The sequence below is a fragment of the Nostoc sp. S13 genome, from assembly GCF_029379315.1.
In the GTDB taxonomy this organism is placed as follows: domain Bacteria; phylum Cyanobacteriota; class Cyanobacteriia; order Cyanobacteriales; family Nostocaceae; genus Nostoc.
The window spans coordinates 1-49,101 of record NZ_JAQYWQ010000043.1 but is presented as its reverse complement, the minus strand read 5'-3'; the positions used below and the strand labels follow the sequence as shown (position 1 = coordinate 49,101).

32 protein-coding genes and 1 pseudogene are annotated in these 49,101 nt (G+C 42.0%); 17 read left to right on the top strand and 16 right to left on the bottom strand.

What is annotated here, in order from left to right:
• Positions 1-106: 106 nt before the first annotated feature.
• Complete coding sequence (locus PUQ00_RS15415; RefSeq protein ID WP_335029158.1) at positions 107-1,015, top strand: ABC transporter substrate-binding protein; 909 nt, start codon at positions 107-109, stop codon at positions 1,013-1,015.
• On the opposite strand, the gene PUQ00_RS15410 is transcribed toward PUQ00_RS15415, so the two are convergent.
• On the bottom strand, positions 987-1,508 hold the full coding sequence (locus PUQ00_RS15410; RefSeq protein ID WP_300418079.1) for a hypothetical protein: 522 nt from the start codon (positions 1,506-1,508) through the stop codon (positions 987-989). The two genes, PUQ00_RS15415 and PUQ00_RS15410, sit on opposite strands and share 29 nt — an antisense overlap.
• 125 nt (positions 1,509-1,633) lie before the next feature.
• On the opposite strand from PUQ00_RS15410, the gene PUQ00_RS15405 reads away from it, so the two are divergent.
• The 12 genes from PUQ00_RS15405 to rnhA all read left to right on the top strand — a co-directional run bounded on the left by PUQ00_RS15405 (position 1,634) and on the right by rnhA (position 18,530).
• Entirely contained in the window at positions 1,634-3,121 is a 1,488-nt protein-coding gene (locus PUQ00_RS15405) for an amidohydrolase family protein (RefSeq protein WP_300418077.1), read from the top strand.
• Between the two features lie 86 nt (positions 3,122-3,207).
• The gene (locus PUQ00_RS15400; protein WP_300418075.1) at positions 3,208-4,710 is read left to right on the top strand and encodes an amidohydrolase family protein; all 1,503 of its coding nucleotides are present in this window, start codon (positions 3,208-3,210) and stop codon (positions 4,708-4,710) included.
• A 186-nt stretch (positions 4,711-4,896) separates the two neighbouring features.
• Positions 4,897-6,078 (top strand): acyl-CoA dehydrogenase family protein, encoded by a 1,182-nt coding sequence (locus PUQ00_RS15395; RefSeq protein WP_300418073.1) that lies wholly within the window; start codon positions 4,897-4,899, stop codon positions 6,076-6,078.
• 274 nt (positions 6,079-6,352) lie between these two features.
• The gene (locus tag PUQ00_RS15390) at positions 6,353-7,174 is read left to right on the top strand and encodes a class I SAM-dependent methyltransferase (protein ID WP_300418072.1); all 822 of its coding nucleotides are present in this window, start codon (positions 6,353-6,355) and stop codon (positions 7,172-7,174) included.
• A 313-nt stretch (positions 7,175-7,487) separates the two neighbouring features.
• Complete coding sequence (locus PUQ00_RS15385; RefSeq protein WP_300418070.1) at positions 7,488-8,594, top strand: aliphatic sulfonate ABC transporter substrate-binding protein; 1,107 nt, start codon at positions 7,488-7,490, stop codon at positions 8,592-8,594.
• 36 nt (positions 8,595-8,630) lie between these two features.
• Positions 8,631-9,494, top strand: a complete 864-nt coding sequence (locus PUQ00_RS15380) for a TauD/TfdA family dioxygenase (protein WP_300418068.1) — start codon at positions 8,631-8,633, stop codon at positions 9,492-9,494.
• A gap of 581 nt (positions 9,495-10,075) precedes the next feature.
• Positions 10,076-11,164, top strand: coding sequence for a sulfonate ABC transporter substrate-binding protein (locus PUQ00_RS15375; protein WP_300418066.1), 1,089 nt, complete (start codon positions 10,076-10,078; stop codon positions 11,162-11,164).
• Between the two features lie 769 nt (positions 11,165-11,933).
• A complete protein-coding gene (locus tag PUQ00_RS15370; RefSeq protein ID WP_300418064.1) occupies positions 11,934-12,977 on the top strand; it encodes an aliphatic sulfonate ABC transporter substrate-binding protein in 1,044 nt (347 codons plus the stop codon).
• Positions 12,978-13,196: 219 nt separating this feature from the next.
• The gene (locus PUQ00_RS15365; protein WP_300418062.1) at positions 13,197-13,481 is read left to right on the top strand and encodes a hypothetical protein; all 285 of its coding nucleotides are present in this window, start codon (positions 13,197-13,199) and stop codon (positions 13,479-13,481) included.
• Positions 13,482-13,696: 215 nt separating this feature from the next.
• Positions 13,697-15,910 carry a CHASE2 domain-containing serine/threonine-protein kinase gene (locus PUQ00_RS15360; protein ID WP_300418060.1) on the top strand — a complete coding sequence of 738 codons (2,214 nt, stop codon included), beginning with the start codon at positions 13,697-13,699 and terminating at the stop codon, positions 15,908-15,910.
• A gap of 279 nt (positions 15,911-16,189) precedes the next feature.
• On the top strand, positions 16,190-17,170 hold the full coding sequence (locus PUQ00_RS15355; protein ID WP_300418058.1) for an aldo/keto reductase: 981 nt from the start codon (positions 16,190-16,192) through the stop codon (positions 17,168-17,170).
• Between the two features lie 451 nt (positions 17,171-17,621).
• Positions 17,622-18,530 (top strand): ribonuclease HI, encoded by a 909-nt coding sequence (rnhA, locus tag PUQ00_RS15350; RefSeq protein WP_300418056.1) that lies wholly within the window; start codon positions 17,622-17,624, stop codon positions 18,528-18,530.
• Positions 18,531-18,575: 45 nt separating this feature from the next.
• On the opposite strand, the gene cruG is transcribed toward rnhA, so the two are convergent.
• Entirely contained in the window at positions 18,576-19,814 is a 1,239-nt protein-coding gene (gene cruG, locus PUQ00_RS15345; protein ID WP_300418053.1) for a 2'-O-glycosyltransferase CruG, read from the bottom strand.
• A gap of 119 nt (positions 19,815-19,933) precedes the next feature.
• Positions 19,934-20,842, bottom strand: coding sequence for a gamma-carotene 1'-hydroxylase CruF (cruF, locus tag PUQ00_RS15340; protein WP_300418051.1), 909 nt, complete (start codon positions 20,840-20,842; stop codon positions 19,934-19,936).
• Positions 20,843-21,282: 440 nt separating this feature from the next.
• Between cruF and PUQ00_RS15335 the strand changes: the two genes are divergently transcribed.
• Genes PUQ00_RS15335 through PUQ00_RS15325 form a run of 3 tightly spaced genes read left to right on the top strand, consistent with a single transcriptional unit; the run spans position 21,283 to position 24,089 of the window.
• On the top strand, positions 21,283-22,368 hold the full coding sequence (locus PUQ00_RS15335) for a spermidine/putrescine ABC transporter substrate-binding protein (RefSeq protein ID WP_300418049.1): 1,086 nt from the start codon (positions 21,283-21,285) through the stop codon (positions 22,366-22,368).
• A gap of 47 nt (positions 22,369-22,415) precedes the next feature.
• Positions 22,416-23,309: an ABC transporter permease gene (locus tag PUQ00_RS15330; protein WP_300418046.1), complete on the top strand. Its 894-nt coding sequence runs from the start codon at positions 22,416-22,418 to the stop codon at positions 23,307-23,309.
• Positions 23,310-23,363: 54 nt separating this feature from the next.
• Complete coding sequence (locus PUQ00_RS15325) at positions 23,364-24,089, top strand: Uma2 family endonuclease (protein ID WP_300418044.1); 726 nt, start codon at positions 23,364-23,366, stop codon at positions 24,087-24,089.
• 22 nt (positions 24,090-24,111) lie between these two features.
• Here the strand turns inward: PUQ00_RS15325 and PUQ00_RS15320 are convergent, their stop codons facing one another.
• The 13 genes and pseudogenes from PUQ00_RS15320 to PUQ00_RS15260 form a co-directional block, all read right to left on the bottom strand.
• Complete coding sequence (locus tag PUQ00_RS15320; protein ID WP_300418041.1) at positions 24,112-27,807, bottom strand: response regulator; 3,696 nt, start codon at positions 27,805-27,807, stop codon at positions 24,112-24,114.
• Between the two features lie 197 nt (positions 27,808-28,004).
• Complete coding sequence (locus PUQ00_RS15315) at positions 28,005-28,394, bottom strand: four helix bundle protein (protein WP_300418038.1); 390 nt, start codon at positions 28,392-28,394, stop codon at positions 28,005-28,007.
• Between the two features lie 28 nt (positions 28,395-28,422).
• Positions 28,423-32,280, bottom strand: coding sequence for a GAF domain-containing protein (locus PUQ00_RS15310; RefSeq protein ID WP_300418035.1), 3,858 nt, complete (start codon positions 32,278-32,280; stop codon positions 28,423-28,425).
• Between the two features lie 126 nt (positions 32,281-32,406).
• Positions 32,407-32,880: a chemotaxis protein CheW gene (locus PUQ00_RS15305; RefSeq protein WP_300418033.1), complete on the bottom strand. Its 474-nt coding sequence runs from the start codon at positions 32,878-32,880 to the stop codon at positions 32,407-32,409.
• Positions 32,881-32,984: 104 nt separating this feature from the next.
• Positions 32,985-33,350 carry a response regulator gene (locus PUQ00_RS15300; protein ID WP_300418030.1) on the bottom strand — a complete coding sequence of 122 codons (366 nt, stop codon included), beginning with the start codon at positions 33,348-33,350 and terminating at the stop codon, positions 32,985-32,987.
• A gap of 773 nt (positions 33,351-34,123) precedes the next feature.
• Complete coding sequence (locus tag PUQ00_RS15295; RefSeq protein WP_300418027.1) at positions 34,124-35,323, bottom strand: response regulator; 1,200 nt, start codon at positions 35,321-35,323, stop codon at positions 34,124-34,126.
• A gap of 901 nt (positions 35,324-36,224) precedes the next feature.
• Positions 36,225-37,151 carry an N-acetylmuramic acid 6-phosphate etherase gene (gene murQ, locus PUQ00_RS15290; protein WP_300418025.1) on the bottom strand — a complete coding sequence of 309 codons (927 nt, stop codon included), beginning with the start codon at positions 37,149-37,151 and terminating at the stop codon, positions 36,225-36,227.
• Between the two features lie 368 nt (positions 37,152-37,519).
• Entirely contained in the window at positions 37,520-37,948 is a 429-nt protein-coding gene (locus tag PUQ00_RS15285; protein ID WP_300418022.1) for a DUF3110 domain-containing protein, read from the bottom strand.
• Between the two features lie 295 nt (positions 37,949-38,243).
• Positions 38,244-39,374, bottom strand: coding sequence for a hypothetical protein (locus tag PUQ00_RS15280; protein WP_335029142.1), 1,131 nt, complete (start codon positions 39,372-39,374; stop codon positions 38,244-38,246).
• A gap of 127 nt (positions 39,375-39,501) precedes the next feature.
• Positions 39,502-40,113: pseudogene (locus tag PUQ00_RS15275) on the bottom strand (hypothetical protein); the annotation flags it as partial.
• 79 nt (positions 40,114-40,192) lie between these two features.
• Positions 40,193-40,897, bottom strand: coding sequence for an O-antigen ligase family protein (locus PUQ00_RS15270; RefSeq protein ID WP_300418021.1), 705 nt, complete (start codon positions 40,895-40,897; stop codon positions 40,193-40,195).
• 78 nt (positions 40,898-40,975) lie between these two features.
• A complete protein-coding gene (locus tag PUQ00_RS15265) occupies positions 40,976-41,587 on the bottom strand; it encodes a hypothetical protein (RefSeq protein ID WP_300418018.1) in 612 nt (203 codons plus the stop codon).
• A 46-nt stretch (positions 41,588-41,633) separates the two neighbouring features.
• Entirely contained in the window at positions 41,634-42,101 is a 468-nt protein-coding gene (locus PUQ00_RS15260) for a hypothetical protein (protein WP_300418015.1), read from the bottom strand.
• Between the two features lie 934 nt (positions 42,102-43,035).
• Between PUQ00_RS15260 and PUQ00_RS15255 the strand changes: the two genes are divergently transcribed.
• Positions 43,036-48,702, top strand: a complete 5,667-nt coding sequence (locus PUQ00_RS15255) for a translocation/assembly module TamB domain-containing protein (RefSeq protein ID WP_300418012.1) — start codon at positions 43,036-43,038, stop codon at positions 48,700-48,702.
• The last annotated feature ends 399 nt before the right edge of the window (positions 48,703-49,101 follow it).

Genomic DNA, 49,101 nt, shown 5'->3' with positions numbered 1-49,101 from the left:
TCAAACCCTCATTTCCTCGTACAGCCAGATGGCGATCGCTCCTCCCGTGCAAATCCTTGTAACTCTCTTCTGGTAAGCTTTCATGATTCGCGGATGAGTCTAATCGATTAATGCCAATAGTGCTACTACTGTAGCTGCATCTAATAACATTTCTACCCTACGAATAGGTTATGTAGGTAATTCAGAACCTACAGGGCCACTTGCTTGGGCCAAGAAAAAGGGAATATTAGAGCGTGAGTTGCAAAAAGCGGGATTTAAAGACGTTACTTTTGCCAGGTTTCCTAACGGGCCGGATCTAAATGAAGCTCTTGTCGCAGGTCAATTAGATGTTGGCTCTTTAGGCGATACACCAGCCATAGTTTTGAGAGCTAGGGGTGTTGAAACCCGACTGCTGCGGATCACTCAGTTTAATACAACCGCCTGGTTAGTGGCAAAAAAGAATGGGGCGCGATCGCTCGCTGAACTTAAAGGTCAGAAAATAGCTACCCAAAAAGGCTCTTATATGCATCGATACCTGCTGGGTCTGTTAGCTGAAGCTAAAATTGCCAAGGATGTAAAAGTTGTCCACTTAATGACTACTGAGGCAAAAGCGGCTTTAGAACGTGGTGATGTCGCAGCTTATGCAACTTCCAGTGATCTGGGGCCTTTTCTGAAATCACAAGGGTTTCCAGTGATTGATTCTTCGGCGAATCATAAAGGTTTGTCAGGGACATCATTAGTTGTAGCAACCGAAAGCTTTCTGGCGAAACAACCTGATTTTCCTCAGAAATTTAATGCAATTCTCACAGAAGCAGCCAAGGATTTAAAAGCCAATTCTGAAGAATATTATCAGTACCACGCCCAAATTACTAAATATCCCGTCGATATCATCAAAGTATCGTTCCCACTCAAACAGGTATCAGAAGAACCCTTACCAGCCGAGGGTGTGAAACTTTTAGAAGGTACTAAGAATTTTTTAGTTTCGCAGGGTTTAGCAAAGTCGAACTTTAAATTAACGGATTGGGTTGAGAAATAGGGAGTGGGGAGTGGGGGAATGAGGGAGCAGAAAAGGCGGGAATCAGTAACTTTTCTGAGTAAGAAAAACAGATTTTTGTAATCAAGTCTTTCAAAAGTGGAACTTCCAGGTTCAAAGGCGCAACTTCCAAGCTCAAAAACGCAACTTCCAAGCTCAAAGGCGCAACTTCCAAGCTCAAAAACGCAACTTCCAAGCTCAAAGGCTCAACTTCCAAGCTCAAAGGCGCAACTTCCAGGCTCAAAGGCGCAACTTCCAAGCTCAAAGGCGCAACTTCCAAGCTCAAAAGCTCAACTCCCAGGCTCAAAGGCTCAACTTCCAAGCTCAAAAGCTCAACTCCCAGGCTCAAAGGCTCAACTTCCAAGCTCAAAAGCTCAACTCCCAGGCTCAAAGGCTCAACTTCCAAGCTCAAAAGCTCAACTCCCAGGCTCAAAGGCTCAACTTCCAAGCTCAAAAGCTCAACTCCCAGGCTCAAAGGCTCAACTTCCAAGCTCAAAGGCTTCCAACTTCCCTCCTGCTCAATAATTCCTTGATGTACAGAGCAAGTAGATTTATCTGTCCTCCCGCCCGGTCTTAAGCGGCTAGTTTCCCCACTCCATTTGAAAATTCAGCTAAAATGCTATGACTATTGCACTAGACCGTCCACAAAAAACTAAGTCTGCTCAAATTCGGGAAAAACTGGGTTATCCGATCATCGATACCGATGTACATACCCAAGAATTTCCTCCAGCATTCTTGGACTATTTAGAGCAAGTTGCTGGAACTGCGATCGCAGAACGTTTTCAAGAACACTTACCCGGTGCATCTCGCTCTAAATGGTTCAAGCAATCTTGGGATGAACGCCGCGCTAACCGCACCGCCCGCCCTCCTTTCTGGACTCGTCCTACTAACGATGCTTTAAATTTAGCTACCGTTAGTTTGCCAAAGTTGTTGCACGAACGCTTGCAAGAAGGTGGTACAGATTTTGCCGTTGTGTACCCGAACCTGGCAACGATGGCGCCACACATTGGGAATGAAGAAATGCGGCTGGCTGTTTGTCGGGCAGTTAACACTTATCACGCTGAGATTTTCCGCCCTTATAGCGATCGCTTAACACCCATTGCTTCCATCCCCATGAATACGCCCGAAGAGGCGATCACAGAGTTGGAATATGCAGTGAAAGTGCTGGGACTCAAAGCCATTCAAATCCCTGGACATATCCGCCGCCCGATTCCCGCCTTTGAGAAGTATGGCGAAGAAGTAGCCAACGAAGCCATCTGGATTGACACTTTTGGTTTAGATAGTAAGTATGATTACGATCCCTTCTGGGCGAAGTGTGTAGAACTGAAAGTTGTACCCACCACCCACTCCTCCGGTATGGGCTGGATAAATCGGCGTTCGATTAGCAATTACCAATACAACCATATTGGTCACTTTGCTTCGGCTGCGGAAGCACTGTGTAAATCTCTATTCTTTGGTGGTGTCACTCACCGCTTCCCGACACTCAAGTTTGCCTTTTTAGAAGGAGGTTCAGCTTGGGGTGCTAGTTTGTACACCGATTTAATTTGGCACTGGGATACCCGCAATAAAGACCATTTGGTGGAAAATAACAATCCTGCCAATGTTAATTATGAAGAACTGCTAGAACTCTATACCCGTTATGGTGGTGAACTAGTACATGGTCGTTTGGATCAACTAGGCAGTGGTTTAGGTTTCCACGCTGACTTAGTATCTCCCCTAGAACCAGGTGATTTGGATGAATTCGCCGTAGCAGGAGTTACCAAGCCAGAAGATATCCGCGATCGCTTCTTGAATCATTTCTACTTCGGTACAGAATCAGATGATACCCGTGTAGCTCAAGCCTTTAACCGCAAAGCTAATCCCTATGGCGAACGTGTTAAAGCCTTTTTGGGTTCCGATTCTGGTCACTGGGACGTACCTGATATTACTGCGATCGCTGCTAATACGTATTCAATGGTAGAACGCAAGATTATCACCAAAGAAGATTTGCAATATTTCCTGTCAATTCATCCATTGGAGTTGTACACCAGCCTGAATCGTGACTTCTTCAAAGGTACGGCTGTCGAGAAAACCGCAGATGAATTTTTGGCTGGGAAAGAGACGCGATAAATCGCCGTCTCTACAAAGGATTGATTCTTTGGCGATTTATCGCGTCTTTGCCAATGCCTATAAACATTTGATGAGGGTAAACCACCATGACAATTGCTCTAGACCGTCCACAAAAAACCAGGTCTGCTCAAATTCGAGAAAAACTTGGTTATCCGATCATTGACACTGATGTACATACTCAGGAATTTGAACCAGCAGTCTTGGATTATTTAGAGCAAGTTGGTGGAACTGCGCTTGTCGAACGTTTCAAAGAGAATTTACCAGGATCATCCCGCTTTAAGTGGTACAAGCAAAGTTGGGAAGAACGTTTTGCTTATCGCACGAATCGCCCTAACTGGTGGGGTCGTCCCACAAAAAATACTTTGAATTTGGCTACCATTAGCTTGCCGAAGTTGCTGCATGAGCGCTTGCAAGAAGCTGGTACAGACTTTGCCGTTGTGTACCCCAACTTGGCAACTTTGGCTCCGAATATCGGTAACGAAGAAATGCGGCGGGCTGTTTGTCGGGCAGTTAACCACTACCATGCTGACATTTTCCGCCCTTATAGCGATCGCCTAACACCCATCGCCGCCATTCCACTCCACACTCCCGAAGAAGGGATTGAAGAGTTGGAATATGCGGTGAATGTTCTGGGACTCAAAGCAATTCAAATCCCCGGTTACGTCCGTCGTCCAATTCCTGCCTTTGAAAAGTATGGCAAAGAAGTAGCTAACGAAGTGGTTTGGATTGATAACTTTGGCTTAGATAGCCAGTATGATTACGATCCATTCTGGGCTAAGTGCGTAGAACTGAAAGTTGTACCCACAACTCACGCTTCCAGCCAAGGTTGGACAACTCAACGTTCTGTCACCAATGCCCAGTATAATCACATTAATCACTTTGCCTTTGCGGCGGAAGCATTATGCAAATCGCTGTTCTTTGGTGGAGTTACCCGCCGCTTCCCACAATTAAAGTTTGCTTTTTTAGAAGGTGGTTCAGCTTGGGGTGCTAGTCTATACGCTGATATTATTTGGCATTGGGAAACCCGCAACAAACAACATTTGTTGACAAATAACAATCCTGCCATTATTGATAAGGAAGCACTTGTAGAGTTGTACACCCGCTACGGTGGCGAACTTGTCGATGGACGCTTAGATAAAATTGGTGACGGTTTAGGATTCCACCATCAACTATTGGCACCAGAAGATCCAGGCGAACTCGATGAATTTGAACTCGCAGGAATTGAGCAACCAGAAGATGTACGCGATCGCTTCTTGAATCATTTCTACTTCGGTACGGAATCAGACGATACCCGTGTATCCCAAGCTTTTAATCGTGCAGCTAATCCCTTTGGCGATGCCTGCGGCGGGCAAAGCCAACGCGTTAAAGCTTTCTTAGGTTCCGATTCCGGTCATTGGGATGTGCCTGATATCACCGCCGTTACTGCCAACGCTTACTCAATGGCAGAACATGAAATCATTACCGAAGAAGACCTTCGCTACTTCCTCTCAATCCATCCTTTGGAGTTGTACACCAGTCTCAATCAAGACTTCTTCAAAGGCACAGGTGTTGAGAAAGCCGCAAATGAATATCTGGCAGCGAAGAAATAACTGTCATTAGTCATTGGTCATTTGCAAAGCACAAAGGACTAATAACAAAGGACAATTACAACGTTCCATGTTCCATTTCCTCTGTTCACTTGTAGCGTGGGCCTTGCCCACTCTACATTTCTCTTAAATAATGAAGTTTCTTTAGATAATTTATTGCTTTAAAATTCCTAAAAGGATGATTTGATTATGGTGCTAGAAATTACAAAACCAAAGGATTACATTGACCTAGCAACTTCACTATCCAAGGAACTTGCTAAATCCGCAGTTGAAAGGGATGCCCAAGCCGGAATTCCAGAAGAGGAAATTAATAAACTGCGTGAGAGTGGCTTGTTATCACTGATTGTACCTAAGCAATATGGTGGGATTGGCGCAACTTGGATTGATGCCTTAAAAATTGTCAGAAAACTCTCAAAAGCTGATGGTTCAATTGGTCAGTTGTATGGTAATCATCTCAATTTGACAGCTTTGGGTCACGTTTCCGGCACGCCGTCCCAAAAGGAAAAATATTATAGAGAAACTGCTAAGAATAACTTATTTTGGGCAAACGCCATTAATACGCGGGATACTAGGCTGAAAATTAATCCAGAAGGCGATAATTTTCGGGTTAATGGTGTTAAAAGCTTTGGCACAGGAATTTCCGTTGCAGATTTTCGAGTATTCTCCGCTTTGGAAGATGGCGTAGAATTGCCCTTCATATTCATCATTCCTAAAGACAGGGAAGGGTTAGTTTCTAATCAAGATTGGGACAACATCGGGCAACGTCGCACTGATAGCAATAGTTATACATTTAACAATGTCCTAGTAGAGAAAGATGAGATTTTAGGGCCATCCAATCCCCCTGATAATGCCTTCTCAACTTTTCTTGGTATTATTGCCCAGTTAACAAAAACCAACGTTTATCTGGGAATTACTAAAGGAGCCTTTGCAGCAGCTCGTGAATACACTAAAACTACTACTCAACCGTGGATTACATCAGGGGTAGATAGTGCTACTCAAGACCCATATATTCTGCATCATTACGGTGATTTTTGGATTGAAATTCAAGCTGCGATCGCTCTAGCTGACCAAGCAGCCGAGAAGGTGCAAGCAGCATGGGACAAAGATGTAGAACTTACTCATCAAGAAAGGGGAGAAGTAGCGATCGCAGTTTCCGCAGCCAAAGCATTAGCTACCCGTGTAGGTATAGATATTACCAACCGCGTCTTTGAAGTTACCGGAACTCGCGCCACTGCAACCAAATATGGATTTGACCGTTACTGGCGAGATTTACGAACCTTTACCCTCCACGATCCAGTGGACTACAAATTGCGAGCGATCGGCGATTGGGTACTCAACGATCAGCTACCTGTGATCACGCAATATTCTTAGGGCATTGGGGATTGGGCATGGGGCATTGGCAAGAATTTATTCACTTTACTCCCTCATCTCTCTGATTTCCCTCACTCCCCACTCTCGCGCTAGGCGCTTTAGCTGTCTACTCGCTGTCTTGTAGGGTGGACTTTATTTAATTTCCACCTTACTTACCTAAATCTAAAATCGTTCGACTGAGCGTAGCCGTACTCCTTCTCTACGAGACGCTCCGCGAACACAGAAGCAAGCTACGCGTAGCATTCCGCAGGAAAGTCCAAAATCCAAAATTGATATGACTCAACTAAAAACACTTCCCACATACGACCCAAGTTTATTTGAGGGAGCCGCAGAGGGCTACGCTCAATATAGAACCAAATACCCACCTGTTGTATTCGACAAACTAGCCGAAATATTTAATCTCAATGGTCAAGGAAGACTCCTTGATTTAGGTACTGGGCCAGGATTAATTTCAATTCCTCTACGAACCAAATTTGAAGAAGTTGTGGCGATCGATCCCGATCCAGAAATGATTGCCGAAGCTAAACGGCAAGCAGCAGCAGTCGGAGCAAATAACATTACTTGGTTAGAACAAGGAGCAGAACTAATTGACTCTAGTTTAGGGATATTTAAGTTAGCGACTATTGGTAGAGCCTTCCACTGGATGGAACGCGAATTAGTGCTTGAACGCCTTTATGAATTGCTTACTGATGATGGTGGACTAGCACTGCTTCAGACTGGTGATAACCCTTGGCAAAGCAATCTACCTTGGAAACAAGCTGCTGTTGGAGTAGTGAAGAAATGGTTAGGTGAAGAGCGGCGGACTGGACAACGAGGACAAGGCATTCGTAAGCCAGTCGATCCTCCCCATGAAGTCATAATTGGCAATTCGGCTTTTGCTCGTCAAGAATTCTATGAAGTGCCATTTGAAAAATCTTGGACTGTCGATAGCTATCTCGGCTACTTATACACTACAGCCTTCTCTCTCAAAATTTTCTATGGCGATAACGCCCCAGCATTTGAAACGGATCTCAAAGAAGCGCTACTAGCAGTTGAGCCGTCTGGACATTTTACAGAAGAAGTCAAAGCTACAATCCTAGTCGCTTGGAAGCACTAGCAAAATTGAACATCAACAATATAGAGTTTCAATCACAAATTTCAATCTTCCACTAGCACGACATTGGAGTGAGCCTTTCTCACTCCACTTCCTAAATTTTTTGCTCCTAACTATTAAATTTTCAGTTCCTCAAGTTCTTATAGGGTGGGTTATACCCACTCTCTTTCCTAATTTCATAAATAAAGTTTTTCAACCTCCAAAAAAATAATTATTATCGTTTTTAAATAAATTGATAGATAATATTTGTTATTCTTTATATTGCAATCAATCATAATTGTTCTAACCACCTACAGGGGAATAAGTAAAACAACCCATGCCAGCTTTAAAAGGAAAGTTTGAATTCAGGAAAAGCCAGAGAACAACACGTCGTTCTTTGTTGTTTGCTCTGGGCTACTGCTTAATGGTATCGACAGCCCTATCGAGTTGTAGTGAAGCCAAAAATAACACTCAGCAGTCGGCAGCTTCCCCTGAGTCGGTAGCTTCATCTAACACTACAGAGAAGTCAACTCAGAAACAAGTAGTACGGATTGTACGTTCAAAACAACTTACTGCTCTAGCAGTTTTAGAAAAGCAGGGTTCCTTGGAAAAGCGATTAGAGCCTCTGGGTTTTAAAGTACAGTGGCCTGAGTTTGCGGCTGGGCCACAACAACTAGAAGCCGTGAATGCAAATGGACTGGATATCGCATCTACAGCCGAATCGCCTCCTGTATTTTCACAAGCAGCAGGAGCGCCTCTTGTTTATCTAGCTACTACACACCCCAGTGGTAAATCAATTTCACTTTTAGTTCCTATAAACTCTCCGATTAAAAGTGTTGCCGATTTGAAGGGCAAAAAAGTGGCTTTCCAGAAAGCCTCCATCGGTCACTACTTATTAGTTAAGGCATTAGAAGACGCGGGACTGAAACTGAGCGATGTCAAATCAGTTTTTTTACCACCAGCAGACGCAAATGCGGCATTTAGTCAGAACAAGGTGGATGCTTGGTATATTTGGGAGCCATTTGCTACCAGAAATGAACAAAATAAAATAGCTCGTGTTTTAGCAGATGGTGGGAAGTTGCGAGATACTGGCAACTTTTACTCAACCTCACGCCAGTTTTATCAGGCTCATCCTGATGTTATCAAAGTGTTTCTAGAGGAGCTACAAAAGGCAGAAATCTGGACTAAGGATCATCCCAAAGAAGTAGCACAACTGCTTGCTCCTGTAACTCAGCTAGATCCACCGACTTTAGAAATAATGCATGAGAAATATGAGTATGGGCTGGTACCAATTACCGAGAAAACCATTATCAAGCAACAGGAAGTTGCAGACAAGTGGTACAGCTTAGGACTTATCCCCAGAAAGGTGAATGTTAGAGAAGGGTTTTTGACACCTGAAGAGTACGCCAAAATTACTCCCTCAGAGGTTTTAGCTAATAAGTAGTTATCCCAAGAAGAAACTAAAACACAGGAGAATATTATGCCTACCTCGACTTTGACAGAGGTTAAAATTAGGTCTATTGATGCCCCTTTGGGAGCGATAGTTACCGATCTTGATGCCAGTCAACCGATTGCACCTGAAGTCATATTACAACTTAAGCAAGCTCTGCGCGATCGCCACATCTTGATCTTCAAAGACCAAAAGCTTTCTGATCAAGAACTTTTGAGCTTTTCGTTATACTTTGGCGCACTCTTTGTACCGTCTGATGAAACTCCAGTATTGGCTTCTAAACCAGGAGAAACTCCGGTGGTGATTCCAATTTCCAACGTCGATGGTGGCTATACCGGTACTGGGGAACTCACTTTCCATTCTGACCACAAATGGACTTTTACTCCATCTAGTGGTTCGCTTCTTTATGCATTGGAAATACCGTCTCAAGGTGGAGATACTTATTGGTTAAATACCAATCTGGCTTATGAAGCGTTAGATGAAACCACCAAAAAACGGATTACAGATTTACAGTTAATTACCTACAACCCATTTTTGCAAGACCGGAAGGCACCACGCTCTTTGTATCGTTTAGACAAGAGTATTCCTTTAATAAGTCCGATCTTTCCCCATCCTTTAGTTAGGACACATCCAGAGAGTGGTAAAAAGCATCTTTACTTAGATATTGCTACGGAAGTGGAAATTGTCGGGCTAGAGCCAGAAGAAGGATCTAAACTGATTGAACAGTTGCGTCAGCATTTGAATCAGCCCCGATTCTACTACCAACACAAATGGTCTGTAGGTGATATTGTCTACTGGGATAATCAAGCTACCTTGCATTACCGTCAAGCATTTGATCCGAATGAGCGACGGGTATTAAAGCGGGTTAGCCTTGCAGGTAGTCGTCCCTTTTAGATTTTATGAGTCAGACAGTTATAACGCTGTTAAAATCTCAAATCTGCTCTTAATGATATGGTGGGAGTCATCGGCAGCATCTTAATGAGTGTAAAAAGCCTTGTAAAACCTCACCCCAACACTCTCCGTGAGTTCGGAGAGGGAGTAAGAATCTTGTTTCTCATCTGGTATATTTGCACTCATTGAGATGCTCTTGGAGTCATCCACCCTCATTCCTAAACTAGATATAGCGCTTCTGTGTTGAGTGCAATACAGACCTAACAACAACAAGTTTTGTAATGGGGATTTAACCCCAACACAAAACTTACTGCTTGATAAAAACTCAAGCAACTTAAACGCACGGAATTTTTTGTTAAAAAATGATAATCGTCACATTATCTGGTCATATATAAAAATATTCTTCTATCTAAAAAGAAGTGTTCATCAATACTTTATTTAAATACAAAATCCGATAAAATCTAACCTAGAATTAATAGCTAATTTGGTTCGGAAAAATACTCAGACCAACTTTTTCCCACATAATGAGAGAATAGATTGCTATATCCCTCTTTAAATATTTGGATTGAATCTACAGGTGTAAAATGTTTAGCAATACCATAAAAAGAAAGTCAACAATAATCAGTAAGATAGCGTTATTTGTAATGCCGGGTTGTTTGGCTTTATCTACCACTTTAATCAGTTGTACGTCACGCAGCAATAATACAAATAATGCAACCGAACCAAAAGCAGAGACAGCAGCGACAAAAATCATTACTTTTAAAACGAAACTGCTGCGAATAGGGTATCAAAGCTCTGGTGATTTAGTTAGGGTCACGAGAGTTTTAGAAAAACGTTTGGAACCCTTGGGTGTAAAAGTTGAGTGGGCGCAATTTGCCCAGGGTCCGCAACTTATGGAAGCGATGAATGTTGGCAAAATTGATGTTGGATCGGTTGGAGAAACTCCTCCGATTTTTGCCCAAGCTGCTGGTGCAAGAATCGTCTATCTTGCTGGTAGACGAATTACTGCTACTTCTGGTAAAGGTAGTGCGATCGCAGTTCCTAAAGGTTCTCCAATTAAGACTTTAGCTGATATAAAAGGACAAAAAGTCGTCTTCCAAAAAGGTTCTGCTTCTCACTATTTTATCATCAAAGCTTTAGATGAAGTCGGCTTAAAATACAGTGATATTAAAGTTTTGAGTATGCCGAATGTTGAAGCCCGTGGTGCATTTATTCAGGGCACTATTCCAGTTTGGGTAACTGGCGATCCTCACTTAGCTTTAGTGGAAAAACTCCACGGTGCGCGTGTGCTGAGAGACGCTACAAATATTGGTACTCCAGGCGGATATTATGTAGGAACACGCGAGTTTGCGAAGGAAAATCCCGAATTACTTCGGATTATCTTGGAAGAGATTGATAAAAACGGTCAATGGGCAGAAGCAAATCGTAAAGAGGTAGCCAAACTAATAGCACCAGTACTTAAAATTGATCTCCCCATTCAAGAAGTAATTTCTGGACGCGCTAATTATCGACTAAAAGGAATTACTCCAGAATTGATGAAAGCTCAACAAAGTGTGGCAGATTTATTTTATAAGGAAAAAATATTACCCAAAAAGATTGATGTTCAGGAAGCTTTGCTTACACCCAAAGAATATGCAGCTATTACTCCACCAACACTTATAAGTGAAAAGTAGAAATAATCAGATATGAAAGCTAGTACCGCAATGCCGAAGTCAAAAGTCACTTGTACTGAGCGTAGCCGTTGGCGCAGCCTCTCGTAGAGAGGTAAAAGTCAAAAGTCAAAAGTATTATGGAATGGGCTTTTTAGGGATTTTAAATGGTTGCTCGTCTTGCAAAGTTCAGATGCCTGCGGCGGGCTGCGCCAACGGCGGGAACCGCCGCTCAGACTTGGCGCTATTTACGCCGTGACGTACTAGGGACTGGGGGCTAGGAAAGAGTTTTCCAATACCCAATTTTGAATCCCTTTAAATGCTTCATGCTAAACAAGCCTAATTGAGGAAAAGCCACTTTTTGCAAATCTCCCGACTTGATTTTTTTATAAATGCTAAGTTTTTTCAAACCAACTAGAATACCAATTTACTAAAACCAAAAAGAGATTTGTTGAATTAGTGCAATCTCAAGTTTTAATACTAAATTGGTGTTCTAGGAGGTTGACAGAACAACTTCCAATTATCTTACTTACTTTTGAAAGTAAGACTTACAACCCACATTCCGCAATTCATTTTGTAATATACAAAGATTACGAAATCTAGCAATGTCTAGGTTGGGCTGCGCCTACGCAATCTAATCATAAGCATAGCCAAACTACTAATAATCGTCAGTATTAATACTTGATAACATGACCATTATTGGTAATGATTTTGAATTACATATAATACATTTTGAAGTGCAGAATATGGATTACAACTTAAAAGCTAAAACTTACGAGGAAAATCACAACTCATGAACAAGCTATTTCAACCACAACGCCGCACAGTTTTAAAGCGTATTGCCCAATATTCAGCACTGGGATTCTTTGCTTTATTATCTCCCATTGTGGGTAGCCTTGTGCAAAGCACCCAAGCGCAGACAAACGCCAAAGTAATTAACTTGGCCTATCAAAGTTCTGGTGATATTGTCAAAGCCAGTAAAGCTGTTGAGCCACGTTTCAAAGCATTGGGTGTAACTGTGAATTGGGTTGGGCCATTTGCAGCAGGGCCGCAATTGATAGAAGCGCTAAATGCAGGTAAGGTGGATATCGGTAGTGTCGGAGAGACACCTCCAATATTTTCCCAAGCCACAATCCCAGGCCCCCCTAAATTTGTCTATATTGCTGGACGCATACCTACCAATGGGACGAACCAAGGTATTGTGGTGAAAGCTAATTCTCCCATTAAGACAGTAGCGGATCTTAAAGGTAAGAAAATTGCTTTTCAGGTAGGGTCGAATGCCCAGTATTTACTAGCAAAAGCTTTGCAAGAGGTAGGGTTAAAAATTACCGATATTCAAATCGTTGCTTTGACTCCACCTGAAGCCCGCGACGCCTTTCTTCAAGGTAAAGCTGATGCCTGGGTGGGTGGCGATCCGTTGTTAGCTGTTGTGCAAAGTGATAGTACTACTCCGATTCGGATTTTGAGAAATGCAGCCGGAATTAACACTCTAGGCGGATTTTATCTTGGCAGGCGTTCATTTGTCACCCAAAATCCGGCATTGGTGCAAGTGTTTTTAGAGGAAGCACAGAAGGCAGGAGAATTTGCTGAAAAAAACCCAACTATAATTGCTAACCAGTTAGCTCCTGATCTGAAATTAGATGTATCAATTGTAGAAAAGGTGGTACGCCGTAGTGCTTATAGATTGAGAAAACTGACACCTGCGATCATTGCCCAACAGCAGGGCGTTGCTGATTTTTATTTTGCACAAAAAGTCATCCCGCGTAAAATAGATATCAATGAAGCGATTCTTCCGACTCTACAATATCAAGCCATCACACCTTCTAATATCAACTAACGGTAAACAGGTAGAGGCAGCTTTATCATAATCAGGCAACGGCTCTCGTGAGGGAGTCGTTGGCTTTAATTTCTCCAGCCTGGACGGTAAGTGCGATCGCCCCTATAATTCTGACTGCATCTATCTAGGGTTATAGGGGTTATGATTATGTACTACATCAACTATCATGCAAGCTATTTAAGCTAGTAATAGAGTTGTTTCAATCCAGGTTATGAGAATATGAGGATTTGGCTTGCCTGCTTTTTGGTGCTGTTTGCCTTGGCGGAACTGTTTGACTGGTTGCAAGAATTTAATCTGCCATTACCTATCTATATTTTGGGTGGCGCTTTTTTAGCTGTTGCTTCTAACTATGATAAAATCTTTGGCTCCTATTTTGCTGATTCAAACATTGAAGCATCACTCGAACAACCCCAGCTAGATTCACTAACCCCATCTACTAATCCTATTTCTTTCCCAATTGCAAGTCCTGTTGAAGATGCTCAAACATCTCAAACAGATGATTAGCCGCATGGCGCGTCACCGATAGCGTAGCGTAAAGCCTTCTCTACCAGACGCTGCGCGTCAGCTTGCTTTTAGAGTAGGAATACACCAAGGTCTCTAATCAACGAGTAAATTGCTACATTAATAGAAGCTCAGGTTAATTAGCTTTTAACCTAGAGTCTGAAAATTAACTTTTACGCCTGCAACATCTACCCAATTCAGGCTACCGTCGCAACGCCGTGATTAGTGGACTATTAGAAAAACTTCGTGTCCCCTTTGTCAAACTTCAGGATTCCCGTAAAACTTCCAAGAGCAAAAGCTGGCTGCAAATTATTTTTGTTACCAGTGTAGGAGTCACCGCCTTTATCTGGGGAGTTCGAGAACTCAAATGGTTGCAGCCTTGGGAGTTAAGAGTTTATGACCAGATGTTGCGATCGCGTCCAGCACAAGCACCTGATCCGCGGATTTTGCTAGTAAAAATTACTGACGACGACCTCAAACGAGAGAAATGGACTCTATCAGATCGTACAATCAATCAGCTGTTAAAGAAAATAGAGTCTTATCAACCGCGAATTGTTGGTTTATATCTTTTCCAACCAGAAGATAACAGTTTGGCAGCTAATCTTGAAAATCAAGATAATATCATCAGCACCTGTTTGTTCAGCAGCTTGGGTAGAGATGAAATTCCACCACCACCTAATTTTCCTATAGATAATGTTGGCTTTAGCGATGTGGCTACTGATAGTGAAAATGACCAAATTCTCCGCCGCAGTTTGTTATTTGCTAACTCTACAGACAAGAAATGTACAACATCATTTGCATTTGGTGCCCTAATTGCAATTAATTATCTGGAAAAACAAGGCATTGAATACCAGTTCACTAAGAAAGGAGAGTTTCAGTTAGGTAAAACCCTCTTCCCACGTTTACAAGCTAATTCTGGTAGTTATCAACATCTGGATGCAAATGGCTATCAAATATTATTAAATTACCGTCACCCCAACAGCCTCGCCGACCAAGTAACCCTCACAGAAGTCTTCAGTGGCGAAGTCAACCCCAGTTTAGTCAAAGACCGTCTTGTAATTATTGGTACTACAGGAGCTAATCTATCTCCAGGTGGCTTTTATACGCCCTACAGCACTTTGCCAGATCAACCAGCCAAAATGCCTGCTCTGTTTATTCATGCACAGATAGCAAGTCAATTGATCAGTACAGTGTTGGATGGACGACCTCTAATTTGGTATTGGCCTGACTGGGCGGAACTTATTTGGGTGTGGGGCTGGTCGCTCTTAGGCAGTATTTTAGCATGGCGGTGGCAAAATCCGTTGCTATTGCTAGTGGTAGTAGGGACAACTCTACTTGGCTTAGTAGGAATCTGCGTTGCTTTGTTTTTTCTAGCCGGATGGGTGCCGTTAGTTCCTCCTGCTCTTGCTTTGGTAATTAGTAGTGTCTGTGTTATTGCTTATACTAGCTACCAAAATCAGTGGCAAACTCAGGTGATTATTTTGCAAGTTGAAAAACAACAAGAAGCGATCGCTCAATTAAATGTACTCTTAGAAGACAAAACAGCAATTCCCGACTCATATCTTGACTTTCCTCCCCCAATTGATTCACTAGAAATAAAATCTGGTGATTTACTTTTAAGTGGACGCTACAAAATCTCTAGAACTCTCGGTGCAGGTGGATTTGGTCGCACTTATTTAGCAGAGGATACTCAACGACCGGGTAATCCTATTTGTGTAGTTAAAAAGTTAATGCCAGCCCGTCAAGATACACGATTTTTGCAAGTTGCTCGCAGGTTGTTTAATAGTGAAGCTGAAATTTTAGAATCTTTGGGTAAACATGATCAGATTCCCGAACTACTTGCTTATTTTGAAGATGACCACGAATTCTATTTAATTCAAGAATATATCGAGGGACATACTCTAAGTGAAGAATTACCACCTGGGCAAAATGTGCAAAATGAATCATTTGTGATGGAGATGCTCAAACAAGTTTTAGAAGTTCTAGAATTTATTCACCAGCATCGAGTGATTCATCGTGATATCAAACCGACTAATATTATTAGATGCACTCAAGATAATCGGCTAGTGTTGATTGACTTTGGTGCTGTCAAATTGATGCAACCGTCGAGTAGTGAGCAAACAGAATTAGCCACAGTAGCCATTGGGACGCGGGGTTATGCACCTCCAGAACAATTTGCCGGTCATCCCCGCTTATGTAGTGACATTTATGCTTTAGGAATGATTGGCATTCAAGCCATAATTGGGATACCACCGCAAGAACTCCACCCAGATCCAGAAACGGGTAATGTGATCTGGCGACAAACAGCGCCGGTCAGCGAAGAATTAGCGGCAATCTTAGATAAAATGGTCTGCTATCATTTTAGCGATCGCTATCAATCAGCCGCCGCAGTTTTACAAGATTTAAAACGTATGTGTAGCCCTGGCGATTAGAAATCTCCCCTACACATACGAAGTCCGCCTTTCCTTCTCTTCTCTACCAGAGGCTACGCGAACGCTTGAATGAGTGCGTAGGCATCGCACTGCTACTATTTAAATTGCTTGACAAGAAAGCTGCTTCAACACGGCTGGTAATATGAATCTGAAATACCCGCAAATCAACCTACTTGTATCAGTAAATACTTATAATAATAGATGACTTGGTGATCCAGAAAGGGATAATCCTGAAACACCTAATATTCTAAGCTCAATTACTGACTAGGAGATGATTTTATGAGAACCAGAAAGTTAGGCAAACAAGGGTTAGTAGTTTCAAATATCGGACTTGGTTGCATGGGAATGTCTGAGTTCTATAGTGGTCGTGATGAAATTGAGGCGATCGCTACTATCCATCGAGCATTGGAACTTGGAGTTAATTTCCTTGATACAGCTGATATGTATGGGCCCTTTACTAATGAGCAACTAGTAGGCAGAGCAATTAAAGATCGCCGAGATCAAGTAGTATTAGCAACAAAATTTGGCAATGTCCGCACTGAAGACGGTGGTTGGAAAGGGATTAGTGGCAGACCAGAATATGTCCATCAAGCTTGCGATGACTCGCTAAAACGCCTGGGAGTTGAAGTGATTGACCTCTATTATCAACATCGCGTAGATCCAACCGTACCCATTGAAGATACTGTCGGGGCAATGGCAGAGTTGGTCAAGCTTGGTAAAGTGCGCTATCTAGGACTCTCGGAAGCTGCCCCTACTACAATTCGACGGGCGCAAGCTACTCATCCTATTAGCGCACTACAATCAGAGTATTCTTTGTGGAGCCGCGATCCAGAGGATGAAATTTTACCTACTGTGCGGGAATTAGGAATTGGGTTTGTTCCCTATAGCCCATTAGGAAGAGGGTTTTTATCAGGTGCGATCGCTAGTCCTGATGATCTGGCACCTGATGACTATCGAAGAAATTCTCCTCGTTTTCAAGGTGAAAATTTCTCTAAAAACCTGCAATTAGTAGAGCAAGTGAAGGCAATTGCCAGCGAAAAAGGAGTAACTTCTAGTCAGCTTGCTTTAGCATGGCTATTCGCTCAAGGAGAAGATATTGTGCCAATTCCTGGTACAAAACGTCGTACTTACTTGGAGGAGAATGTTGCAGCTACCGAAATTACCCTGACTGAACAAGAGTTGAATCGACTTGAAGCCGTTGCACCAAAAGATGTGGCAGCAGGTGAGCGCTACTCTGACATGAGTACTGTTAACCGTTGATCGTCTATCCCCCTTAAGATGCGTGCGGTGATGTTGCTCTCAAATCTAAATCTGTTGCAGTTTCTCACAGAGTTGGAGTAGATGTTTCTGCACCAGAACGGTTTTATAGACCGGGATTTAGCCAATATACATTAAGCCAAGAATGATCAGCAGAGGATAATTAGGCGATTTCTGATGAAAAAAATACCTATGTTGACGAGTTTCGACAACTCTTGGAGATGCTACACGTAGCTTGCTTAAGAGCAGGGGTACGCTCAACTCTCGACCACTCAGTTGGTTGAGCGTTCGCGTACCGTCTCCAAGAGAAGTCGAAACCAACGGTTATGGTAATTTTATTACTAGAATTCACCTTAACAGTAGGCTAAGGTCACTCAGCAAGCAAGGCGGTGCGGGGGTTCCCCCGCACCGCGCTGCCTCTCCTTAGCGTCCTTTGCAGTTTGATACCCTAACCATGTCCACCCAACCCACAATTCAAAGCATATACACCGATGGTGCTTGCACCGGGAACCCTGGCCCTGGCGGTTGGGGTGTCGTCGTCTACTTCAGCGATGGCTCAATCCACGAAATGGGCGATGCATCCCCTCATACCACTAATAATAAAATGGAGATGCAAGCTGCGATCGCCGCCTTACAATTCCTGCAAACATCTCAACAAGCCCAACCAATCACGCTTCATACCGATAGCGAATACCTGATTAACTGCGTTACCAAGTGGGTGAAAGGCTGGAAAAAGAAAGGCTGGAAAAAGTCAGATGGTAAACCCGTCCAAAACCAAGACCTTTTGGAAACTCTCGACGAACTCAATACCCAACAGGTAAAATGGCAACACGTCAGGGGACATTCTGGTAACATAGGTAACGAACGTTGTGATGCGATCGCTCGCACCTATGCCAGTGGCAAAATCCCTTCCCTACAACAATTATCTCCCACAGATTTTTACAACTCTTTACCTAATTCCAGCCAACTAAATGTAGCAAAAGTAGCTGATTCTGAAAAAAGCTCTAGAATAATTAACCAAACTACACAAGAAGTCAGTACTTCTGCACCAGAAATAACTGTTATGGAACCATCAACTGGGCTAGCTGCGGCTGCAACCGATGAAAAACCCTCAGAAATCAGGGTTTCGCAACTCCGCAGCTTGGTCGAAACTCTGCGTATCGCTGACGAAATTTCTGAAAAAGGCTACTTAATCACCAGTTCTGAGTTAGCAGACTTGATGGATGTCCACGCCAGCGCTGTCACCAGTCGGGGAGATCAATGGCGCTGGCGAAACTGGATAGTGTCACGGGTACGCCGTGAAGGAAATCAAATTCTTTGGGAACTGGAACGTGGGGATCAAATAGGAGGTGAAGAGGAGTAGGGAGTAGGGAGTAGGGAATTTCGCTCACTCACCACTCACCACTCCCTACTCCCCCTCTTTTGCACTATACTTGCGTCCCCGCCACTCGCGTGGCGTGTGGAACGCAGATAAGAAGATTCGTAGCACAGCTAAGGGATCAGCCAAAGGGGAAAGCCAGAACAACCAGCGGCCTTTAGCGGTTGTGCGATCGTAGGAAGGTGCGATCGCTATCAGCATAGCAAAGCGAATTACCAGGAGAAATAAATTCAGTCCCAGCAGAAGAAGTGGGGGAGTGGGTAGAGACGCGATTAATCGCGTCTGTAGCAAGTAGGGGAGTGGGGGAGAAATCAACAAAAAACTGAGGACAACTAAAAGGGGTAGACCCTGAACAGATGTGAGTAGCCATAAATCTCCCCACAACTGAGAACGAGAAGTTGCATCTTTGAGGTCGAGACTCCGCCCCCATTCCTTCCACGTCTCCATCGCCCCTTCATACATCCGTACCCTCAACACCTTTGCGCCATCTAAAAAGCCCACCTTATACCCTTGAGCAGCAATATTTCGTGCCAAAGTGACATCATCACAAAAAGAACCACTCGCACTGCTGTAACCACCCACAGCAGCTAAAACTGAGCGACGACACAAAAAACACTGCCCATTTGCCATCACCCGTTCTGGCTGCTCTGTATTGATCCCGGCTGGGTCAAATCGATAAAGCAGAGTCATCAACAAAGCCGGTTGTAGCCAGCACTCCCCAGGATATTTGAGGATGAACTGGGGTGAAAGGGAAACGAGGTCATAGCCTTGTGCTTCGGCCGTCTTCACCAAACCAGCAACCAAACCAGGATGCGGTTGGATATCAGCATCCAGTCCGAGAAACCACTGACTAGCCTCAGAGCTATATAGAAAACCATTATGCAACGCCCAAGGACGCCCCACCCAACCAGAGGGTAAGGGGTCATCTGTCATCAGGCGAAAGCGCGGATCTTTCTGCTGTGTCGCTTTTACCAAGTCGGGGGTACCATCACCAGATTTGCTGTCTACAACAATTATTTCCCGAACTTCGTAGCTTTGCTGACTTAAACCAGCTAACAGAGGGCTAATGCGAAGCGCCTCGTTTAATGTGGGAACTACGACACTAACCCTACCCAAAAGATCCGGCGTCGGCTGTTGCGGTTCTATTGGAGGAAGGCGTCTTGGCCCCTTTAGCAGGCGCGAAAACAGAATCGCCGTTGCTGGTACTTGGATAAGTAGCAAGAAAAGGGAGATGGCACTTTCTACTATCAAAGCGTTGTCATTAGTCATTAGTCATTGGGCATGGGGCATGGGGCATGGGGCATGGGGCATTGGGCATGGGGCATGGGGCATGGAGGATTAGTTATTCCCTTCCACTCCTAACTCCTAACTCTCCACTCCCCAATGACTTATTTCAAGGCAACTTCAACCTTTGCCACCGAGACTTCCTTGCTTGCTGATTCAACAGCAACTTGAGTGGGTGTGGTTGAACTGTTTAACCACAGGGCCACAGCAGGAGTTACACCAAGCAATAAGCCGAGCAACACAGGGATGGAGAACCCAGCGGCCAAGCTTAGTCCGGCGGCGAAGGCAAAGTTAGTTAAATAAACGACTAAGGGTAAATTGAGTTGCGATCGCTCTAATTTAATCGAGGCATTTCTCCACAATAATCCTGCCACACTCATAAACAGGGCGCTAGTACCAAACCAACCTGCATAGTTCTGGTAAGGTGTCCCAAAGAAAGCTCCTGGTTGTTCCCAATACCAGAAGGGCAGAGAAGATTGACTCATAGCTGGTTCAAGGGCAAAATCCCAGCAAGTGAAGAGCAAAGCACCAACGGCTATAGCAGCAATGTGGCGTCCCCAACTGGGTTTTTGCGCCACTTTCAAACCAGATATAGCAATTAAGTAAGACGACAGCCCAACATAGAACCAAGATAAAGGAATTGTGAAAGGAACTAGCCCAGCAATCTTATAACCCAAGCCACTCAAGTAGCTATAATCACCAAATGGAAAACCTGTGCTGGTTCCCAGTAGTTCACTTCCCAAAGAGATCAACACAGCCGGCAGCATAAATGCTAGCCAAGTTCCTAATCCCAATGTCCGGTAGGCATAAATAGAGACAGCTATTGTCCCCAAAATGATATCAACTACACCGCCACCTGCCATACTTAACTGCATGGCGGTTTCTCCAACCTGCGATAAGTTGAAAATTATTTCGGCATTAGGTATGACCAGTAGCATCCCTACGAGTCCAAAGGCTTTTGACACGATATGACCAATGAGGCATACGCGTTCAGCAATAACAAGTTGTCTCATAATAATTCCTTAACAAGATGTGACACGCGGCTACTCGGCTGCTAACTAGTTTACAAATCTTTAACAATATATTTAACTACTTTGTGCCGCAATTCTCTACAAACTTGTTTGGCTTTCTTGCGAAGAGCATAACAGCCTATTGATTGAAGCTATAAGAAATATGATCATAGATTTACTAGTCTAAGCCATGATAGTCAAAATCTACATAATTTCATCTATAAAAACTTCTGGTTTATTGTTCCACTGATACCCAGATGATGAAAAACTCCTTCCATGCAGGGATCTCGTTGAGGAAGTTTGATGAAATAAGGGATAGTGTCCACAACCCTTGTACCAGGAAAAATGCGGTGTGTGATGTAACATTTTGATAGTAAGTGTGAAGAATGACACATTTACCCCAAAAAGTCACGCCAGGGGCTACGAGGTATCCCGTAATCTTAATGACTAACAGACGCCAATTTTTAAAAGGGGTGGCAGCGCTTTCTAGCTTATCTTTAGCTGGTTGTGGCTGGAGGCTGGCTGAAGTACGTGCTAATTCTAATACGAATGGTCAACGTGACCAACTTTATATCTTTACCTGGACGCAATATACTGACAACCAATTACTGAAAACTTTTAGCACTCAAACCGGTATGAAAGTGCTAGCGGATGTGTATGATTCCAATGATGTCATGCTGGCTAAGTTGCAAGCTGGGGGCGGTGGCACTTACAGCATCATCTACCCATCCGATTACATGGTGCAGAAGATGGTAAACAAAGGTTTATTAACAGAAATAAATCACGATCGCTTAATCGGTTTAGAGAATTTATTCCCCCGGTTTCAGAATCCTAGTTATGACCTGAATAACCGATATAGTATCCCTTTTAATTGGGGAACAACTGGTTTAATTTACAATTCCGAAAAAATTAAAGATGCACCACAAGACTGGGATTACCTTTGGCAAAACCAAAAGCAACTTAATCAGCAGATGACCTTGCTCAATGATGTTCGAGAAGTGATGGGTGCGACGTTACGGATGCTAGGTTATTCTTATAACTCAAAAAATGAACAAGAAATCAAACAAGCTTATGAAAAGTTGAAGGTGCTAAAACCTGCGATCGCACGTTTTGACACCGACGCTTGGCAAAATCAAATTCTGGCAGGAGATTTACTATTGGCAATGTGTTATTCAGCAGATGCAGTGAAAATCTCTCAAGAAAACCCTAAACTAAAATATGTAATTCCTCGCAGTGGTTCTTCATTATGGACAGACACTATTGTTATTCCCAAAACAGCTCCCAACCAGGCTGGAGCTTATGCTTGGATTAACATGATTTTGCAACCAGAATTAGCAGCCCAAATCAGTCAACGCCTGAATATTTCTACGCCTAATAGTGCTGGATTTGAGCAATTGCCAAAAATCATCCAGAACAACGCTAATTTGTTTCCCTCAGAGTCGGTTTTAGCAAATTGTGAACGTGTTAGTCCTGTAGGAGAATTTGAAGAGGTTTACGATCGTTATTGGACTCAATTAACTAGCAGCTAAAATAGTAGAGACGCGATTAATCGCGTCTGTAGGAGAGTGGGGAGTTTATGAATTTTGAAAAAAATGATATTTCTAAAATAGAAGAATTGCATCGTCTGCGAGGAAATTGGCTCCAACCTTTGGTATTACTTGCACCATCTGGGATTTGGTTATTACTTTTGTTGGTGCTGCCAAGTTTGATAATTTTTGAACTGAGTTTAGTTGCAGACATCCGACCCGGAGATTTGGTTAATCCCAACGGATTCAAAAACTACATCCGAATATTTGACCCCCTTTACTTGCAAGTAATTGTGCGATCGCTATTTTTTGCGTTTGGCACCACCATAATTTGTTTAATTTTGGGCTTCCCCGTTGCCTATTGGATTGCTCAGATAGCGCCGCAGCGTTGGCGGAATTTGCTGCTATTAGGCTTTATATTACCTTTGTGGACTTCCTCGTTACTTCGCTCTTATGCTTGGATTACGATTCTTCGTCCTACTGGCTTATTGAACAGTTTACTCAGCAATTTAGGCTTGCCTACTTTGGAATTACTTAACCAGAGTCAAGCTGTATTTATTGGCATGAGTTACAGCTTGTTACCCTATATGGTTTTAATTTTATATGCTTCTCTCGAAAAGCTAGACAAGCGGTTGCTAGAAGCAGCAGCTGATTTAGGTGCAAATCCGGTGGAAACTTTTTGGCAAGTAACCGTACCGCAGATTTTTCCTGGAATTGCGGCTGCTTCCATGCTTGTATTCATCACAGGTTTGGGGGATTTTGTCGATCCAGAATTACTTGGTGGTGCTTCTAGTATGACGGCAGCGCGGTTAGTTTATAACCAGTTTCTGGGAGCAACGCAAAATTGGGGATTTGGTTCAGCTTTGAGTATGACGTTAATTTTGCTTGTTAGTATTGCGATCGCACTTTTGATTAAGTTTGGTGAAGCTCCACCCAAACGCTAAACTTTTGGTCACTCATTTATAATAAAGGCATCAAACGCCAGCGAGACAACGGTTATGCTCTCACCTGATCTCAAAAATGCGTTACCAACTACTGATGAACTTCCCTGTTCAGACGATACGCCAGTGGATAACGAAGACCAAAATTTTTTGCCCAACATTTTACTTTTCTTGCTTAACTCTATTTGGGCAAATCGCTTGGATTGGTACTTCGGAGTAGATATGGGAGTCTATCACACCACAGGAGTAAATCCTAGAGTACCTGTAGTGCCAGATGCTTTTTTAAGTGTGGGAGTAGAACGGAAAAAGGGTGGTAAATCACGCAAAAGTTACCCAGTTTGGGAAGAAAATGGGATAGTTCCAATATTCACATTAGAAATGGTATCCCACACTCCAGGAGGTGAATACGACGAGAAGCTAGATATATACAGAAAACTCGGTGTATTGTACTACGTAATTTATAACCCTGAGTTTTGGCGACGCGACCAACATCAACCCCTTGAAGTGTATAAGTTGATAGATGGAAACTACCAACTACAAATTGGTGAACCCTATTTGATGCCAGAGGTAGGGTTAGGTATTGGGCGACACCAAGCTGTAATTGCTGGGATACAACAGGAGTTTTTATGTTGGTATGATCAGCAAGGAAACCGCTATTTAACAGATGCAGAACAGGTACAACAAGAACGTCAAAGGGCTGAACAAGAACGTCAAAGGGCTGAACAATTAGCGCAGTATTTACGTTCTCTAGGTGTAGATCCAAATAATCTACCTGGTAATTAAGGCGATGTAATTTCCCAAATTATTAATGATTTACCATTAGGAGTGAATGGTTTAAATCATCTGTATTACTATTCATTAAACCCTTAATTGTAGAAAGAAACTCATGCTCTAAATAAGGCTTGGTCAAGTAAGCCTTTGCACCCAATTCTTGGGCAAGCTGACGATGTTTTTCAGAGCTGCGAGAAGTGAGAATCACTACAGGTATTTTTGCTAAATTGGGGTATTGACGGAAATTACTCAACAACTCAAAACCATTCATTCGTGGCATCTCTAAATCGGAGATGACAACTTGTATTTCTGGATGTAACTGCAACTTTTCTAGAGCTTCTATACCATTTTGAGCTTGTATTACTTGATAGCCAAATTTTTGCAGAGTCAGAGATAGAGTTTGCCGGAGACTAATTGCGTCATCTACTACTAAAATAACTTTTAGCGATTTATTATCTGGTTCTTGAGAATAACTGGGTTGGGTTTCTACATCTGCTGTGGAAGTAGATGCACTTTTTGGTGATTTATTATCTGGTTCTTCAGAATAACTGAGTTGAGTTTCTATAGTTGTTGTAGAAGTAGATGCAGTAAGTAATGGTGTAGATAAAAAACTATGTCCTGATATCGGCAAGGCTTTTTTATTTGACGAAGAAGCTATTGGTAGCACCCTGATATCAAGTGTTGTTTGTTGGATCTCACCAAACTTTACCAGCAATAAAGCATCAATCACTAAGATGAGATTACCATTGGCTAAACTACTACAACCATAAATATATTTTGGTGATGCGATCGCATTTCCTAAAGGTCTAATTACTAGTTCTTGTTCACCAATTATTTGGTCAACTTCTAAAGCAACCATTCCCTGATTTCGTCGGAGCAAAAGCACCGGATTTTTCGCTATGCTTGGGTCGTGAGTATTTGATGTGTTGTATGGAGTAGCACTATTAATGAATGAACCATTATAATCAATCAAGTTTGAAAGTTGACGGAGACTGACCATACTATCATCATTGTCTGTATTCCAATGCAAGACTTTTTTCCCTTCAATTTCTTTAATCTGTTGTTCAGAGGGAATCAATATTTTTTCGATACTATCCAAAAGAAGGGCATAAACAACACCTTTGGCTTGAACTAGCATTAACTTTTCTGTAGTCATAGAAAAAGGAATTTTGAGTATAAATATTGTTCCTTGGTTGGGTAAGGATTCAACTGAAATTGAGCCATTCAGTGCGTGCATCTGAGTACGCACAATATCTAAACCCATACCGCGCCCAGAAATTTCGCTCACTTTATTAGCAGTAGAAAATCCAGGCGAAAAAATCAAATCTAAAACTTCAGTATCAGCCAGATTAGAAGCAGAGCTTGTAGTTTTTTCTTCAGTTTGTATGAGATCAAATTCAACAGCTTTTCTGCGAATTCTGTCTAAATTCAATCCCTGACCATCATCCCGAACTTCGATAACAGTTTGGCTACCCTGATGATAGGCGCAGATTTCGATTAAACCTTGTTCTGGTTTACCAAGCTCTCGGCGAACTTGCGGAGTTTCAATACCGTGGTCAAAAGCATTACGCACTAAGTGTAATAAGGGATCGTAGAGCTTTTCTGCGATCGCTTTATCCACTAGCACCGCAGTACCAGTAAGTTTCAATTCTACAAGTTTGGCATAAACATTTCCCAACTTATTTACCATGTGGGGGAAGCGATTCAGAATATTGCCCAAAGGCGACATTCGTGCTTCTACTAAACTATCTATAATATTAAGAGTTAAATTCTCTTGTTTGTCACTAATTTGAGCAGCTTGCCTTACGAGCAAGTCAAGAGACTCGGTAGTTTCTTGTAGTTGCAGTACCTCTTCTATTGCTTCATGCAATGTCAGATGAAATTCTGTATATACATCCATTTCTAGAGAGTCAAAATTCACTGCAAAATCTTGCGTTTGTTGTGAGGTAATGTTTTGTATTTGTAATGGTAAATCACGTAATTCATTTAAACTTGTTTGGTGTCTAGTGAGTTGCTGTATTAATTGCTCAATTATTTCTTTGACTTGTTCATCTTGCAAACTACGCCGTTTTTGGTAAATCAGCAATTCTCCTGCTAAATAATTGAGGTGTTGCAGTCTCTCTGTATCTACTCGAATAAATGAAGGTTGGCGCAAATTTTTAGTTTGAATATACTGTGATTTATCTTCTATTTCTTTGTTGATTTGTGTAGCTAAATCAGGCATGACTTCAATAGCTGTTTCAGAAACTATCGGCTCAATGACAGTTAATGAATCAAGCTTTTCTGATGAATCATCAGTCTGGATCGTCACGACTTCAGCAGCAATATTTTGGCTAGTTTCTTCTCCCCATATTGCTTCTAGTAAGTTATCAGTTACTTGAGGAGATACGGATTTAGATATTTCTTTAAAAACTAACAGTGTTTGTAACTTGGGATTATCAAGCCAATTTTTCTCTTTGCTAGTAACAGGAGGGTAATCTTTATATTTTTGTGCTAATAGATGAATTTGCTTTTGTAATATTTTAATTATTAAGATGTAGTTGTCAGAAGCGTTAATAGAATATTCAAATTTTGCAACTGCAAATAGGATAATTAAGATGATCCCACGTCGATAAATACAAAGACTTTGACTATCGTCTTCATCTTGAACAAAATCAATAAACTTTTTCAGCCAGTTTTCGATATAATTAAGTAGACTTATTCTTTCTAATGTGGGAACCAGTAAGGTCAAACTGAGTTCTGGCTCTGGTACTTCCATTTGGTGATTAAACCAGCCAAAAATATAGCGAATTACTTTTAAATAAAACTTTGCAGTTGTGGGGTTGACGGATTGGTTTTTATTGTTATCAGATGTAGTGATAAACTGGTAAAATCGTTTTTCATCGATGAAAAATGGGTCAGCAAATGAATCATTTTGCCATTCTTCAGATAACTGATTATTTGCCACGACCGTGAGTTTTCGTAAACCTGGAGAAGTTTCTCCACCAGATGTGCGATCGCCTGCTAATACTAGTTTTTGTGCTTGTTGCAAATCTGCAAGAGCAATTTCTGCAATTTGCTGCACCTTGGTAGGATTTGCTTGCAACGCTGACAAAATTGTTTGGGCAATTTCTCTCAATCCAGGTAAATTTAGAGATTCTGCCAAGCCGAAAAACACTTCAGCTTGAGAGTCTAAAAACTCGATAAATTCGTCACTATTTGGTGGATTGTTAACAACCTCAGCAATAGTGTTTAGACGTTGTTCTACTCCCACTTCAAAAACGGACTGCACAATATCAAATCCCAATTCTTCAGAACTGGGAATATGAGATTCAGCACCAAAGGCATCACCCAGTTTTTCTTGCAACTGTACAAACACTGAAGTTGCTCGATGGAGCAGTTCTTCATCATTAACAGTACTGCCTATTAGCTCAGTATTTAATGCTATACTCAGACATTCATAACCTTGTAATAAAAATGTTTTTAATTCGGCATCAATTACCACTTTTGGATTATATAGAGCCTTAAATACATCTTCTAAAAAATGGGCTATCATCTTAATTACTTCTAGCCCAACATTAGCGGCTCCACCTTTAAGTGTATGAGTAGCCCGCATTAAATTGTGAACTTTGGCAATGCTATAATCTTCCGATAGGCTAAATAGTTCTTGTTCAATAATTTGTACTAATTCTGGGGCTTCAGCCAGAAAGTAGATGTATCCTTGTTCGCGAATTTCTTTATCTGTGATCATAAGTGGGGAATGGGGAGTGGGGAGTGGGGAGTGGGGAATGGGGAATGGGGAAGATTGAAATTTACGTATAATGTGAATTGAGAGTTGAAAACCTTTCAGTTTCGTTAATGATTACAAAATGATGGTTTTGTGCAAGCCTGGAAATCCTTATGGAAAAATGGGATTTTTTAATTCACATCAGGCGTAATCCCTACTCCCTACTCTCTACTCCCCTTATTCTCTAAAGAACGAATCAAAGCAGGGAGTAGTTTTTCTACAGATTCACATTGCCTCAAAATTGGAGTGACTAGTTGAGTATCTGTAAGTCCAACTTTGGCTCTAGCTGATAGTAACAAGTGAGTTTCTAGCTCTTTGAGAGAGCCGTGCGCTATTCGGAGAAATCTTATGTATTCCGGGCAATACTCTCGTCCATAGCCCTCAGCTATATTTGCTGGAACTGATGCAGCTGCCCGACGAATCTGTGAAGTCATTCCGTAAAGTTCCTCTTTCGGGAATGCAATAGTTAGCTGATAGCAAGCTTCAGCTAAATTCATGCCTTCTTGCCAAACTTTTAAATCTTGATAAGATCGAATTTCAAAAGCTGTCATTTCCCACTCCCCACTCCCCACTCCCTACTTAGTTCACTTTAAACTTACCAGCAGTTGTTAATAAGTCTTTTGCCATTCCTGATAAATCTTGGAACACAGTAGCAATTTCTTGAGATTCAGCAAAAGTTTTATTAGCAATTTCTGCTACATCTTGCATTGATTTAGTTACTGTTACAGATTGGGTCATTTGTTTTTGAGTTGCTGCGGTAATTCGCTCGATTAGCTGACTAATTTCGGCAGTTGCAGAAACGATCGCATTTAAGTTTTGGCGAGTGTCATTGACAAGATTTGTGCCTTCTACCACCTGCTGAATGCCAGTTTCCATCGCTACTGCAACTTCTCCGGTTTCTGCTTGAATCTCTTGGACTAATTTTTCAATTTCAATGCTGGCTGCTGCTGACTGGCGAGATAAAGAACGGACTTCATCAGCTACAACTGCAAAACCTTTGCCATATTCACCGGCACGGGTGGCTTCAATGGCTGCATTCAAAGCTAATACGTTTGTCTGTGTGGCAAAATTACCAATCAAATTCACCACTTTGGAGATTTTTTGCGAGGATTCACTGAGGCGTTTAATCTTTTTGCTGGTTTGAGCAACTGTTTCACGAATTCCTTGGATTGCTTTGACAGTCAAGTTCATCGCAGTATCGCCAGACTCTACAGTTTGATTGGCTTGTTGCACTGCTAGTTGCACCAACTCAGCATTTACCACCACAGCTTGAGTAGAGTCCACCATCAGTTGAATTTCGCCTAAAGCTGCGGTAATTTCCTCAGATTGTTGTTGCGCTAGATTGGTCAATCCCGCTAATGAAGCGTCGCTATTGCTAGAAGTTTGGGCAACTTGTTGAGCGGCCCCCTGTACCTGAATAACGATTTGTCGCAGTGCTTGCAGAGTACTATTGTAAGCATCAGCGATCGTGCCTAGCTCGTCTTCTGTAATCGGTGCGCGTACCGTTAAGTCGCCGGTGAGAGCGGGCTTAAGGGCTATTAGGAGTTGAATAGATCGCTGTTGTAGTAACTCCTTGGCTGCCTTTTCTCGTGCTGCTGCTTCTGCTAATTTTGCTGACTGCGCTTGGACTTGTTGTATATATTCGGTCTGTTGTAATGTCAGTCCTAACTGACTGCCAATGCGTGCTAACAAATTGACTTGCGATTCGTCCCAATCACGAGTTCCCAAATTTTGATAAGCTGCCAGCAAACCCCACAATTGTTCCCCAACAAATACAGGAACAATTACATAAGCTTTGACTTCAAATTGCTCTAAAATTTCAATGTGGCAAGTAGAATGACCTACCTGATAAATGTCATTCACAACAAAGTTTTCCCCTTGGGCATATCGACCTCCCTGAGTTTCTTGTAAGTGGGTATCTTCCCAGACAGTTTTGATATCGGGGCCTACCACTTTTACCCAACCATGACCTACTGACTCAGACACAAATTCACCACTCCAGTCAGGATTGAAGCGATAGACACAGACGCGATCGCATCGTAATAATTGCCGTACTTCTTGAGTGGTTATTTTGAAGATTTCTTCTACATCTAAAGATTGCCGGATGCGGTTGCTGATCTTGGTAACAGCTTTCTCTTGTTCCGCTATCTGAGCTAGTTTATCAGATTTTACCCGAACTAATTCCAAATAGTCTATCTGTGATTTAGCTAGGCTAAATTGCAAGCTAGTCTGAACTAAAAAGTTAACTTCCCAGCTTTGCCATTCACGGGTGCTGGAATTTTGATACGCTGCCAGCAAGCCCCACAATTTATCCCCAAAGAATATAGGAACAATTATGTAAGCTTTGGCTTCAAACTGCTCTAAAATCTCAATGTGGCAGGGAGCAAGCCCTGCTTTATAGATATCATTAACGATAAAGTTTTCACCTCTGACATACCTACCTCCCTGAGTTTCTTGCAAGTAGGTATCGTCTAAAACGGTTTTAATATCAGGGCCTACCAGTTTTGTCCAAGCATTACCCACAGACTCAGAGACAAATTCGCCACCCCAGTCAGGGTTAAATCGATAGACGGCGACGCGATCGCATTTTAGTGATTGACGCACTTCTTGAGTAGTTGTTTTGAAGACGCTATCTACATCTAAAGATTGGCGGATGCGGTTGACTATCTTAGTGAAAACTTTCTCTTGATCTGCTAACTGAGCTAGTTGTGCAGACCTAACTCGCACTTGTTCAAGATATTCTGCCTGTGATACAGCTACACCAAATTGAAAACCAATTTGAATCAAAAAGCTGACTTCCCAAGGTTGCCAATCACGAGCTATGGAGTTTTGATAAATTGCTAATAATCCCCACAATTTTTCCCCAGAAAATACAGGTACAATCACATAAGCTCTAATTTCTAACTGCTCTAACATCTCAACATGGCAGGAAGAATGACCTACCTCATGGATGTCATTAGCAATAAAACTTTCACCTTGGACATATCGACCCCCTTTATTTTCTTGTATGTAGGTATCTGCCCAGACAGTTTTAATATCAGGCCCTACCAGTTTTATCGAATTACTAACCACTGACTCAGCGACAAATTCACCACTCCAGTCGGCATTGAAGCGAAAAACTATGACGCGATCGCATTTTAGTAATTGCCGTACTTCTTGAGTGGTTATTTTGAAAACGCTATCTACATCTAAGGTTTGTCGGATGCGGTTGACTATCTTGGTTAAAGCTTTCTCTTGTTCAAGTATCTGAGCTAGTTGATCAGATTTCGTCTGTACTTCCTCGATATATTCTCTTTGTGATATGGCCACACCAAATTGCAAGCCAATCTGAGTTAAAAAGCTTTCTTCCCAAGATTGCCAATCACGCGGCCCAGAATTTTGATAAGCTCCCAGCAAGCCCCATAATTTCTCTCCACTGAATATCGGCGCAATCATGTAAGCCTTCATTTCAAACTGCTCTAAAATATCAATGTGACATTGAGCATGGCCCATTTGATAAATGTCCTTAACTACAAAGGTTTCACCCTTGGCATAACGTCCTCCTTGAGTGTCTTGTAAGTGGCTATCTTCCCAGACCATTTTAAAATCAGGACCGACCATTTTTATCCAACCATTACCCACTGTCTCCGCGATAAACTCGCCACTCCAGTCAGGTTTGAAGCGATAAACACCGACGCGATCGCATTTTAGTAATTGACGTACTTCTTGAGTGGTTGTTTGGAAAATCTTATCGATATTTGATACGTGGAGAATTTTATCGATGACTTTAGCTACTGATTTTTTTGCCTGTGTTTGATTTTCTACTTCTTTGTGAAATTCAAAGCTCTGTAATTTGTAGGTGAGTTCTGTTGTAATTTGAGATAGTAGACTAATTTCTACCTCTTGCCACTGCCGCGTTGATTGGCAATTATTTACTGCCAGTAACCCCCATACTTTACCTTCTACTACAATCGGTAAACTCAAACTAGCTTTAATTTGAAATTTATCTAGCAGCTGCTTTTGATAAGGGGTAAGTTGAATCTGATTGATGTCGTCAACAACTACAGGTTCTATATAGTCTTTATTGCTATATAAACCAAAAATAATTCCGGGAATATTTTCGCCTAAAGTCGGTGTCCAACCTAGTGTTCTGGATTCTGCTAAAACATTACCTGATTCCAGGGAAGTAAACTGATAAATTAAGGCGCGATCACAGCCAATCTTTTCTCTAATTTGCGCTACAGTAATTTTGAATAGTGTATCAAGGTCTGGCGCTTGGCGCAGATGAGTTGTAATATCTTGCAACTGTCGCCGCCAACTTTTAAATTCCTCAGCGATCGCATTTAATAAAGATATTTCATCACTAGCAATATTCGCTATATTAGCGTCACCATTAATATTTTCTAATTCCGAGATTATATTCTCATTTTCTTGGCTATTTTTATACAAAAATGTCATGTGATTAACCTCAAAAATTGTGATGGGTAGTAATTTGATATTTGGCAGGTAAGAATCGACTCGTATTTGCTAATTAAGGATTATGAGTTGTCAAAATAGTATGCCTAATCACTCATTATCAAATGTTCAATTATGAATCTCCCACATGGGAGCTTGAATAATCGTTATGGCATCCAAATTAAAAATCATCTCCTCCGAATCATTAATAAAGTATCCCTGTAAAAAAGGTGAGGTTTTAGGATAAAATAATTCAGTAGTTGCGGGTTTCATTTGCTTAGTATCCAGCCATTCAATATCTATAAGCTGTCGCACCAATAGTCCCAAATACTTACCCTTGTTTTCCAGAACAATCCCCATCATTATTGAAAGTAAATTTGATCCTTGCGAAATTGGAGGATAACCTAACATGGCCTCTAAATCCACCAACCAAAGCATTTCACCGCGCCAGTTATAAATACCCAAAACGCTACTGGGCATCTCAGGAACGCCACATATTTCTGGTAATGATACTTGCAAAACTTCTGTGATGTGTTGTAACGAAATTACGGCTGTATCCCTTACTCCCAAATTAAAGCTTAAAAACTTTTCCTTGGTTTCCAAAGTTCTTTATCCTTTCTCGTAGATGATTTATCTTTAACCACTATTTGCAGTGATTATTTAATTTAGAATTAGTGACTTTGATTGACTGTTTCTTTATTGCATTCTTACTTATTAATCAATTGATTCAAAATTACCAGTAATTCTTCTCGTTCAATCGGTTTTGATAGATAACCATCAGCCCCCAACATATTACCCCAAATTTTATCTACATCAGTATTTTTAGTAGAGCAAAAAACCACAGGTATTTTGCTAGTGTTGGGATTGCTTTTCAATTCTCGGCAAATTTCAAAGCCACTTTTCCCCGGTAAAATTACGTCGAGTAATATTAGATCTGGCTTTTTTTTATCTATTTTGTCTTGAGCTTCTTCACTGCTTGTGGCGCTAATCACAGAATAACCTGCCTGTTGCAAGTAACGGCTGATTATTTCCATATCGGTTAAGCCATCTTCAACAACTAAAACAGTATTCATGGCAATTACTCGTTAAACCTTTCTCAGAATGTAAACAAATTAGACATACAAATCCTAAATGATTCCTCAACAAAGACATGCAAGCGACTAGTACAACACGGCGTAAATAGCGCAAAGTCTGAGCGGCATTTCCCGCAGAACTTTGCAAGACGAGCAACCATTTAAAAACCCTAAAAAGTCCATTCCGTAATACTTTTGACTTTTGACTTTTACTTCGGCTACGCTCAGTACAAATAACTTTTGACTTCCGCCTTCCGCTACTAGCCCCTAACCCCTTTGCCCTAACCACTATTTCACAACTCAAACAGGACTGCTATAAAATACAAAAGTTTGTATTTGTCTAATCTTGATTCAATCTTTACGTATCAGCCTCAGTAAAAATACGTGCTAAACATAACTTAATATAGGAATCGTAAATTGTTTTTGAAAAAATTTAAGTAGTTTTGTAGGGTAGGTTAGATAAGAGTAGGACACTATTCCAGGCTTTTAGTGCCATACTCTCGTCTAACACACCTTGCATTTAATTAGAACTTAGGCTATCAAGTACGAAATGTAGTAGCAATTCATGAATTCCCGCTACCGTAAATCAAGGCTTTCACTGCCTTTTGGCGTAAGTACTGTTAATATTTTCTTTATAAATAAGTAACTAGATATGAATAATTAAAGGTTTATACCAAGGACTGAAGCCCTGACTACGAGCTAATTTTATTAATTTTATATTGCGTAATCTAGTTTGATTTACTCTTCCCCACTTACTTAGCCTCTAATTCCTCCTAATTAAAAACCTCTAAATTAGATTTATTCTTGTCGATGGATACACTCGATGCAGGTAAATATTTACGTATTATAGCCATCACCTTATCAGCGACTACGGGTTTAGTAAGAAAATCTGTAGAACCGACTACCTTGGCACGAACTCTATCTAAAAAACCATCATTGCCTGTTAATATGATTATTGGTATGTTGGCAAAGGCAGATATTCGTCGCAACTGAGTGCAAATTTCGTAACCACTGGCAACTGGCATAATTAGATCCAAGAAAATCAGGTCTGGTTTATCCTGAATGAGCGTTGGTAGAGCTTGTACAGCATCTTGAATCTTGACAAACCTCAATCCATTGGAAGTGATAATATCCTCTAGCATTTTACATACCTGAGGGCTGTCATCGACGCAAGCTATTAGGGGAGCAGTCCGCTTCTTTAGTTGTGTGGTGGTAGAGTTATTGTTGACTTCAGTAATTTCTAAGGGCGAGTCATTTACTTCCACCAATTCAATGATTCCTTTAAGGATATAAGGAACCAAGGAACGGGTGAGTGGCAGTACACTCTGCTTCATTTTCACCGCTAAATCTCGCAGAGTGAATTTGCCGTTGATGAAATTGACAAAGTTTTTGTAGACAGATGGACTTACCATCTCCTGGAGTTTTTCTGGTCGCCGCAGAAATGGCGCCAAGTCAGGAGAAAAATTTGCTAAACCAGCTTCTGACCAAATTTTCCACGAGTCTTGCATATGCTTTACCGACATTTCTGCATTGGTGAAGCTCATTGGTGTTTCTAAGATAACTTCTTGACTGCGATTGCAACTTATAGAAGCAAAATTTCCTTGCATAGCTACGTCAAATAATATTTCTGCTATCGTGCTCTCGACAATAGAGTTAATTTGTTCGCGCTGGATTTTCTGCCTTTTATACAAGATTTCTAAAAGGTGATAATCCCAGTAATCGATTGATAGGTATTGCAAACGCACCTGTAACTTATCAACATCAATCTGGGGACAATTTTGAGCCATATGTCTACGCCAGCGTCGGAAAGGATGAGTTCCCCCCGTTGCCCAAACTATGCGTCCCAGCCGATAGTAAAAAGTCCATTGGCTGCCCTTTGAACTTTTAATGTTTAATTTGCCATTATATTGCAGCTGAGTACAAGTTTGAAATTCATTTACTAGATTATTTGAAATAACTTCCCCGTGGGACATACTTTCTTCCTGTTATTAAAAAGCCAAGTCTTGAAAAACCCACACTAGATAGTGGTCAGCAGACATGTCAATAAGTACAAATACATTTGCTATATAGCAGCCTAAATCAAGATTATTAAAAGCAAGGTAGATGGAGGATAGCAAAAATCTTGCTAGTAAATAAGTGATCTAGTATAGAGTTTTTTATTGGGAGACTTTACTTTTCTGCTAATATTTCATCACTCCAGTGGGTTGCTATAGCCCACAAAGATGAATTCAGTATTGATATATTATTTTAAGAATTTTTATAGGGAATTATATCCGTATAAGTTCTGAATTTCTGTTTAAAAAAGATTAGCAGTATCTAGATATTTTTGCTTTAGTTATTGAGATTAGCAATAAATGATAAAAATATTAATTTAAATTTACATTTATTCATTGAGAGCAGTTGTAGTGAACTTTTCTGGGAAATATTATCTTTAAAAAAAGACGTGCTACTAAGACAAGTAGCAGCCATATACAATACCTTCGCCAATTTTTTAGAACGCCCGCAGAATCAGGGTTTCCGGCTATGGGTTTAAAGCCCAATCCTAAAGCATGAAACCCTTACACTCAAAGGAATTTAGCTTTTTTGTCTAGCCCCAATCCTCTAATTTTGGCGAAGTATTGCTAAAGTTGAGAAGTTTTAGACATAATTAACGTCCACGCCCAGAAGAAAACCACCTCCAGATACATCTTGTAAAATAGCAATCAGATCGCCATTTTTATAGATTCCTGTAACGCCCTCCAACAGACACAAGTTGCTGACAATCCTGTAGAAAACGTTCTACACCAAATCATTAACCAACTCTCAGCACTCCAAGCTTTGCAGGTAAATAATACACGACTTACGCAACTGGCACAATCGGTGATAAAGAAATTCTCAGGGCTGTTTGTCGTTTTTGTAGCTCACAACAGCTGCTCTGAGATTACTTTGGTGTTCTGAAAGAAGCCGATCGCCCTCGTCTTTTTCTAAACCAGTCCAGTGCATTAATAGCGCTAGCTTAACCCACTTGCCACTACGTTCTAGTAAAAAACCAGCAGCTTCCCGACTTAAACCTGTGAGGTCTTGTAAAATTCGCAAAGCGCGATCGCGTAACTTTTGATTTGTGACTGCCACATCTACCATCCGATTGCCATAAACTTTGCCTAGCTTGACCATTACCCCAGTCGAAAGGACATTTAAAGCTAACTTCGTAGCTGTACCAGCCTTCAGGCGAGTTGATCCGGCAATTATTTCTGGCCCTGTCAATAGGCGAATGTCAATATCGGCATCAAAGCTAACTTGTTCAGCCGGAACACAGGCGATAAAAATAGTAGTGGCTCCCCGTTGACGAGCAGCATGAAGCGCACCGTGGACATAAGGTGTTGTCCCACCAGCAGTAATACCAACTACTACATCTAGTTGGGTAATGTGTCTTTGGGCGATCGCCGCCTCACCATCTTCAATGCTGTCTTCTAAATCCTCAGAACTACGTACCAGCGCACCCGCACCACCAGCAATAATCCCCTGTACCAACTCTGGAGGCGTACAAAAAGTAGGTGGACACTCAGCAGCGTCTAACACCCCTAGCCTGCCACTTGTACCCGCACCGATATAAAATAGGTGTCCTCCGTGGCGCAAACGCTCTGCGGTGCGCTCAATTGCTTGTGCCAACTGAATTTTCGCCGCCGCAACCGCCGCAACTGCCTTTTGGTCTTCGCTATTAAACAGCTCCACCAATTCCAGAGAACTGAGCTGGTCTAAGTTAAGACTGTTAGGATTTACCAACTCGGTTAAAAGATGTCCGCGTTCCTGCAAATTTGTCATTTGTCCTCTGTCACTTGTCCTTAGTCTTTTGTCCTACCTTACGATCAGCCGCCCTTTGGGCGTCTATGTCATTAGTCAAGCGACCAATGGCTAATAACCAATGACGCTTCGGGTGACGCTCGTACCTCGCTACCGCTACGTTAGCACCAGTTGCTCATGGGGAGCTACTGCGGTCTTGGGGTCTCCTCAAGTGGAGGAGCCAGGCGTGTGGGCGGTCCCGACTTGAGCGCACTGGCATCAAGTGGCGTGGAAACCCCCAACTCTTGGAGACGCTCCGCGTTCACGTAGTGTCTGCAAGAGTTGGCGCTAGCCTCTTTCTTTGGGAGAAGACCGCACTGGCTCACCAATGACTAATGACTAATGACAAATTACAACAATCCTTCCAATTTGCGACGAATTTTTTCTAGTTCAGAATCAGACAATCCTGGTTCTTCTACTGGGTGTTGATTGAGAGGGAAGGTGTCTTCAATAGTATCCTTCTTCTGGGCATCTGCTTGCCAGTCGGTTTCTTCGACGTTAAGTTCTGGGGGAGTAACAACTAAATTGCTGTTTTCTGGGATGATTTCCCATTCATATCCAGCACTTTCGCAAAATTCCTTGATTTCCTCAGCATCGATCGGTTCTGGTGTCGGTGAGGGGAAATCCTGAGCTTCCAACATCAGGGCAAAGCGCGTGGCGTCGTCTTCTGACTCAAACATCAGAATTTTATTGCGATCGCCCTCCCGAATCGTGTGAATCCCCTCATTTTCCGTTCGAGCATTAAACATTAACACAAAAACACGCATTGGTGTAATCATCTGTCTTTTTTAAGGTCTATTAATATTAAAGTTCTAGATTGTGCCTCAGGCAAAGTCACAGGAACAATTTTCACTCTATTCAGATTTTCCTGAAAAGGCCAAGAACCGGATTTGGAATTATGAACTAAATATCTGATTTGTAGTTGATATGTACTGCCACAGTAGTAATTAACGATTTCTGTTAGGAGTGATTTTCTTTCACTTGACTTCATAATCAAAAAAACATTCCGCCAAATCTGACCGAATGTGCGCTAGTTAACACAAGTTAGTTCAGTGTGAAAAGTGAGATTTTATATTATTCGCTCTGACTCTGGAACTTGTACCCACCCGCCTCAATTTTAAGCTTACTTGACTTCCATCCTGAATAAATCGGGGTTTTATTACCATCAGCACTTTGGTAGAGGGCGAAATGATCACGCCAATCGTGGTAGTGTCCATTCCGCCAAACTTTTGGTAATTTATTACCCTGATATTGCAGTTTTACTTGACCGAAAACCCCTTGATACTCAGCCACTCCATTATTAGAAGAGTTCAGAGTTAAACGCGACTTTTTCACCACAGACTGCTGGAATTGCTCCCAACTGCCGTAGGTTTGTTGCTCACCGACTTCGATGGCAAATCCGGTTAATGTTCTCCCAGTACCGGCAGCAGTGAGAATTTGGTCATCAGGATATCGTGACTGAATTTTTTTATTGGCTGTTAAATTAATCCCTTCCAGGTGCAAATTAATTGGTGTTAACGCCACCCATGTCTTTTCGTAACTGATGAAAGTTACACCCAAGCGAGTTTCAATCAAGGCTGATTTAGGTAAGAAAAATTGAAACGGTGCTAGTGGTTTATTATTGAGCCAGATTACCAAATTACGATACTGGGCAACGTTGTCACCACCAATGGATGAAGTGGATATTGAAGTCGAGTCTGTTCCGGTAGCTGCGATAAAGTAATCTACCCCACGCTTAGTATTAAACGCCATCATTTTAAAACCATTCCAGTCCCCACCAGAACCTTGAACTAATGTCCCTAGTTGGAAAGTGTTACCGAAATAAAGGGTTTCGTAAAACTGGGGTGCTGCGTCTTTTCCTAGTTTCCAGTTTTCGTAAGTTGGTTTGGAATTGAGTAGTTCTAGAGGTTTTTTAAATTCCTTGTGTGCTAAGGCAATAACAGCTAATGGTGGACGGTAACTGCTGGTAATTAGGTGTACTTCGTCGGCATCTGGTTTAGGATCTGCCAGGGGTGAATCCCCAAAATATAGCCCTAATTCATGAGTTGCCAGAGAACACCAAACACAGTTACCTTGACTATAGTCGCGCTTAGAGGGGCCACCAAATCCACCTCGCCAATATTTCAAAGCGCCTTCAGTGAAAAACCAATCGAGTGCAGATTTAGCCAGAGATTTTACCTCTCGATCTAATAGACCTATCCACAAATAAACCTCAAAATAGCTGAAACCCTTACATAGCTGGCTTTTTAGCTTATATAAAACAGGAACCTCTAAAACCCTCTCCAGAGCTAGGTTTCAGCCAAATAAAGTTCTCATTTCCGGATAAGTCTAATGCAAAATCGTAGAGATTTACATAAGTAGTAACAGCATGTCCCAAGTAGTTTTCCGAATCCCACTCCCCTTGTCCAATTTGGTAGAGAGTGCGAACATTGCGGCGGATGCGCTCTTTATATATTTTACGTGTCTCTTCGTTGCCTGTTTCCTCAGCAAATAAATAGACTCCTACTTCCCGCATAGCTTTTAAATTATCCGTATTGCGGCAGTCTACCCAAGTATCGCAATTATCAGTTGATGCCGACCAAAATTTCCGAGGGCTAAGAAAGGTACGTGTCAGTGGGTCTTTTTCGGTCAAAATCCCCATCGCTTTCTTCATGCGCTGGCGATAGTTTGGGTCAAGATATTTGCCAAAGTAGAAGTATTTGCGAACTTGCCCTTTAAGGGTAAAGCCAGAGTAAAAGTCAATTCCCAAGGTGTGAGCATTTCTATCGGCATCAGCGTCTTCTGATTGCAGAAAGGCGATCGCTTTTTCTCTATTACCTGCAAGAAAGTCCATCATCGCTCTAGGGTAAGACCTTTTTTCGTTCTCAAAGGCTGTCGAACCGTAGTTACTGCCTGCAAAGAGTGTAATTGCTTGTTGGGAACGCGCCTGAAACTCTGCTTCCATCTGTTGTGTCCATTCTGACTCTGGCTTTGACTGGGTGCTGCCCAATAGCAGACACAGCAAACAGATGATCGTAGCGGTTTTAAAGTGTGATTTTCGGGACACGGGACATTCCAGATATACTGAGCGACCACCAAGCTAGATGCGTAAATTGGGCGCACTCAAACCAGGTGAAGGTAAAGGCAAGATAGGCAATGAAGACTGCTTCAATTCCCCGGTAAGGTGATTTGATCACCTGCCACAGACACCATCCTAACAGGGCTAGGTAGGATGCGATCCCCAGTAATCCTACTGATAAAATCGTATCTAAAATTAAATTATGTGCTTTAGTTGTGGGTAGTTGTGCGGTTTTTATTTCGCCATTTTCGTCTTGGTAATCGAAACTAAAATCACCCAAGCGAATTACTTTAGTTATTTTTTTGCCGGGGCGCACATAGGAATAAGCGGTGCCAAAACCATCCATTCCCCATCCGAGTAAGGGACGCTGACTAATTCTATAGTTGGCTAACTGCCACAGATCAACCCGGTCTGATGTGATTTGTTTAATCAGAGGTAAATTATTGATCTGCCTAGTGGTGGTAACGATGCCAATTACCAGTAAACACACCAGTGTTGCTCTTACTAAAAGCTTATAATGCTGGCGTCCTAATAAATAGATAGTGGCTACCAGTAAGGCTAATAATCCTGCCCTGGTTTGAGTGAGCAGTAAAGCTGGGATAATTAAGATGCCAGCGATCGCAGCAAGACGTATGTTTATCCATTGCCATTGCCAACCAACAAGTGTCATAACTGCTACTGCTGCTAGGACAAATGATGCATGACCTCGCCTTGTGAGTCTTGTTGAAAATAAAAATTTAGGTTTACTTCAAAGCTGGGCTAAATGTAACTCCACAAACGGAGTTAATACTTCACCCGTCCAAATCCCTTCTATTAAGTTCATATCTCTACTCACAGAACTGTACAGTGTTGCCTTTTCATTTGGACTGTTATAGATAAATCGGAACTGATAATTACCTGGCTTGAGAGATTGAAAAAACCATGTACCACTATCTCCACTGGTTATGCTAAGTCCAAATCGATTACCCCAAGTCCCAAAAAATTTTATCTCAGGAAAGTATGTTACACTCTCTCCTGGCATAGCGAGAGGGTAATCAGATTCTAAAGATGCTGAAGCTCTAATCCAACCACCCTCCAATGGAATTAGACCGTACGCATTCACTAGTTCTGGAAGTATGGTGAAATAAAAGCTAAATCTAAGGGGGGTTGAGGTGTTATTAGTAATTCGTATACCAATCTGTACAGAATATTTAGGGGAAAGATAACCTGGCGGTATTGGTAATAAAAATTTCAAAATACTCAGAAGTTTCTGTACTATATTTTGTTTTGGTAAGCGCAAAATTTGCTCCGGTACTAGAGTTTCAAACCAGACACCATCTACTTCAACAGCATTAATTTCATTCGATTCACTTGATGTCATATTAGCTACACTCTCAAGAACGACATCTTCATGCGCTGTCAATCCTCTAGGCACATGACTTAATATTAGTGCGATATATGAACCGTAGTTGATAAGTTCCTAATTGGATATCATTGACAGTCCAATAATTACTAGGTTCATTAGGTAAATCAGGAATTTGAAATTGTAACTTTTTATTTTCCCAAGATAGTTTTGCATATAATAATGTAAAAGTAGAGTCTCCTGGCTGAACTAAATAATCATCATATTTATTAATTTTTCTCCGATTTTTCGGTTCTTGCATTTGTAAAACTTGATCATCTGACCCGACAATCTGGGGAATTAAAGTGCCAGAGCGGTTGAAGCGAAAGTGAGTTAGCATTTTGTTGCTAATATTAATATGAAGCTTTACAGGAGTATTAGCATTAGGCTCTATTTTTGGAATGGGTAATACTAAACATTCTGTACGCCAGATTTCTAGACTTATACCCTGAGCTTCAATGCTGTTACTATCATTTGATTCAAAAGATGTCATGTGAGATTCCCTCTCAATTTCCAGGTTCTTATTTCCCGTCTGTTATGACTGTACATGGCTTAATACTATTGTCGTGAAAGATAATGATGATTTGTTCTCAAATACAGATTTTTCAGAAATCTTTTTGTCTTTTGCTTCATCTCACTAAGGTAACAACATTAATATTCTCTTAAATGAAGGGTAATCACTTTCTCTAAAAGCTTTATATAAATGTTCTTTATTTGAGGATTCCAAATGGATAGCAGATGCCTAAATGAAATTTATCAATGAGGCAAAACTATTCAGTGCTGTACTTCGGTGCTACAGCTAATCAGAAAGCATTAAAATAAATTTAGGCTCATATTGGAATAGATCATAACCCTAGATTTACTGAATTATTAAAACAGCCTCTACTGACTTAGAAGACGAAACTTTATGAAGTTAATCTAAAGTAACTGAGAACGAAAGAGTTTAATTAAAAAAATTTCCATAAAAAGCGGAGCATTAAGGATACATTTAGTTTGTTGCAGAAATATTGAAATGTATAAGGTCGTCTGGTTATCTTGAAGAGTCTTGATAAAGATAGCCGCGCTCGCCTAAAAAAGGTCTACAACATTGGCGACTACAAATGCTTGCAGTCAGCCGTTTATCGCTTTGATACAGCTAGCTAATTTTGGTGAGTTTAATACTCAGGAAACCAACTGGAGTAAAAAAGAAGCCTTTTCGGGGTGTACTGATTTTTTTCAAAAATCAAATACCAGTCCTATATAATCCACTATTAGCGATCGCTCGCTAATAGTGGATTATGTTTGGCGATCGCTCGTAGCAAATTCCCTAACTCAACCAATGAGTCTTGGATTTAGTTGGCGTATCCTGGAAATGGCATAGTGAATCAATCTGCCAGTTAATGCTTGTGTGTACCAGCGATATCTGGCAATTAATACTGTCAAAGCAAATGACTAACCCTTCCAATCAAGATCATCACTCCCTTTCCCCTATCCGCAAACGTTTGTGGTTGCTGGTGTTGAGTCGGGGTAGCATTGCCTTGGGCGGACTTTTACTGTTTGCAATTGTCGTCGGTATTTGGCGGTTGTGGACTTTTGTCCAAACAGAATTAACACCCTTAGCACAACAAACTCTCACGACTACACTCAACCGGCCGCTAAAACTGGGAAGAGTCACACAATTTTCGTTGACGGGAGTGCACTTTGGAGCTTCAACTATTCCAGCGACACCCACAGATCCAGATCGGGCGACAGTCGAATCTGTGGAGGTGGGTTTTGACCTGTTACAACTAATCTTTAACCGCCACCTAAAGCTAGATGTCACCTTAGTTAACCCAGATATTTACATTGAACAGGATGAGAAAGGGCGCTGGGTTTCCACTAAGATAGCGCCGTCTGGTGAAGGCAGCGTAATTAAAACCGATTTGGACTACCTGCGGTTTCGCAATGCCAAGCTGGCGTTGATGCCGCAGAGGAGAGCAGGAGCAACATCCTCCTCATCTCCCGTAACATTTTCTCAACTGAATGGATCTGCCCAACTTTTAGCAAATAACCAATTCATTAGGTTTGATGTCGGGGGTCAAGCAGATAGTGGTGGCAGTATTTCCATTCAGGGAGAGACACGTTCTCGGATGCTAGCAGGGAACTTTCAGTTGCGATCGCCAGATTTTCTGGCTGCGGATATTACTCGCTTAATCAAGTTACCAGTGAACTTACAGGCGGGTCGAGCTAATGGTGACTTGTTTGTTCGGTTGATGCCAGGACAGCGGACTTTATTGTTTGGCAACGCTACTGTGCAAGGCGTAACAGTTCAAATTCCGAAAGTGCCGCAACTGTTGAGCAATACCCAAGGAAACCTCCACTTCCAGGGAACGGAGTTGCAGTTAAATAATGTTACTACCAACTACGGCAAAATTCCTCTCGTGGCTACGGGAATCATCGACTCTAAAGCCGGGTTTAAGTTGGCGGGGCGTGTAAATGCGGTGAGTTTAGCTAATGCCCAAGAGACTCTTAAGGTAAAACTACCTGTGCCGATCGCTGGACAAGTAGAAGCTTCTTTGCAGATTACCGGATCAACAAAAGCGCCAATTCTCTCAGGCACAGTTGCCACAATTCAAACTGCCCGGATTGACAAAGTTGATTTTAATAACATCACTAGTAAATTTGAGCTTGCGACTAGTTCTTCTTTAATTACCCTGAAAGATATTCAAGGATTCGCTAAACTTGGTGGTGAAATCACAGGTGCTGGTACAATTCAACTCGGTAAAAGTCCGCGACTGGATTTAAATTTCGCTGCTAAGAATGTTCCAGGGGATGCGATCGCAAAAGTTTACGAAACAACACCCAATTTTCAAATCGGCAATGTCTCAGCGACAGCCCAACTAACTGGCGCTCCTACCAATGTTCAAACTCTGGTACAATTCCAAGCTCCTAACGGAACTTACCCTGGAACTGGCGAAGTAGCAATCGCTAGCGATCGCACCGTCTCTTTCCGTAATGTGGCTCTGAATGTCAGTGGTGGTAAAGTACGGGCAACTGGTAGTTATGTCAATCAGCGTTGGCAATCTGTGGCTGTTGCCTCTGGGGTGAAGTTGGAACCCTTTGTAAACAAAAGTCAACTGCAAAATGTCTCTTTGGGGGAGGCACAGTTCAATGGTCGTCTCATCCTCTCAGGTAGCACAGCACCATTTAAAATTGCCACGATTCGCACTGATGGTGGAGGAGTTCAAATTGGTGGCGGCACAGTTGCAGTTTCTAATATCCAACTGCAAGACCAAAGCTTCTCTGCTGAACTTGTAGCCAATAATGTGCGGTTGGGACAAATATTGAAACAGTCTCCCCCAGCTTTAAATAATCCGTTGGCGGGTAGGTTCCAAATAGCAGGCAACAGAGAGAATTTCAGTCTAAAAACCCTCCGTGGCAGTGGTGAGGGTCGCCTTGCTATTGGTGGCGGTGCGATCGCGGCCTCTAATATTCAAATTGCTGATGGTCTATATCAGGCGCAAGTTCAGGCTAAGAATGTTCCTGTCCAGCAGTTGGCAACAGTACCAAAGCAGTTCCAAGGAACCTTAAATGGTCAGTTCAACGTCGCCGGTTCTGTTGATCCTTTTAAACCGCAAACTGTTCAAGCCAACGGTCAGGCACTAATTAATGTTGCGGGTGGGACGATCGCAGCCTCTAATATCCAAGTGGCTAATCGTGTATATCAGGCGCAAGTTCAAGCAAATAATCTCCCGTTGCAGCAGTTGGTAGCAGTACCAAAGCAGTTCCGGGGAACCTTAACTGGTCAAGTAAAGGTGGCGGGTTCTGTTGACTCTTTTAAACCGCAAACTATTCAAGCCAGTGGTCAGGGACGGCTGAATGTTGCAGGTGGAACGATCGCAGCCTCTAATATCCAATTGGCCAATGGTCGCTATCAAGCTGTAGTTAATGCTGACGGTGTGGAATTAAATCAGTTAAATCAGCAATTGCGGGGTGAATTTGGCGGTCAGTTGCAATTGGTTGGCACCCTTGGATCATCCAAATTAGCTGATGTGCGGGCTGCTGGACAGGTGCAATTATCCCAAGGTATCCCTGGCCTTGAGCAACCCCTGACGGCTGCGATCGCTTGGAATGGTGAAAGGCTTACCATTGAGCGAGCCACTGCTCCAGGTTTAAATGTTACTGGTAATATATTAGCCAATGCAACAAAAGCGGGTATACCGGAAATTACTGCCTTAAATCTCAACGTCCAAGCCCAGAATTACAACCTAAAACAGTTACCGATCAATCTTCCTAATCAGGTTGCTGTGGCGGGGAGAGTAGATTTTAATGGTCAAATCACTGGTAAGCTGCCTTTGCCAAATGTGATCGGGCAAATCAACTTACGAGATTTGGTTGTTCAAAATATTGCTTTTGAGCCGTTGTTAACTGGAAACATCGATTCAGCACAGGGACGCGGTTTAAATTTGAACTTGGCAGGGAAAAGCGATCACCTGGACTTCAATTTAGATGCCAATAATCGCCCTAAATCTTTTTTAGTACAATGGCAGCAAGCATTAGCCACAGGTAATGTTGAAGGGAATGATTGGACACTCAAAGTTGCAAATTTCCCTTTGCAAATATTAAATTTGACTCCGCCAGCAATTACTCGTTTGGGTACTGGTAAGATAGCTGGGTTGTTAACTGGGGATTTGCTCTTTAATCAGCAGACATTGGCAGCAACAGGAAATTTAGCGATCGCCAATCCGCAAATTGGCCGAGTTAAAGGCGATCGAATAGCTGCTCAATTCCGCTACGGTAACGGTAAAGCCACACTCGCCAGTAGCGAATTTGTCAAAGGCAACAGTCGGTATGCCCTTGTGGGTACTTTGGCTCAAACTCCTAAAGGCCCTCAACTACAAGGTAAACTGAATGTCAACCAGGGTAAAATCGAAGATGTTCTAGCTGTAGCACAGGTATTTGATTTACAAAATTTGCCAGGTGGTTCAGCAGAAATCTACGGCACAGCAGAGGATCTAACCACCACTCCCCAAGGAGCGCCAAATCAGCCCTTATTTAACCAAATCCAACGGTTTTCTGAAATTGAAGTCCTGGTAGCAGAACAGGAACAACAGCGACTTAATTCTACTCCCATACCAGATTTGGCAGACTTAAAGGGGACTTTCAACGGGGAAGTGGCTGTAAATACAGCTACAGCCAATGGATTGTCAGTGGAATTTAATTTGAATGGACAAAACTTTGCCTGGGGTAAAAAGGAGGAACGAAAGCGTTTTTATACTGCCGACAACGTGATTGCCGAAGGCAACTTTGAGAACGGTGTTTTAAATTTGCGACCTTTACGAATCGAATCTCAAAACAGGCTGATTGCCTTCACGGGTAACGTTGGCGGTGATGAACAATCTGGTCAGTTGCGGGTGAATAATTTTCCGGTACAAATACTGAATAATTTTGTTAAACTGCCAGTTGGAATCACAGGTAATCTTAACGCTACAGCAACTTTAGCAGGCAGCATTGCTAATCCCCAAGCTATAGGGGAATTGCAAATCACAGAAGGAATACTAAATCAGAGCAAAATAGAGTCAGCGATCGCAAGTTTCAGCTATACCAACGGACGCTTAAATTTTGGTAGTACTGTAGCGGTTGCTGGCCCAAAACCTGTTGATATTACTGGCAGCATACCTTATAAATTGCCTTTTGCTTCTGTGGCATCAGACAGTGAGCAAATAACTCTGGATATGAAGTTGGAAAACGAAGGATTGGCACTGTTAAACGCATTCACTAATCAAGTGGTATTTGAGAAAGGTGAAGGAGAAGTAGACTTGAAGGTACGCGGAACACTCAAAAAACCCGAAGTAAATGGAATTGCTACTATTAATAATGCTACTTTTTCAGCCCAGGCTTTGCCACGTAAGGTGAGAGGTGTCACAGGTAGAGTGCTGTTTAATTTTGACAGCATCTTAGTAGAAAATCTTCAGGGTAGATTTAGTCGTGGCAAGGTAGAAGCTGCTGGAGAAATTCCCATTTTCAACAATCAGAACGTGATTATCAACAATCCCCTGACTGTTAATATCAATGATCAGCTAGAGTTGAATCTCAAGGGACTTTACCAGGGAGGCGCTAGCGGCAATTTGCAGATTACTGGTTCTGCCCTTAACCCCATAATTGGCGGTAAAGTAAATTTATTTGATGGTCAGGTATTGCTGGCAGAATCTACCGGCACCGCTTCATCTTCAAACAGTAGTATTGGCGTATCACCCATAAATACCAATAAGCAGAGCAAACCTGAAATTGGCAATGAAAGGGGAAATGCGATCGCTAAATTTAATAATCTAGATTTGGAACTAGGCAAAAACGTCCAAATTACCCGTCCTCCTATTCTCAGCTTCCGCGCCACTGGTAATCTCATAGTTAACGGCTCAATCAATCAGCCTATACCCGATGGTACTATCCGCTTAGAGAAAGGTGGGGTCAATTTATTTACTACCCAATTTAACCTTGCTTCTGGCTATAAACACACTGCAACTTTTAGTTCCTCTCAACCCCGCGACCCATACTTGAACATTCGGCTATTTGCCAAGGTACTAGATGTAACTCAAAATAATGATTTCAGCCGGGTAAATTCCACAGGTTTATCAGCTTTAGAGAGTGTTCGAGTCGAAGCCACTATCAATAGTCTCGCCAGCAAACTAAATGAAAATCTAGAACTAACAAGCAGTCCGTCACGTAGTCAAACCGAAATTGTTGCTCTTTTAGGAGGTGGATTTGTAGACACCCAAGGACGTGGTGACAGTACTTTAGGTCTGATTAACATCGCAGGTTCGGCTGTGTTTAACAATTTTCAGTCAGCTTTTAACCAGATTGGGAGTACCTTTGGCTTGAGTGAATTGCGGATATTTCCTACCGTTATTTCTGATAATCCCGAAGCGGGAAGGAGCACTTCAACTTTGGAATTAGCAGCAGAGGCTGGGGTTGATATTTCTTCTAAGATATCCGTTTCCAGTATCAAAATTTTGACAACAAATGACCCCTTCCAATGGGGTGTTAATTACCGGATAAATGACGAATTTCGTGTGCGTGCTTCCACTAATTTATCTGATGATAGTCGTGGTGTAGTAGAGTATCAAACACGCTTTTGACAACTAATCAGCCGCACATAATATCAAACTCTCTTGAATGTTGAATTGTTAATTACTTCCTGTTCGCTCTTCTTTTTGCTTCTCAATAGCTTGTCGTACCTGTTCAACATCCAATTCTAATGCTTCGGCGATTTGCTCTATACTTAAACCAAACTTAAGCAGACGGGGATAGTCTCTAACTTTGTTTCTTCTCGAACCTCCTCTTTTACTTCCTGCTTTGTTTCTTCCTTTACTTCCTGGTAAAATTTAGTTTGTCTCCAATCGGTTAATCCAAACATCGCTTCCAACTCCTGCTGACTTTTATCGAACAGAATTCAGGAGTCAGGAGTCAGAATTCAAAATGAATTCTGTACGACTGGTGGATGAATAATCGGCGTTTTTGCACCCCCACCAAATTTT

Excerpts from the sequence above, each read along its gene's own strand:
- PUQ00_RS15405 (WP_300418077.1), top strand. The coding sequence starts at position 1,634 with ATGACTATTGCACTAGACCGTCCACAAAAAACTAAGTCTGCTCAAATT.
- PUQ00_RS15400 (WP_300418075.1), top strand. The coding sequence starts at position 3,208 with ATGACAATTGCTCTAGACCGTCCACAAAAAACCAGGTCTGCTCAAATT.
- PUQ00_RS15395 (WP_300418073.1), top strand. The coding sequence starts at position 4,897 with ATGGTGCTAGAAATTACAAAACCAAAGGATTACATTGACCTAGCAACT.
- PUQ00_RS15390 (WP_300418072.1), top strand. The coding sequence starts at position 6,353 with ATGACTCAACTAAAAACACTTCCCACATACGACCCAAGTTTATTTGAG.
- PUQ00_RS15385 (WP_300418070.1), top strand. The coding sequence starts at position 7,488 with ATGCCAGCTTTAAAAGGAAAGTTTGAATTCAGGAAAAGCCAGAGAACA.
- PUQ00_RS15380 (WP_300418068.1), top strand. The coding sequence starts at position 8,631 with ATGCCTACCTCGACTTTGACAGAGGTTAAAATTAGGTCTATTGATGCC.
- PUQ00_RS15375 (WP_300418066.1), top strand. The coding sequence starts at position 10,076 with ATGTTTAGCAATACCATAAAAAGAAAGTCAACAATAATCAGTAAGATA.
- PUQ00_RS15370 (WP_300418064.1), top strand. The coding sequence starts at position 11,934 with ATGAACAAGCTATTTCAACCACAACGCCGCACAGTTTTAAAGCGTATT.
- PUQ00_RS15365 (WP_300418062.1), top strand. The coding sequence starts at position 13,197 with ATGAGGATTTGGCTTGCCTGCTTTTTGGTGCTGTTTGCCTTGGCGGAA.
- PUQ00_RS15355 (WP_300418058.1), top strand. The coding sequence starts at position 16,190 with ATGAGAACCAGAAAGTTAGGCAAACAAGGGTTAGTAGTTTCAAATATC.
- rnhA (WP_300418056.1), top strand. The coding sequence starts at position 17,622 with ATGTCCACCCAACCCACAATTCAAAGCATATACACCGATGGTGCTTGC.
- cruG (WP_300418053.1), bottom strand. The coding sequence starts at position 19,814 with ATGACTAATGACAACGCTTTGATAGTAGAAAGTGCCATCTCCCTTTTC.
- cruF (WP_300418051.1), bottom strand. The coding sequence starts at position 20,842 with ATGAGACAACTTGTTATTGCTGAACGCGTATGCCTCATTGGTCATATC.
- PUQ00_RS15335 (WP_300418049.1), top strand. The coding sequence starts at position 21,283 with ATGACTAACAGACGCCAATTTTTAAAAGGGGTGGCAGCGCTTTCTAGC.
- PUQ00_RS15330 (WP_300418046.1), top strand. The coding sequence starts at position 22,416 with ATGAATTTTGAAAAAAATGATATTTCTAAAATAGAAGAATTGCATCGT.
- PUQ00_RS15325 (WP_300418044.1), top strand. The coding sequence starts at position 23,364 with ATGCTCTCACCTGATCTCAAAAATGCGTTACCAACTACTGATGAACTT.
- PUQ00_RS15320 (WP_300418041.1), bottom strand. The coding sequence starts at position 27,807 with ATGATCACAGATAAAGAAATTCGCGAACAAGGATACATCTACTTTCTG.
- PUQ00_RS15315 (WP_300418038.1), bottom strand. The coding sequence starts at position 28,394 with ATGACAGCTTTTGAAATTCGATCTTATCAAGATTTAAAAGTTTGGCAA.
- PUQ00_RS15310 (WP_300418035.1), bottom strand. The coding sequence starts at position 32,280 with ATGACATTTTTGTATAAAAATAGCCAAGAAAATGAGAATATAATCTCG.
- PUQ00_RS15300 (WP_300418030.1), bottom strand. The coding sequence starts at position 33,350 with ATGAATACTGTTTTAGTTGTTGAAGATGGCTTAACCGATATGGAAATA.
- PUQ00_RS15295 (WP_300418027.1), bottom strand. The coding sequence starts at position 35,323 with ATGTCCCACGGGGAAGTTATTTCAAATAATCTAGTAAATGAATTTCAA.
- murQ (WP_300418025.1), bottom strand. The coding sequence starts at position 37,151 with ATGACAAATTTGCAGGAACGCGGACATCTTTTAACCGAGTTGGTAAAT.
- PUQ00_RS15285 (WP_300418022.1), bottom strand. The coding sequence starts at position 37,948 with ATGATTACACCAATGCGTGTTTTTGTGTTAATGTTTAATGCTCGAACG.
- PUQ00_RS15270 (WP_300418021.1), bottom strand. The coding sequence starts at position 40,897 with ATGACACTTGTTGGTTGGCAATGGCAATGGATAAACATACGTCTTGCT.
- PUQ00_RS15265 (WP_300418018.1), bottom strand. The coding sequence starts at position 41,587 with ATGACATCAAGTGAATCGAATGAAATTAATGCTGTTGAAGTAGATGGT.
- PUQ00_RS15260 (WP_300418015.1), bottom strand. The coding sequence starts at position 42,101 with ATGACATCTTTTGAATCAAATGATAGTAACAGCATTGAAGCTCAGGGT.
- PUQ00_RS15255 (WP_300418012.1), top strand. The coding sequence starts at position 43,036 with ATGACTAACCCTTCCAATCAAGATCATCACTCCCTTTCCCCTATCCGC.